42 protein-coding genes and 2 pseudogenes are annotated in these 48,715 nt (G+C 64.8%); 20 read left to right on the top strand and 24 right to left on the bottom strand.

Annotated features, from left to right (window positions below):
* Positions 1-77: 77 nt before the first annotated feature.
* From A5634_RS14935 to A5634_RS14925, 3 genes and pseudogenes are all read left to right on the top strand, one after another.
* A pseudogene (locus A5634_RS14935) lies at positions 78-497 on the top strand (tRNA (guanosine(46)-N7)-methyltransferase TrmB); the annotation flags it as partial.
* 25 nt (positions 498-522) lie between these two features.
* Positions 523-1,227 carry an NYN domain-containing protein gene (locus A5634_RS14930; protein WP_065144823.1) on the top strand — a complete coding sequence of 235 codons (705 nt, stop codon included), beginning with the start codon at positions 523-525 and terminating at the stop codon, positions 1,225-1,227.
* 65 nt (positions 1,228-1,292) lie between these two features.
* Positions 1,293-4,172, top strand: a complete 2,880-nt coding sequence (locus tag A5634_RS14925; protein WP_065144822.1) for an MMPL family transporter — start codon at positions 1,293-1,295, stop codon at positions 4,170-4,172.
* 24 nt (positions 4,173-4,196) lie between these two features.
* Here A5634_RS14925 and A5634_RS14920 read toward each other — a convergent pair whose 3' ends face one another.
* A complete protein-coding gene (locus tag A5634_RS14920; protein ID WP_065144821.1) occupies positions 4,197-5,333 on the bottom strand; it encodes an AI-2E family transporter in 1,137 nt (378 codons plus the stop codon).
* Between the two features lie 125 nt (positions 5,334-5,458).
* Between A5634_RS14920 and A5634_RS14915 the strand changes: the two genes are divergently transcribed.
* Positions 5,459-6,625 (top strand): TIGR00374 family protein, encoded by a 1,167-nt coding sequence (locus tag A5634_RS14915; protein ID WP_065144820.1) that lies wholly within the window; start codon positions 5,459-5,461, stop codon positions 6,623-6,625.
* Positions 6,626-6,632: 7 nt separating this feature from the next.
* Here the strand turns inward: A5634_RS14915 and A5634_RS14910 are convergent, their stop codons facing one another.
* Positions 6,633-7,139 carry a hypothetical protein gene (locus A5634_RS14910; protein WP_155769556.1) on the bottom strand — a complete coding sequence of 169 codons (507 nt, stop codon included), beginning with the start codon at positions 7,137-7,139 and terminating at the stop codon, positions 6,633-6,635.
* A gap of 333 nt (positions 7,140-7,472) precedes the next feature.
* Here A5634_RS14910 and A5634_RS14900 point away from each other — a divergent pair, with 333 nt between their 5' ends.
* Positions 7,473-8,876 carry a hypothetical protein gene (locus A5634_RS14900; RefSeq protein WP_155769555.1) on the top strand — a complete coding sequence of 468 codons (1,404 nt, stop codon included), beginning with the start codon at positions 7,473-7,475 and terminating at the stop codon, positions 8,874-8,876.
* A 100-nt stretch (positions 8,877-8,976) separates the two neighbouring features.
* Here the strand turns inward: A5634_RS14900 and A5634_RS14895 are convergent, their stop codons facing one another.
* On the bottom strand, positions 8,977-9,468 hold the full coding sequence (locus A5634_RS14895) for a hemophore (protein WP_065144816.1): 492 nt from the start codon (positions 9,466-9,468) through the stop codon (positions 8,977-8,979).
* Between the two features lie 142 nt (positions 9,469-9,610).
* Here A5634_RS14895 and A5634_RS14890 point away from each other — a divergent pair, with 142 nt between their 5' ends.
* From A5634_RS14890 to A5634_RS14870, 5 genes are all read left to right on the top strand, one after another.
* Complete coding sequence (locus A5634_RS14890; RefSeq protein WP_081290439.1) at positions 9,611-9,838, top strand: type II toxin-antitoxin system VapB family antitoxin; 228 nt, start codon at positions 9,611-9,613, stop codon at positions 9,836-9,838.
* 147 nt (positions 9,839-9,985) lie between these two features.
* Positions 9,986-10,249 carry a type II toxin-antitoxin system VapB family antitoxin gene (locus A5634_RS14885; RefSeq protein ID WP_065144815.1) on the top strand — a complete coding sequence of 88 codons (264 nt, stop codon included), beginning with the start codon at positions 9,986-9,988 and terminating at the stop codon, positions 10,247-10,249.
* Positions 10,246-10,668 (top strand): type II toxin-antitoxin system VapC family toxin, encoded by a 423-nt coding sequence (locus tag A5634_RS14880; protein ID WP_065144814.1) that lies wholly within the window; start codon positions 10,246-10,248, stop codon positions 10,666-10,668. Before A5634_RS14885 ends, A5634_RS14880 begins: the two co-directional genes overlap by 4 nt.
* Before the next feature lie 159 nt (positions 10,669-10,827).
* The gene (locus tag A5634_RS14875; RefSeq protein WP_065144813.1) at positions 10,828-13,815 is read left to right on the top strand and encodes an MMPL family transporter; all 2,988 of its coding nucleotides are present in this window, start codon (positions 10,828-10,830) and stop codon (positions 13,813-13,815) included.
* Positions 13,812-14,339 carry a helix-turn-helix domain-containing protein gene (locus tag A5634_RS14870; RefSeq protein WP_065144812.1) on the top strand — a complete coding sequence of 176 codons (528 nt, stop codon included), beginning with the start codon at positions 13,812-13,814 and terminating at the stop codon, positions 14,337-14,339. Before A5634_RS14875 ends, A5634_RS14870 begins: the two co-directional genes overlap by 4 nt.
* On the opposite strand, the gene A5634_RS14865 is transcribed toward A5634_RS14870, so the two are convergent.
* Entirely contained in the window at positions 14,336-15,025 is a 690-nt protein-coding gene (locus A5634_RS14865) for a hypothetical protein (protein ID WP_065144811.1), read from the bottom strand. The genes A5634_RS14870 and A5634_RS14865 overlap by 4 nt on opposite strands.
* Complete coding sequence (locus A5634_RS14860; RefSeq protein WP_065144810.1) at positions 15,022-15,687, bottom strand: hypothetical protein; 666 nt, start codon at positions 15,685-15,687, stop codon at positions 15,022-15,024. Before A5634_RS14860 ends, A5634_RS14865 begins: the two co-directional genes overlap by 4 nt.
* Positions 15,688-15,729: 42 nt before the next feature.
* Between A5634_RS14860 and A5634_RS14855 the strand changes: the two genes are divergently transcribed.
* Entirely contained in the window at positions 15,730-17,715 is a 1,986-nt protein-coding gene (locus A5634_RS14855; RefSeq protein WP_065144809.1) for a M13 family metallopeptidase, read from the top strand.
* A 122-nt stretch (positions 17,716-17,837) separates the two neighbouring features.
* Here the strand turns inward: A5634_RS14855 and A5634_RS14850 are convergent, their stop codons facing one another.
* Together A5634_RS14850 and A5634_RS14845 are read right to left on the bottom strand one after the other, a co-directional pair.
* Positions 17,838-20,069: a molybdopterin-dependent oxidoreductase gene (locus A5634_RS14850; RefSeq protein WP_065144808.1), complete on the bottom strand. Its 2,232-nt coding sequence runs from the start codon at positions 20,067-20,069 to the stop codon at positions 17,838-17,840.
* The gene (locus tag A5634_RS14845; RefSeq protein ID WP_065144807.1) at positions 20,059-20,640 is read right to left on the bottom strand and encodes a TetR/AcrR family transcriptional regulator; all 582 of its coding nucleotides are present in this window, start codon (positions 20,638-20,640) and stop codon (positions 20,059-20,061) included. Before A5634_RS14845 ends, A5634_RS14850 begins: the two co-directional genes overlap by 11 nt.
* Positions 20,641-20,820: 180 nt before the next feature.
* Here A5634_RS14845 and A5634_RS29455 point away from each other — a divergent pair, with 180 nt between their 5' ends.
* Both A5634_RS29455 and A5634_RS14840 read left to right on the top strand, forming a co-directional pair.
* Positions 20,821-20,991 (top strand): twin-arginine translocation signal domain-containing protein, encoded by a 171-nt coding sequence (locus A5634_RS29455; protein ID WP_253861637.1) that lies wholly within the window; start codon positions 20,821-20,823, stop codon positions 20,989-20,991.
* Positions 20,973-22,628 (top strand): hydroxysqualene dehydroxylase, encoded by a 1,656-nt coding sequence (locus A5634_RS14840; protein WP_253861635.1) that lies wholly within the window; start codon positions 20,973-20,975, stop codon positions 22,626-22,628. The genes A5634_RS29455 and A5634_RS14840 overlap by 19 nt, the downstream gene beginning before the upstream one ends.
* A gap of 15 nt (positions 22,629-22,643) precedes the next feature.
* Here A5634_RS14840 and A5634_RS14835 read toward each other — a convergent pair whose 3' ends face one another.
* The 3 genes from A5634_RS14835 to A5634_RS14825 all read right to left on the bottom strand — a co-directional run bounded on the left by A5634_RS14835 (position 22,644) and on the right by A5634_RS14825 (position 25,453).
* Positions 22,644-23,639: a L,D-transpeptidase gene (locus tag A5634_RS14835; protein ID WP_065144806.1), complete on the bottom strand. Its 996-nt coding sequence runs from the start codon at positions 23,637-23,639 to the stop codon at positions 22,644-22,646.
* 131 nt (positions 23,640-23,770) lie between these two features.
* Positions 23,771-25,039, bottom strand: coding sequence for an MFS transporter (locus A5634_RS14830; RefSeq protein WP_065144805.1), 1,269 nt, complete (start codon positions 25,037-25,039; stop codon positions 23,771-23,773).
* A 111-nt stretch (positions 25,040-25,150) separates the two neighbouring features.
* A complete protein-coding gene (locus A5634_RS14825) occupies positions 25,151-25,453 on the bottom strand; it encodes a metal-sensitive transcriptional regulator (RefSeq protein ID WP_065144804.1) in 303 nt (100 codons plus the stop codon).
* A 90-nt stretch (positions 25,454-25,543) separates the two neighbouring features.
* Here A5634_RS14825 and ilvD point away from each other — a divergent pair, with 90 nt between their 5' ends.
* Both ilvD and A5634_RS27405 read left to right on the top strand, forming a co-directional pair.
* Positions 25,544-27,238 carry a dihydroxy-acid dehydratase gene (ilvD, locus tag A5634_RS14820; RefSeq protein ID WP_065144803.1) on the top strand — a complete coding sequence of 565 codons (1,695 nt, stop codon included), beginning with the start codon at positions 25,544-25,546 and terminating at the stop codon, positions 27,236-27,238.
* 324 nt (positions 27,239-27,562) lie between these two features.
* Positions 27,563-27,709: a metallothionein gene (locus A5634_RS27405; protein WP_081290437.1), complete on the top strand. Its 147-nt coding sequence runs from the start codon at positions 27,563-27,565 to the stop codon at positions 27,707-27,709.
* Positions 27,710-27,744: 35 nt separating this feature from the next.
* On the opposite strand, the gene A5634_RS14815 is transcribed toward A5634_RS27405, so the two are convergent.
* The 4 genes from A5634_RS14815 to A5634_RS14800 are packed head-to-tail and all read right to left on the bottom strand — an operon-like array spanning position 27,745 to position 32,000.
* Positions 27,745-29,865: a beta-glucosidase gene (locus tag A5634_RS14815; protein WP_253861634.1), complete on the bottom strand. Its 2,121-nt coding sequence runs from the start codon at positions 29,863-29,865 to the stop codon at positions 27,745-27,747.
* Entirely contained in the window at positions 29,862-30,371 is a 510-nt protein-coding gene (locus A5634_RS14810) for a TIGR04338 family metallohydrolase (protein WP_065144802.1), read from the bottom strand. Before A5634_RS14810 ends, A5634_RS14815 begins: the two co-directional genes overlap by 4 nt.
* Positions 30,368-31,117: a DUF2786 domain-containing protein gene (locus A5634_RS14805; protein WP_065144801.1), complete on the bottom strand. Its 750-nt coding sequence runs from the start codon at positions 31,115-31,117 to the stop codon at positions 30,368-30,370. The genes A5634_RS14810 and A5634_RS14805 overlap by 4 nt, the downstream gene beginning before the upstream one ends.
* A 43-nt stretch (positions 31,118-31,160) precedes the next feature.
* A complete protein-coding gene (locus A5634_RS14800; protein ID WP_065144800.1) occupies positions 31,161-32,000 on the bottom strand; it encodes an alpha/beta hydrolase in 840 nt (279 codons plus the stop codon).
* Here A5634_RS14800 and A5634_RS14795 point away from each other — a divergent pair.
* From A5634_RS14795 to A5634_RS14775, 5 genes and pseudogenes are all read left to right on the top strand, one after another.
* Positions 31,948-33,044 (top strand): annotated as a pseudogene (locus A5634_RS14795) (sigma-70 family RNA polymerase sigma factor). The gene A5634_RS14800 and the pseudogene A5634_RS14795 overlap by 53 nt on opposite strands.
* Entirely contained in the window at positions 33,041-34,432 is a 1,392-nt protein-coding gene (locus tag A5634_RS14790) for an alpha/beta hydrolase domain-containing protein (protein ID WP_065144799.1), read from the top strand. Before A5634_RS14795 ends, A5634_RS14790 begins: the two are co-directional and overlap by 4 nt.
* Positions 34,433-34,442: 10 nt before the next feature.
* Positions 34,443-35,156 (top strand): pirin family protein, encoded by a 714-nt coding sequence (locus tag A5634_RS14785; protein WP_065144798.1) that lies wholly within the window; start codon positions 34,443-34,445, stop codon positions 35,154-35,156.
* Between the two features lie 36 nt (positions 35,157-35,192).
* Entirely contained in the window at positions 35,193-36,665 is a 1,473-nt protein-coding gene (locus tag A5634_RS14780; protein WP_065144797.1) for a YhgE/Pip domain-containing protein, read from the top strand.
* A gap of 94 nt (positions 36,666-36,759) precedes the next feature.
* A complete protein-coding gene (locus A5634_RS14775; protein ID WP_253861641.1) occupies positions 36,760-37,857 on the top strand; it encodes a phosphodiester glycosidase family protein in 1,098 nt (365 codons plus the stop codon).
* A 6-nt stretch (positions 37,858-37,863) separates the two neighbouring features.
* On the opposite strand, the gene A5634_RS14770 is transcribed toward A5634_RS14775, so the two are convergent.
* The 10 genes from A5634_RS14770 to A5634_RS14725 all read right to left on the bottom strand — a co-directional run.
* A complete protein-coding gene (locus tag A5634_RS14770) occupies positions 37,864-38,595 on the bottom strand; it encodes a hypothetical protein (protein ID WP_437339978.1) in 732 nt (243 codons plus the stop codon).
* The gene (locus A5634_RS14765; RefSeq protein ID WP_065144794.1) at positions 38,592-39,143 is read right to left on the bottom strand and encodes a mammalian cell entry protein; all 552 of its coding nucleotides are present in this window, start codon (positions 39,141-39,143) and stop codon (positions 38,592-38,594) included. The genes A5634_RS14770 and A5634_RS14765 overlap by 4 nt, the downstream gene beginning before the upstream one ends.
* Positions 39,140-40,117: an RDD family protein gene (locus A5634_RS14760; RefSeq protein ID WP_065144793.1), complete on the bottom strand. Its 978-nt coding sequence runs from the start codon at positions 40,115-40,117 to the stop codon at positions 39,140-39,142. Before A5634_RS14760 ends, A5634_RS14765 begins: the two co-directional genes overlap by 4 nt.
* Positions 40,114-40,962 carry an Mce protein gene (locus tag A5634_RS14755; protein WP_065144792.1) on the bottom strand — a complete coding sequence of 283 codons (849 nt, stop codon included), beginning with the start codon at positions 40,960-40,962 and terminating at the stop codon, positions 40,114-40,116. Before A5634_RS14755 ends, A5634_RS14760 begins: the two co-directional genes overlap by 4 nt.
* Positions 40,932-42,491, bottom strand: a complete 1,560-nt coding sequence (locus A5634_RS14750) for a virulence factor Mce family protein (protein ID WP_065144791.1) — start codon at positions 42,489-42,491, stop codon at positions 40,932-40,934. The genes A5634_RS14755 and A5634_RS14750 overlap by 31 nt, the downstream gene beginning before the upstream one ends.
* Positions 42,485-43,654, bottom strand: a complete 1,170-nt coding sequence (locus A5634_RS14745) for a virulence factor Mce family protein (RefSeq protein WP_065144790.1) — start codon at positions 43,652-43,654, stop codon at positions 42,485-42,487. The genes A5634_RS14750 and A5634_RS14745 overlap by 7 nt, the downstream gene beginning before the upstream one ends.
* Positions 43,651-45,261 (bottom strand): virulence factor Mce family protein, encoded by a 1,611-nt coding sequence (locus A5634_RS14740; protein ID WP_065144789.1) that lies wholly within the window; start codon positions 45,259-45,261, stop codon positions 43,651-43,653. Before A5634_RS14740 ends, A5634_RS14745 begins: the two co-directional genes overlap by 4 nt.
* Complete coding sequence (locus A5634_RS14735; RefSeq protein WP_065144788.1) at positions 45,258-46,820, bottom strand: virulence factor Mce family protein; 1,563 nt, start codon at positions 46,818-46,820, stop codon at positions 45,258-45,260. The genes A5634_RS14740 and A5634_RS14735 overlap by 4 nt, the downstream gene beginning before the upstream one ends.
* Positions 46,817-47,857, bottom strand: a complete 1,041-nt coding sequence (locus tag A5634_RS14730) for a virulence factor Mce family protein (RefSeq protein WP_065144787.1) — start codon at positions 47,855-47,857, stop codon at positions 46,817-46,819. Before A5634_RS14730 ends, A5634_RS14735 begins: the two co-directional genes overlap by 4 nt.
* Positions 47,854-48,715 (bottom strand): MCE family protein (locus tag A5634_RS14725; RefSeq protein ID WP_065144786.1); only part of this gene is annotated, 862 nt, incomplete at its 5' end. The genes A5634_RS14725 and A5634_RS14730, both read right to left, overlap by 4 nt.

Raw genomic sequence — 48,715 nt, 5'->3', positions numbered from 1 at the left:
ATTATTCCGCTATCCGATGGCTTGTGCCATCGGGCCGACTTGAAAATCTCGAAGCCGACTAAAAGATCTACGCGCAGGTCACCAACATCCGCCTGATCCGCGGCAACGGCGTCGATGTGCTCAGAGATCTGATCGGCCCGGCCTCGTTGACTGGTGTGCGGGTGTTCTTTCCCGACCCGTGGCCCAAGGCACGCCACCACAAGCGGCGACTTATCCAGCCAGGCACGGTTTCCCTGATCGCCGATCGGCTACTCCCCGGAGGTGTGTTGCACGCTGCAACCGACCATCCCGGCTATGCCGAGCACATCGCGGAGGTCGGCCGCGGAATCGAACAAGCCGAACCGCGACTCGTCCGCGTCGAACCCGGCTCCGAATCGCTTCCGATCTCGGTCAGTCGTCCCATCACCAAATACGAAACGAAGGCTCAAGCAGCGGGCAGCACCGTCACCGAGTTCGTCTGGAAACGAGAAGGTTCGCCTGGAAACGAGAATCAGTGACACCGAACCGGAATCAGATGAACGGATGAGCCTCACCGAAGACGTGGCTGTGACCGGCCAGTTGGCCGGCGATCTCGCCGAGGACGGCCTGGCGACGTTCGACAAGTCGGTTAACCGCGTGCTGTTGGTATGGGATGCGCCGAACCTCGACATGGGGCTCGGATCCATCCTGGGCCGACGGCCGACGGGGTTGGAAAGACCCAGGTTCGACGCGCTGGGCCGCTGGCTGCTCGCTCGCACCGCCGAGGTCGCATCCGGACGGCCGGGCGTGACAGTGGAGCCCGAGGCTACCGTCTTCACCAACATCGCGCCCGGCAGCGCCGAAGTGGTCCGGCCGTGGGTGGACGCGCTGCGCAACGTGGGATTTGCCGTCTTCGCCAAACCCAAGGTCGACGAGGACAGCGACGTCGACCGCGACATGCTCGACCACATCGAACTGCGGCACCGCGAGGGTCTCGCGGGCCTGGTGGTGGCGTCCGCCGACGGCCAGGCGTTCCGTCAACCGCTGGAGGAGGTGGCCCGCGCTGGAACCCCTGTTCAGGTGCTTGGATTTCGTGAACACGCTAGTTGGGCGCTAGCGTCGGATACCTTGGAGTTCGTCGACCTGGAAGACATCGCGGGTGTTTTCCGGGAGCCACTGCCGCGGATCGGCCTCGATTCGCTACCCGACCAGGGAGCTTGGCTGCAGCCGTTCCGGCCGCTGTCCGCGCTGTTGACCTCGCGTGTATGACGACCGACGTGCTTGAAAAAAGAAGAGGATTGCGCGGGTCGCTAGCGATCCAGTAAGGAGCTTACGTGTTCGCCTGGTGGGGTCGAACTGTGTACCGATTGCGGTACATCGTGATTGGTGTCACGGTGGCTCTCTGTTTGATCGGCGGCGTTTTCGGGCTCAGCCTCGGCAAGCATGTCACCCAGAGTGGTTTCTATGACGACGGCAGCCAGTCAGTCAAGGCGTCCGTTCTCGGCGACCAGGTTTACGGCCGTGACCGTACCGGTCACGTCGTCGCCATTTTCAAGGCGCCGGACGGCAAGACCGTCACCGACGCGGCGTGGTCGAAAAAGATCACCGACGAGCTCAACAAATTCGTCGCCGATCACCCCGATGAGGTGCTCGGCTGGGCCGGGTATCTGCGCGCGCCGGACAGCACCAGCCCGCTGATCAAGGGCATGGCCACCGACGACAAGCGCTACACCTTCGTGTCGATCCCGCTCAAGGGCGACGACGACGACACCATCCTGACCAACTACAAGGACATCGAACCCGCGCTGCAGAAGCTCGACGGCGGCACCGTCCAACTCGCCGGTCTGCAACCGATTGCCAGCGCGTTGACCGGCACCATCGCCACCGACCAGCGACGCATGGAGGTGCTGGCGCTGCCGCTGGTGGCCGTCGTGCTGTTCCTGGTGTTCGGTGGTGCGGTCGCGGCCTGCCTGCCCGTGATGGTCGGCGGTCTGAGCATTGCCGGCTCGCTGGGCATCCTGCGATTGATTGCGATGTTCGGACCGGTGCATTTCTTCGCCCAACCGGTCGTCTCGCTGATCGGTCTCGGTATCGCGGTGGACTACGGGCTATTCGTCGTGAGCCGGTTCCGAGAAGAGATTGCCGAGGGCTATGACACCGAGGCCGCGGTTCGCCGCACGGTGATGACGGCTGGTCGCACGGTGGTGTTCTCGGCGGTTTTGATCGCGGCTTCCGGCGCTAGCCTGTTGTTGTTGCCGCAGGGCTTCGTCAAGTCGCTGACGTACGCGCTGATCACCGCGGTTACGTTGGCCGCGATCCTGTCCATCACCTTGCTGCCGGCCTGCCTGGGCGTCCTGGGCAAGCACGTCGACGCACTCGGTGTCCGGACCGCGTTCCGGGTGCCGTTCCTGCGTAACTGGAAGGTGTCGCGGGCCTACCTGAACTGGTTGGCCGACCGCCTGCAGAAGACCAAGACCCGCGAAGAGGTCGAGGCCGGTTTCTGGGGCAAGCTGACGAACTTCGTGATGAAGCGCCCGCTGGCGTTCGCCATCCCGATCATCATCGGCATGATCCTGCTGATCATCCCGCTGGGCAACATGTCGCTGGGCGGCATGAGCGAGAAGTATCTACCGCCCAACAACGCGGCACGCCAGTCCCAGGAGCACTTCGACACGCTCTTTCCCGGCTATCGCACCAATCCGCTGACCCTGGTGATCCAGTCGACGAACCACCAGCCGGTCACTGATCAGCAGGTTGCCGATATCCGCGCGAAGGCCATGACGATCACCGGGTTCATCGAGCAGGACAACGACCCGGCCAATATGTGGCAGGAACGTAGCCACGCGCCGGGCGGATCGAAGGATCAGTCGGTGCGGGTGCTGCAGAACGGCCTGATCAACCCGGCAGACTCGGCGAAAAAACTCGAGGAGCTGCGGTCGATCACGCCACCCAAGGGCATTGAGATATCCGTCGGCGGCACGCCGGCGTTAGAGCAGGACTCGATTCACAGCCTGGTCGACCGGGCGCCGTTGATGGTGCTGGTCCTGATCAGCACAACCATGCTGTTGATGTTCCTGGCGTTCGGCTCGGTGGTGTTGCCGATCAAGGCGGCGGTCATGAGCGTGCTGACGCTCGGGTCCACCATGGGCATCTTGACCTGGATATTCATCGACGGACACGGCGCCGGGTTGCTGAATTTCACGCCGACGCCGTTGATGGTGGTGATCATCGCGCTGGTCGTCGCGGTCGGCTACGGCTTGGCTACCGACTACGAGGTCTTCCTGGTCTCCCGCATGGTCGAAGCGCGTGAAAACGGCATGTCCACCCAGGAAGCGATCCGGATCGGTACCGCAACAACCGGGCGGTTGATCACCGCTGCCGCGCTGGTCCTTGCCGTGGTCGCCGGTTCGTTCGTGTTCTCCGACCTGGTGATGATGAAGTACCTGGCGTTCGGTCTGATGGCGGCGCTGTTGCTGGACGCGACCGTGGTCCGAATGTTCCTGGTGCCGTCGGTGATGAAACTCCTCGGTGACGACTGCTGGTGGGCACCGCGCTGGATGAGGCGCCTGCAGAATCGCATCGGACTGGGCGAGATCCAGCTGCCCGACGAGCGTAAGCGGCCCGCGAGCACGGTACGGCCGCCTGTGACCGCTGGTCTGGTGGCCGCGGGTGCGCCCACTGGTCCGCGCCCTCCGCACGACCCGACGCATCCGGCGGCACTGACCCGGCCAACCCGTCCGGAGCTGGGACCGGCGCCGGTAAACCCGGTTCGGAGCCAACCCAACGCGGAGGAGGCGCCGACGACGCGTTTATCGGCACCGACCCGCAACGGCCCCGTCCAGATCCCGGCAAAGCCACCCGCGAAGGGGTCGGGCTCGTCGAAGAACCCGTCGAAGGCAACGACGCAGCCGCCGACGCGCGTACCGCCGCCGAAAGCCCCGGCCGCCAAACCGCCGGCACCGTCTGCCGACGAGACCAACAAGATGCCTGCCGCGGGCGGACGACGTCCACCGGAACCGGCTGGCGACCCGGCCGACAAAACGGCGGCCCTGCCGGTCCAGCGCGCCGAAGGTGACGACTCCGAGACGGCCACCGAGAAGCTGAACGCACGCGGCATACAGGACGAGAACGGCGCCGACACCGGACGTCGCCGTCGTGGAGGCGGCGGCGGGGTCAGCGCCCAGGATCTGCTGCGTCGCGAGGGTCGCCTCTAACGCACCCTCGCGACGAGGCTGGGACTAGCCGTCGGGCTTGTCCGGCTTCGCCTCGACGATCGCCGACACCTCGTCACTGTCTTCCTGCTGTTCGACCTCTTCCTCAGGATCGGGAGCCAGCAGCACCTGCAACGCATTGTTGAGGAACGCGACAGTGGGGACGGCCAGCAGCGCACCGACGATGCCCGCCAGCACGCCGCCGGTGGAAATGGCCAGCACCACCGCCAGCGGGTGAATGGATACCGCGCGACCCATCACCAGCGGCTGCAGCACATGCGCCTCGAGTTGGTTCACCACGATCAGCAAACCCAGTGTCAGCAGCGCATAGAGCAGGCCTTTGGCCAGCAATGCCACCACCACAGCCAGCAGTCCCGAAACCAGGGCACCGATCAGCGGCACGAAAGCGCCGAGGAAAACGATCGATGCCAACGGCAGCGCGAGTGGGACGCCCATGATCGCCAACCCGGCCCCTACCCCGGCCGCGTCGGTCAGGGCGACCAGGAAGGTCGCACGAATGTACCCGGTCAGCGCGCCGTATCCGGCATGACCGGCGTTGTGGACTCGCTCGCGGACGTGGGCCGGGAAGATCTTCTGGACGTACTGCCAGATGTTGCGGCCGCCGTAGAGGAAGAAAATCAGCGTGAACAGCACCAATACCGCCGCGGTGACCAGTTCGGTGACGGTGGCGGCGGTGGACAGCGCGCCGCTGGTCAACTTCGACTGGTTGTTGCGCAGCGCTTCGATGGCGGCGTTGCCCGCGTTGTCGATCTGCTCGCGACGCACGTGCGCCGGGCCCTCGATCAGCCACCTACGGCTGGAGTCGATGCTGCGCTCGACCTGCTTGACCAGGCCCGGCAAACCCTCCATGAACTGTGTGACGACGAACGCCAGGATGCCGCCCAGGATCGCGAAGCCAGCCAGCAGGACCGCCGTAACGGCGGCGCCGCGCGGCAGGCCGCGCTTGTCCAGCCAGTCGACCGCCGGAACCAGCAACGCGCTGAGCATCAGCGCCAGCAACACTGGCACGACAATCACTTCGAGCTTGTCGACCACCCACAGCACCGCGACCGCGGCGCCGACGATGACCAACAACCGCCACGACCATGCCGCGGCCTTGCGGACCAGAGGGCTTACCGCATCGTCGTCCAAGGTTGCCGACATTCGGCAAGCCTAACTGGGCGGCAGAGCTATCTCCCGCAAACACGGTCGGCACGATCAGGTTACGACCCCGACACGTCAGCGACGTGCACCGATGCCGCGGCCATCGGCACAGCTACCCTAATGCGATGTCGTCCGACGCCGCCGCCCGCAAGCTTGTGGGCCGCTTGGGCACAGGGCCCGGCAAGCGCGATGCGCCCGCCCGCGGCAAACACTGGTGGCTGCGTCGGTTGGTGGTGGCCGTCGTCGTGGTCGTGCTCGGCGTCGAATTGGTGTTGGTGCGCGACCAACTGGCCAAGGCCTGGATGAGTTTGTACGAGGCCAAGTGGTGGTGGTTGGTCGCCGCGATGGCTGCCGCGGCGGCGTCGATGCACAGCTTCGCCCAGATCCAGCGAACGCTCCTGAGCTCCGCGGGTGTGCACGTCAAGCAATTGCGCTCGGAGGCGGCGTTCTACGCCGCCAACTCCCTGAGCACGACGCTGCCCGGCGGGCCGGTGATATCGGCGACGTTCCTGCTGCGGCAGCAACGCATCTGGGGTGCCTCGACGGTGGTGGCGTCGTGGCAGCTGGTCATGTCGGGTGCGCTGCAGGCGGTTGGGCTGGCCGTGCTCGGGTTGGGCGGCGCGTTCTTGCTGGGGGCGAAGAACAACCCGTTCTCGCTGCTGTTCACCCTGGGCGGGTTCGTCGCGCTGCTCCTGCTGGCGCAGGCGGTGGCATCGCGGCCCGAGCTGATCGAAGGGATCGGCAGCAAGGTCTTGCACTGGGTCAATTCTTTTCGCGGCAAACCGGCCGACACGGGGCTGGAGAAGTGGCGCGAGATCCTCATGCAACTGGAGTCGGTGAGCCTGAGCCGCCGCGATCTCGGGGTGGCGTTCAGTTGGTCGCTGTTCAACTGGGTTGCCGACGTGGCCTGCCTGGCGTTTGCCGCCTACGCCGCGGGTGATCACGCCTCGATCGCCGGTTTGACGGTCGCCTATGCGGCCGCGCGGGCAGTGGGAACCATTCCACTCATGCCGGGCGGGCTGCTGGTGGTGGAGGCCGTGCTGGTGCCGGGGCTGGTGTCGTCGGGCATGGCGCTGCCCAACGCGATCTCGGCGATGCTGATTTACCGGCTGATCAGCTGGCTGTTCATCGCGGCGATCGGCTGGGTGGTGTTCTTTTTCATGTTCCGCCGCGAGAACAGCTCCGACGCGGATTCCGACGACCCGCCCACCGATCCGGAACTACGCGTGGCGAACCTGAAAGCGTTCGCCGATCCGACCGAGAACTCGCTGCAGCCGGGTCCCGACGGCTGAGGCTGGCTCAGGACTTTGCGCTCCACCAGTTGTAGAGGCCCGCGATGTCTTTGCCGTTGCCCTCGACGACGCCAAGCCTCAGTTTGGTGTTGTCCGTCCAAATGACCGTGGCGACGTTCTCGACGGACGTTGCGCACTCAACCTGGCCGGCTGTCTGTCCGGAATTGCCGTAGCTCCACTTCTCAGGGGAGGCTTGGCCGCCCGGGCAGGACGAGACCACCGTGTATCCGCTCGAGCCGACACCCTGCAGAGCTGCCGCCAGGTCATCGTTGTTCGCATACAGCAGGAACACAGCGTGGGAGGGTCCGTTGGGGTCGCTGCTTTTCTCGCACATCACTCGTTCCAGAGCTGGCGGCGTGGGGTCGACCTCTTTGCAGTTGGCCGTGGAAAAGCCCTGCGGCAACATGTCCATCAGCTTGCCCGAGGGCGCTGCGGCGCAAATGCCAGCCGAACCCAAAGCGGTGCAGGTACAGCAGGCGGCGATGGTGATCAACTTGGCGATGCAAACAGACATGTCCGGCTCCTACCCCACGCCGGAGGCCGTGAAGTCCAGTGCGGCAACGATTCCGATGGTTCACAGTATGCGCCGCTGACAGCGCCAGCAAAAGAGTCCGGTTTGCTTCGGGGTGGCTTCGGTGACTAGGTCTTGGGCTGCAGCGGCCCTGGCAATGGTGCGGGAAGCGCCTCGGGCCGCGAGCCGAACCGGGCTGCGGTTTTGGCGGCGCGTTTTGGCTGTGTGGTTCGGCTCGCGACGCTTCAGGCGGCCCGTGCTGCCGCCACCGACTGAACTCGCGTACTCACGGCGATTCGTCTTCAGGCACTCGAACGTGTCATGCACACTCGCTTAATGTCGTGTTCGACGTGGGTTGGGTGGGACATAGTCCACGCCGCCGAAGATTTTTCTGTTCTGGCCGGAGTTCTCGCCGGGTTCGTCATTGCCTCAGCGGCAATCCTGTTTGCGTCAGCGGGTCGATACGTGCCGAATACGTTGGCACTATTTGCGTCCGGTGTACCGGCCCTCGCTCTCTCCAGTTACCTGTTTAGTGCCATCGCGGGCACAGCTGAAGAAGTCACGGAGATTAAGACGCCGAACGTAGTAATGCAATTTATATCGGATGCGGAAACGCATGTACAGAGCGACAGATGTGCACAGATATGGAGCCAAAGTCTTATAGCAATCGCGATGCTGCTGATCGGGGGAGCAGTTCTTCTCTGCGGCCTGGGATGGACCCTTGTTAGTTATATTGAGGATTTTAGAGCTACACTTTTATTGAAGCGTGCCGAATATCGCACTGTCGAGCGCGAAGCTCAAGAGCTCGGGCTAGACCCCAACGCAGATCTTAAGAAGCCCGGTGCATATTCGAGTCCTGAAAAGTTCAAGAACGCCATTAGAAGCAGGAGCATCCTGCTGATCTCGCTGAATGGCTGGTTATTCTGCGCTGCGATCCCAACAGCGGCGGCTCTGCTTATTTGCGCAAATCGCGCCTACATAAAAGCCTTTACCGATGATCCCGTACTGCGCAGGCGACTGATTTTTGTTGTTAGTCTAATCGGCTTGTATGTCATTTTTCGATCGCTTTACATCATCGTGCTCAGGACGTTGGATGCCCGAAGATCGATAACATCTCAGCAGGCGCGCAATGCAGAATCCGAAAAGGTTACGACGCAGACATCAGGATTTCAGCGGATGCTCGACACAGGTTTGATAATCTTCGCAGTAACAGTCGCGGCGTGGCTCGCTGGGTACGCTGACCCTTGCTTGACAAACTTCGGGAGCAATTGTCACGCCTCCGACTGCACCAAGATCGCTATCGGGATCTTTGTCATTTCAGCGGTAATTATTGGCATTCATGCCCTGTATCGTCTGATTAATGACGTTGGAGAGGAGACCTACAGGAAATGGCCGACAAGACCCGGTGTCGACGCTACCTCCAGCTTTACTGAAGAGAGCGACAGGTTTAAAGAAGGGCGCCTTACAGCAACCACGTACAGTATTGTGCTCCTATCTATAGCAGGAACAATCTTCGCCGCGCTTCTAATGCAAAAGCCGTTACGTTTCGACATTCGCACATACTCAACGATGTTTCTCGGTGGCTTCTACCCATCCGTAATTTTGCTAGGGCTCAGTCGGTCGGTGGCTGCCAGCCGAAACGCCTACCGTATTCCATTTTGGATGAACAGGGATACCGTAAACAAAAATATATGCCGCGCTAGACGATGCTGGTGGACAGTTTGCAATTGGTTGCCGTGATGACGGCTACACCAAAGGTGTCCATAACCAAGAATCGTGCTTGCTAGCAATCGAAGATGGCCAGACGCAGCAGCGTCCACATGACAGGTAACCGCACCGACTAACCACGATTGGGCTGCGGACCCGGCAATGGTGCGGGAAGCGCCCCGGGCCCCGGTTGCGTCCCGGGCAGCCCGCCGGTCGGCAGGCTGGGCAATGCGCCGCCTTGGGCTGCCTGCACCATGCTGAGCGCCTGTGGCAGCGAGATCGGCAGCTTGCACTGCGTGCCCAGCTTGTTCAGCGGGTTGGCCAGACCTTGCAGGTCCAGCGCCACCTTCGGGTTGGCTTCCAGGTAGGTCTTTACCGAGCCCAGCGACTGCGGACCGGGCTGCTGCTGCAACGCCGACGTCATCACCTGGTTGGTTTCCGGGTGCGAGTCCAGGTAGTCGCCCATCGCCTTGGCCACCGAGCCCACCGTGCGGGCTACCTCGCTGGCTGCGCATGGGTCCGTCGCGCCCGTCGCTGCTGGGGCGGCGACGAACGCGCTGCCCGCGCCGGAGAGGCCGGCGGCGATCAGAACTGCGAAAAGCCCGCGGCGCGTGCTTGCTTGCATGGGTAACTCCTCAGTGATTCGCCGCGTGATGTCCCCCGACCCGCGGCCTCAACCATCCTGCCATCTGCGGCGGATACGCCGCCAATCGCGCGGGGGCGACGGTGGGAAGCTTCCCCACGCACGAGTGGTGCATTGTGGTGGCATGTCGCGCACCAGCATCGAGATAGACGAACAACTGGTCGCCGCGGCGCAGCGAATGTACGGACTGGATTCCACGCAGAGCGTCGTTGACTTCGCCCTGCGCAGGCTCGTGGGTGAACCGCTAGACCGTACCGAGGCGCTGGCGCTGCAAGGCACCGGTTTCGATTTCACCAATGACGAGATCGAATCGCTTTCGGACTCAGGTACGGCGCCGACAGATCAGCCGTAAACGATCGTCGACTTCGGTATGGATTCTCTCTACCTCTGAATCGTTCGCGAGCTGTTCAGATCGCATCGCCAGCGACACGAAAGGGTGGTCGTGCCTGGCATCGAATACGGTGGTAGATTCCACCTTCCAACGGTGTAATCTACATACGTGGCGTTGAATATCAAAGATCCCGAGACCGAGCGCCTTGCCTCCGAACTCGCCGAACGGCTCAACCTCAACAAAACCGCGGCAATCCGGCAGGCTCTGCGCGCGCAACTCGCGCTGCTGGAAACCCGGAATCAAGATCGTCTAAACCAAGCGCTTGATGTACTTCGCACCGAAATATGGCCCCTCACAGCCAATTCCGTCCCAATCACCAAACGCGACCGCGAAGAAATCCTCGGATACAACGAGGATGGGTTCAACGAGTGATCGTCGATATCTCGGCCATCGTCGCACTCGCCCGAAATGAACAGCAGGCGCCGCAAATTGCGGCGACACTGCTGAGCGACCGGCAACCAAGGGTAGCCGCGCCTACCGCCACCGAGTGCCTCATCGTCCTCACGAGCCGCTTCGGTCCCCAGGGCCGCACCATCTACGAGCGCATCCGTGCCGAGTTCAACATCGGGATCATCCCGTACGCCGCCGATTACGCTATCGCTGCCATGCACGCCTTCACCCGCTTCGGCAAGGGCCGTCACCCCGCAGGCCTTAACTTCGGTGACTGCATGACCTACGCCGCGGCCCGCGTCGGCAATGAACCGCTCGTGGCCATCGGCGACCATTTCACTCGGACTGACCTCGAGTTCGACGGAGGAGTGTTGGGACGCTGGCCGGCACGACCTGGATAACTCCGTCACCCTGCGTCCAAATCACGAGTTAACAACAATCCACCGGAACGGGTGTTCTCCCAGCTCAGGAACCGATAAGCAAGCTTGAGACACAAAGTGCTCCGGTAGGCTCGCGGGCTGGCGCAAGAAAATACGGGGAGATAGAAGATCCAGCAGTTCATGATGCGGCTAAGCCGCAACCTGCGCAGATTCCGCTGGTTTGTCTTTACCGGCTGGTTGCTGGCACTGATCCCGGCGGTGTATCTGGCGTTGACGCAGTCGGAAAATCTCACCGGCGGCGGGTTCGAGGTTGCCGGTTCGCAATCGCTGGCCGTGCACGATCAACTCGTCGCGCAGTACCCCGACTTGGGCGTCTCGCCGTTGGCGCTGGTCGCGACCCCCCGCGCGGACGCCACCTATCAGGACATCAACGACGCGGTCCTCGAACTCAAAGGCATCGCCGGTGAGTTCCCCGGCGTCTCGGTGGTGCCCAATCCCACTCAACGGCCGCCGCGGCCTGACCAGCCCTACGTGCTGACGCTGCAACTCGACGCGCACCATCCCGGCACCAGCGACGTCGCCAAGAAGCTGCGCGAACGCATCGGCGTCAAGGACGACCAATCCGGACAAACCAGCAACGAGCGCGTGCGCCTCTATGTCATCGGGCAGGGAGCGCTGTCCGCGGCCGCAGCGGCCAACACCAAGCACGACATCGCCAAAGCCGAGGAATGGAACCTGCCGATCATTCTGATCGTGCTGTTGGCGGTGTTCGGTTCGCTGGCTGCCGCCGCGATCCCGCTGGCCTTGGGCATCTGCACCGTCGTGGTGACGATGGGACTGGTCTATCTGCTGTCCATGCACATCACCATGTCGGTGTTCGTCACCTCGACGGTGTCCATGTTCGGCATCGCACTGGCGGTCGACTATTCGCTGTTCATTTTGATGCGCTACCGGGAGGAACTGCGCACCGGCCGGCAACCGCAGGAAGCCGTGGACGCGGCGATGGCCACCTCCGGGCTCGCGGTGGTGCTGTCGGGCATGACGGTGATCGCCTCGCTCACCGGCATCTACCTGATCAACACCCCCGCCCTGCGGTCGATGGCCACCGGCGCGATTCTGGCCGTCGCGGTGGCCATGCTGACATCGGCAACCCTGACCCCGGCGCTGCTGGCCAGCTTCTCCCGGGCGGCGGCCAAACGGTCGGCGCTGCTGCACTGGTCGCGACGGCCGGAAAGCACGGTGTCGCGATTTTGGACGCGCTGGGTCACCTGGGTGATGCGCCGGCCGTGGATGTCGGCGCTGGCCGCCTCGGCGGTACTGCTGCTGATGGCGGCACCGGCGCTTTCGATGGTGCTGGGCAATAGCTTGCTGCGCCAGTTCGACTCCTCCCACGAGATCCGCTCCGGAGTGGCGGCCGCGTCTCAGGCTCTCGGGCCTGGTGCGCTGGGACCCGTGCAGGTTCTGGTCACCTTTGCCGACTGGCCGCAGGGACAAGACGCCGTTCCGGTCCGGGCGCAATTGCTCAGCACGCTGCGCCAGCAAATGGCCGACGGGCCCAACGTCGCCTCGGTGCGGCCGCCGCAGTACGCGGCCGACGGCAGGAGCGCCGTGCTCAGCGCGGTGCTGTCGGTCGATCCCGAGGATCTGCGCGCCCGGCAGACCGTCGACTGGATGCGCAGCCAGCTGCCTCGGACCGCTGGCGACGCACGAGTAGCCGTCGGCGGCTCTACCGCGCTGATCAAGGACTTCGACGACCGCGTCGCCCAAACCCAGCCGTTGGTGCTGGGCTTCGTCGCGCTGATCGCCTTCCTGATGCTGTTGATCTCGGTGCACTCGGTGCTGCTGGCGCTCAAGGGTGTATTGATGACGCTGCTGTCGGTGGCGGCCGCGTACGGAAGCCTGGTGATGATCTTTCAGTGGGGCTGGGGCGAAGCGCTCGGATTCCCGCACCTGAGTTCCATCGACAGCACCGTGCCGCCGCTGGTTCTGGCGATGACGTTCGGGTTGTCGATGGACTACGAAATCTTCCTGCTCACCCGCATCCGCGAGCGCTTCCTGCAGACGGGCCATACCCGCGACGCGGTGGCCTACGGCGTGAGCACCAGCGCGCGCACCATCACCAGCGCCGCCCTGATCATGATCGCGGTGTTCTGCGGGTTCGCCTTCGCGGGCATGCCGTTGGTCGCCGAGATCGGTGTGGCCTGCGCGGTCGCGATCGCCGTCGACGCCACGGTGGTCCGGCTGGTGCTGGTGCCGGCGCTGATGGCGATGTTCGCCAAGTGGAACTGGTGGCTGCCCGGCTGGTTGGGCCGGATCCTGCCTTCGGTCGACTTCGACCGCCCGCTGCCCGACGTCGACCTGGGTGGCGTCGTCGTCATCCCCGAGGACATCACCGCGGCGATCGCGCCGAGCGCGGATCTGCGCATGGTGATCAAATCGGCAGCCAAGCTCAAACACCTTGCGCCCGATGCCATTTGCGTGGCGGACCCGTTCGCCTTCGCCGGCTGCGGACGAAAAAATGCCGACCACGAGCCCCAACCGGCGGCCGACGTCGACGACGCCGACACCGTGGCGCTGGCCACCGGCCCGGTCGGCAGGGTCGGCTTGGCCTATCGGAGCGGTCGGCTGAGCAACATCGCCAAAGCGATGGCGTGGACCGACCGCCCGGTCCATCCGGTCACGCTGTGGCGCGGACGGCTCTCGGTCGCTTTGGACGCTTTGGACGGCCGGGGCGCCAAAGCCAGCCGCGGCGAATTTCGGCGACGCAGCCCGGTGGAGACCACCAATGTGCAACTCCCCACCGGCGACCGGCTGCTTATCCCGACCGGCGCCGAAACGCTGCGTCTCAAGGGATACCTGATCATGAGCCGTAACAGCAGCCGCGATTACGCCGAATTTGCTGACATGCTCGACGTCATGGATGCGGAGACCGCCGCGATGGTGCTGGCCGGGATGGACAGGTACTACTCTTGTCAGCCTCCCGGCGCCGCGTCGCGACGGCAGTGGATGGCTACCCAGCTGGTGCGCCGGCTGGCGGATCCAGATCCGTCCGACCTCGACGAGGAGCGGCCCGAACCCGATGCCCGGGCAGACTGGAGGGCAGACTGGGAGGAGGTCAGGCAGCGGTGCCTGTCCGTGGCCGTTGCGATGTTGGAGGAGGCGAGGTGACGTTGGCAGCCGACCAGCGAAGATCCGCGCCCCCGTCGCCGGCACCGGCGCGTGTCCGGGGACCCGCCGCGGTCCGGCCCCCCGACACCGACCAGCCGGTCGAATTCTGGTCTACCGCCGCCATTCACTCGGCGCTGCAGGGTGGCGACATCGACACTTGGAAGCGCATCGCAGCCGCGCTGAAGCGCGACCCCTACGGGCGTACCGCGCGCCAGGTGGAAGAGATTCTGCGCGGCACTCGGCCGGCCGGCATCGCCAAGGCGCTCTGGGAGGTGCTCGAGCGCGCCCGCACCCACCTCGAGGCCAATGAGCGCGCCGAGGTGGCCCGCCACGTGCAGCTCCTCATGGACCGGTCCGGGCTGGCGCAGCTGGAGTTCGCGTCGCGCATCGGCGTGACCGCCGAGGACCTAGCCGCGTATCTGGACGGCAGCGTCAGTCCGTCGGCTGCTCTGATGATCCGGATGCGCAGACTTTCCGACCGGTTCGTCCGGGTGAAGAACGAGCGATCGCCCAATTCCGACTAACGAGCGCCGATTGGCGTGAAGTCTGAAACCAACCAGTCGTTGCCGCTTTTGGTCAGCGTCACCCGCAACGCCGGATTGCCCTTACTCGGGGGTTGACCGGGCGCGTTCTTGGTTACCCGCAGGATCACCGCGACGCTGGCCGCGGTCGGTCCGATCGCCTCGACGCCGGCCGCCAGCGTGGCGGCCTCGATGGACACCTTCTGCTGCACCAATTCGGCGGTGGATTTGGCGAATTCTTCTTTGAACTTGCCGGCCCGGTCGGGCACCATCATCCCGGCTGCCCGGTCGACGGAGGCCGCCGGCGCGGTCGGGGAAAACGACGCGACCGCTTCCGCCAGACCGGTCGCGACGCGGGTCACTGCGGCTGAGTCCTTTTTGAAGTCGTTGTCTTTGGACGTCCAGTGCGTGTAACCGGTCAGCGTCGCCGCGCACAGGGCCGCCGCGGCCAGAAACGCCACGGCCAACCTCAGCCCGGGTGCGTCGTCGTCGGTCCCGACCGTCACCGCATCCCGGCGCAGCAGCCAGAAGTTGACCGCGACCCCTTGCACGATCAGCAACGCCAGCGCCGTACCGACCGCAACCCACCACCGCGGCCACGCCAACACCGCACCGATGCCCGACAGCGCGGTCAGCGCCGCCAGCGGTGCCAGGATGTCGAAGACCGCGAGCCGCCACGCGTTCCTCATCGGATCGACTCCAACTTGGAGATCAACAGCTTTTCGTCCACCTGGGAGACGTCCAGGCGCAGGCTCCAATGCACGATCTGCGGCTTGGCTCCGGCGTTCTCGCTGATCGACGTCGCGACCAGCATCACCGAGTCGGTGCGGGTGGCGAACGGCGGCAGTTTGGTCGTCACGACCGGACGCGGGGCTGCCGGGTTGGAGTCCAGGTCGCGGTGCACGGTGTCGATGGCCACCGACTGGATCTGACCGGTGCTGTGGGCCTGCAGTTTCTCCACCACTTTTCGGTAGTCGCTGATGGCAGCTTCGAAGTCGGTGTTGAGCTGCCCGACGGTTCCGTCGTGCAGGCGCTGCAGACTTGCGTCGATGTTGCCGGTGTTCATGTTGATCAGGATGCCGGTCCAGTCGGCGGCGGTCTGCATGACGCGGGACAGGTAGACGCGCTCGGCGGAGTCGTCGCGATGCCCCAACCAGATCAGCGCGCCCAGGACCAGCGCGACGACGGAAACCACGCCCAGCACGGCCGAGGCAATGCCGTAGTTGGAGAACATCCCGGCATCCGAGTCGTCTTCGTCTTCTGGGTCGTCTTCTGGGTCGTCTGAAACGTCGTCTGAGGCGTCTTTAAGGTCCTCTTTCGGGTCCTCAGCGTCCTTATCCAGGTCAGGCATGGCCCGATCGTTGCACCCGAAAAGAGATGGAAGGATGGCGGGGTGACAGTAGAGGCCATCCGCTCGGGGATCGACCTGAGCTACGTTGACACATCCGCGCGCCCGCAGGACGACCTTTTCGGCCACGTCAACGGCCGCTGGCTGACCGAGTACGACATCCCCGCCGACCGTGCGACCGACGGCGCCTTCCGCACCTTGTTCGACCGCGCCGAGGAGCAGGTGCGCGACTTGATCGCAGAAGCTGCCGCATCCGGCGCCGCGCCGGGCACCGACGAGCAGCGCATCGGAGACCTCTACGCCAGCTTCCTCGACGAGGACACCGTCGAGCGACGCGGCCTGCAACCGCTGCACGACGAACTCGCCGTCATCGACGGTGCCAACGACCGCAACGCGCTGGCGGCGGTGGTCGGGGCCCTGCAGCGCACCGGGGTCGGAGGCGGCTTCGGGCTCTACGTCGACACCGACTCCAAGAACTCCAGCCGCTACCTGGTGCACTTCAGCCAGTCGGGTATCGGGTTGCCCGACGAGTCCTACTTTCGCGACGAACAGCACGCCGCCGTGCTGGCCGCCTACCCGGGCCACATCGCCCGGATGTTCGGCCTGGTTTTCGGCGGTGCCGCCGAGGATCACGCGGACACGGCAGCCCGGATCCTGGCATTGGAAAGCAAACTGGCCGCTGCGCACTGGGATGTGGTCAAGCGCCGCGACGCCGATCTCACCTACAACCTGCGCACCTTCGCCGAACTGCAGAACGAGGGTGCCGGCTTCGGCTGGGATGACTGGGTCGTCGGCTTGGGCACCACCCCGTCGGAGGTCGCGGAAGTTGTTGTGCGACAGCCGGATTACTTGACTACCTTCGCCGCGCTGTGGAGCAGCGAGGACTTGGAGGACTGGAAGAGTTGGGCGCGTTGGCGGTTGATCCGGGCTCGGTCGCCCTGGCTCACCGACGAGTTGGTCGCGGCGGACTTCGACTTCTACGGCCGCAGGCTCACCGGCACCGAGCAGATCCGGGACCGGTGGAAGCGCGCGGTCGCACTGGTGGAGACCTTGATGGGCGATGCGGTCGGAAAGCTGTACGTGCGCAAGCACTTTCCACCGGACGCCAAGGCTCGCATCGACACGCTGGTGGACAACCTGCGTGAGGCGTACCGAATCAGCATCAGCGACCTGGACTGGATGACACCGCAGACTCGCGAACGCGCGCTGACCAAGCTGGACAAGTTCACCGCCAAGGTCGGCTATCCGGTCACGTGGCGGGACTACTCGAAGCTGGTCGTCGACCGCGACGACCTGTACGGCAACTACCAGCGCGGGTACGCGGTGAACCACGACCGCGAACTGGCCAAGCTCGGCGGGCCGGTGGACCGCGACGAGTGGTTCATGACGCCACAGACCGTCAACGCCTACTACAACCCGGGGATGAACGAAATCGTCTTTCCCGCAGCCATTCTCCAGCCGCCGTTCTTCGATGCCGACGCCGACGACGCCGCCAACTACGGTGGTATCGGGGCGGTCATCGGGCACGAGATCGGGCACGGCTTCGACGACCAGGGTGCCAAGTACGACGGCGATGGCAACCTGGTGGATTGGTGGACCGACGACGACCGCACTGAGTTCGGCATCCGCACCAAGGCGTTGATCGAGCAGTACGAGCAATACACACCGCGTGGGCTGGAGAACGGGCACCACGTGAACGGCGCCTTCACCGTCGGGGAGAACATCGGCGACTTGGGTGGGCTATCGATTGCGCTGCTGGCCTACCAGTTGTCGCTGAACGGCCGGCCCGCACCCGTGATCGACGGCTTGACCGGTACGCAGCGGGTGTTCTTCGGCTGGGCTCAGGTGTGGCGGACGAAATCCCGTGACGCGGAGGCGATCCGGCGGCTGGCGGTTGATCCGCACTCGCCGCCGGAGTTCCGCTGCAACGGCGTGATCCGCAACGTCGACGCGTTCTACGAGGCTTTCGAGGTTTCCGAGGACGACCAGTTGTTCCTGGAACCCCAACGCCGCGTCCGCATCTGGAACTAGCTCTCCGCCCCTCTCTCCCCCGCGAGCCGAACCACACCGCGAAAATTCGGGCTTCAAGTCGCAGCCAGGTTCGACTCGCGACGTCGACTCTCGACGTCGACTCGCGAACCGGCTAGGGCACCTCACCCGGCCCGGCAAGCTTCGATACGGGCCGGCACATGCTTGTGCCACGGCGTGCCGGCGTAGGCATCACGCCAGTTCGTCGAGGTGAGCGAGTTGGGCGCCACCCCCGGGGTTACCGAACGGCCGTCCTCGCCGATGTAATCCAACCCAAAACCGTTGGGCAGCGAGGCATGTCCGGCCAACATAGTCTCGTTGATCTCGACGGTCGCTTCCGCACTACCGGCCGCTGTGATGATCCGGGCCCGTCCCCCGTGGTCAAGTCCGAGCGCTTGGGCGTCTTCGATGCTCACGCGAAGCGCCCCATCGGTGTCGCGTTTGCGCCAGGACGGATCGCGGAAGATGTCGTTGGCGGTATAGGCGCGCCGTTCCCCCACCGACAGCACGATCGGCAGTTCGGCGGTGGTCAACTGAGACGTCGTGGCGGCAAGCGCCTTCAGGTCAGCCAGCATCTCGGGGATTTCCAGCGCGATCTTGTGGTCGGAGTGGCTGATCAGCGCGAAGTCGTCCTCGTAATTGTGCACGGTGAACGTGACGCCCGACGGCCCCTCGAGGATCGCATCGAACAGCGCGTTGCCGTCCGCGTGGCCGGCCCGCCGCACGGCATCGGGATAGGTCAGCGCAGTTTTCTGCGCAAGCCCCCATACCGCCGCAGCACCGGCCATCCCGTCGGGCAGGGTGGGCCCGAGTGTTTCGTAAAGCACATAGGGCAGCAGTTTCGACATGATCGGATTGCCCGCTACCGTTCCGAGAAACGCCTCGGTGAACGCTTGCCGACTCTGTTGCGCGGCTTCGCGCAGCGGCCGTAGCTCCGCTTCGTCGATCACCTGCAGTGCCCGCACCAGCCGAGCCCAGATTTCCGGCTCCGGCAGGGTCCCGGGCAGCGGCGACAGCAGCGGGCGACGCAGCTGAAAACCGTTGTGCGGGAACTCGAAATTGAAGAATGTCGCTTCCGGCTTTTCGAACTGGGAGGCCGCCGGGAGCACATAATGGGCGAGTCGCGCGGTCTCGGTCATGGCGACGTCGACGACCACCATGAGTTCCAGCGATTGAAATGCCTTGCGGCAGGCCGTGGAATCAGCCAGCGAGTGGGCGGGGTTGCCGCTCTCGACGATCATGGCCCGGAACCGGTCCGGGTGGTCGGTCAGGATTTCCTCGGGTACGGCGTTGGCCGGAATGAGTCCCGCGATAATGGGCGCGCCGGTGACCGGCGTCTTGCCCGATACCGTGCTGAACAACGGCGCGAACGACGAATGCAGATGCTGCGCACCCTTTTTCGCGAAGTTGCCGGTGAGGATCCACAGCAGCTTGTTCAGGTAGGAACACAGTGTGCTGTTCGGACCCTGCTGAACGCCGAGGTCCTCGAATACGGCGACGCTGTCCGCGCCTGCTATCCGCCGTGCCGCCGCGCGCAGCAACTCCTCGTCCACGCCGCAACGTTGCGCGTACTCCGCGACGGGAACATCACGCAGTTGCGCGCGAACCGGCTCGACGCCGTGCACGTGTTCGGCGAGAAATGTTTCGTTGCAGAGGTTTTCCTGGACCAGGATGGCTGCCAGCGCGGCCAGGCACCAAGCGTCGGTCCCGGGCTGGACCCGTAGATGGAAGTCGGCCATCTTGGCGGTATCGGTGAGGACGGGGTCGATCACGACCATCGATCGCGTTGGGTCTTTGGCGATCTCGTTGAGCACCACCCGTGCTCGCGGGAAACTCTGTGACATCCAAGGGTTTTTGCCGACGAACACCGACACCTGCGCATGCTCGAACTCACCGCGGGTATGACTTCCGTACAGCTGCGCATCGACCCAAGCCTCACCGGTCTTTTCCTGCGCCAACGCATTTGACCGGTACTTGGCGCCCAACGCTTTCAGGAAGGCGCCACTGTAGGCGCCGCCGAGGTGGTTGCCCTGCCCCCCGCCGCCGTAGTAGAAGATCTTGTCGCCGCCATAGGTGTCGCGAATGTGCTTGAAGCCTTCGGCTATTTCGACAATCGCGGTGTCCCAGTCGATCTCCTCGAACGTACCGTCCGGGCGGCGGCGCATCGGTGACGTCAGGCGCGCGCGGTTGTTCTGGTAATGGTCCAACCGCAACGCCTTATTGCACGTGTAGCCCTGCGACCACGGGTGCTCTTTGTCGCCTCGGATGCGCGCCAGTTTGCGGTCTTCGACTTGCACGACGATGCCGCAATTGCACTCGCACAGGATGCATGCGGTGTGCTGCCACTCATTTGCCATTGGGCAGGTTCCTTTCGATCACCTCGCGCAGTTGACGATGCACGACATCCAGTGGGGTCAACTCGCGCCGCACCCGGGCCAATAGCAGCGCGCCTTCGAGCGCGGTAAGGGCCAGTGTCGCCAGTTCTTTGGCGCGATCCACCGAGATTCCGTCAGCGATCAGACGTTGGGCGATCAACTCCGACCAGTTGTCGAACGCCGCGGCTGCCCGTTCGACTACCGGTGCCATCCGCTCGCGGTCGTCCGGTTCGCCCGCTTCCACCGAGACGGCCGCGATCGGACAACCCGCCCGGAAATCTGTGCCGAGCAGCTGCTGGCGGTACTTCTCGATCAACGTGCCCAGTAGTTCGAGGCTGTCTTCGGCTTGGGTGATCACGGTGGCGACGTGCTCGCCGGCGTAGTCGATCGCTTCGCACAGCAGCTGGGTCCGTCCGCCCGGGAAGTAGTGGTAGGCCGATCCTCGCGGTGCGCCGCTATGTTGCAGCACGTCGGAGATCGCGGTGGCATGCGCACCGCGCTCCCTGATCAATAGGGCGGCCGACATCACCATTCGCTCGCGCGGGGTTCGCATATGTATGATGCTATACATAATTTCTCTGCCCGAGAAGACGCAAACGCACCCATTCCGTCCCGCGACTGGGTGCTTTTGCATCTACTCGCCAAAGCTCGCCAAAGCTCGCCAAGCTCCGAGGGTCCGAAACGCCGGTGTCAATCCGCTGAAATCCGCGGAATCGCCGTTAACTTATTAGCCGTGACCGGCTCCCCGCCGAACACTGACATGGCACAGTCGCGGCTGCTGTCCCGTCGGTCGCTGCTCACTGCGACCGCCGCAACCATGGCCGCCGGCACCGCCGCGCTGTCCCGCCCAGCTCATGCGCGGGCGCGCCGGGGAAGACAGTCGCGGTGTTCGGCGCCGGTGTAGCCGGGCTGACCGCAGCCCACGAGCTTGCCGAGCGCGGCTACACAGTGACGGTCTACGAACGCAAAGCGCTCGGCGGCAAGGCGCGGTCGATTCCGGTGCCGAACTCGGGCGCAACGCCACTGCCGGCCGAACACGGCTTCCGCTTCTTTCCCGGGTTCTATCGCAACGTCACCGACACGATGCGCCGAATCCCGTTCTCCGGCAACAGAAACGGCGTCTGGAACAACTTGACCCGGGCCACCTCGTACTTGCATTCCGGTTTGAACCGGGCGGATCTGACGATTCCGTTGCCGTTTCCGCTGCCCACCATTCCCAACCCAATCACCCCGAAGGTCTTCATCGAGTCCGTCACGACTGTCCTGCAGACCCTGTTCCGCCTGCCGCTGTGGGAGGCCGCCTACGCGGCACAGAAGCTGGCCGTCTACGTAACCAGTTGCACCGAGCGCAAACTCGGCCAATGGGACCACATGACGTGGGAGGACTACATCGGCGCGAACAAGCGGTCCGCCGAGTACAACCGCTACCTGGCTGACGGGATCATCCGCAACTTGGCGGCGTCGAAATCCAGGGATGCCAGCGCACACTCGATCGGACTGGTGGGCGAGGCTTCGGTCTGGTCAATCCTGCTGTTCGGCAACGACACTGACTGCAAAGGCTTCGACCGGGTACTCAACGGCCCGACGAGTTCTCAGTGGCTCGACCCCTGGGTCGATCATCTCACCTCAATGGGCGTGACATTCAGAGTGGGGCAAGCACTTTCGCGTCTCACACCGAATGGCCACCACATCGCATCCGCAACGGTGGTCGACGGCAACGGATTTCCGCAGCCCGTCAACGCAGATTGGTACGTGTCGGCGATCCCCTGCGAGAAGCTCGCCGCCGTGCTCACCGACGACGTCATCGCCGCCGACCCCGGCCTGGCCAACGTCGCGCAGCTGCGCACCGAATGGATGAACGGACTGATGTTCTATCTCAGGGAGCGCGTCGACGTGACCAAGGGACACGTCAACTACGTCGACTCCGGCTGGGGCATCACGTCGATCAGCGAAGAACAGTTCTGGAAACGCAGCCTCACAACGTACGGCGACGGCACCGTCAAAGACTGTCTGTCCGCGATCCTGTCGGACTGGAGCACGCCCGGAAACTTCAACGGCAAAAGTGCGCGGCAGTGCACGCCCACCGAGATCGCGCAGGAAGCGTGGGCACAGATCAAGGCCCACCTCAACGACACCGGTCATGTGCTCGACGACGGGATGCTGCATTCGTGGTTTTTGGACCCGGCGATCATCGACTCGGGCACCGCCAACGTGCGCAACGACGAGCCGCTGTTCATTCAGGACCCTGGCTCGTGGGGACGGCGACCAACGGCCGGCACCGGGATCGACAACCTATTCCTCGCTGGCGAGTGGATACAGACCGACCAGAACGTCACGACGATGGAGGGTGCAAACGAGGGTGGGCGGGAAGCCGCCAACGCGGTGCTGCACGCGTCGGGCTACTCAGGTCAGTTGGTCAAGATCGTCACGCTGTTCCAGGCGCCGTGGTGGGGCCCGTTCAAGGCTGCGGACAAGGCACGCTATCGCGCCGGCAAACCCAACATCCTCGACATCCTGGACACGCGCTGGCCCGGCCGGTAACCCCGCGAAGAGGTCTTAGAGCTGCCAGTCCGAGGCGCCGTCCGGCTTGTTGTAGATGCCGACGGAGTTCTTCACCACGACCGGATCACCGCTGCCGAAGTTGTCGAAGAACCACTTGGCGTTGGCCGGGGCCAGGTTGATGCAGCCGTGGCTGACGTTGCGCCTGCCCTGGTCACCGACCGACCACGGCGCGCTGTGCACGAAGTTGCCGCTGTTGTCGATCCGCACGGCATCGGACACGGTCACTTTGTAGCCGTTGGCGGAGTTCACCGGCACTCCGTAGGTCGAGGAGTCCATCACCACCGTGGGCATCTTCTCCAGCACGTAGTACGTCCCGTTCGGGGTCTGGTGGCCGCCGGACGCCATGCCCATCGACATCGGGAAGGTCTGCACGACGGTCCCGTTGCGGGTGATCGTCATCTGGTGCGTGGCGTCGTCGGCGGTGGCTACCAGGGCGTCGCCGGTACGGAAGCTGGACTTGGTGCCGGCAGCGTCGATGTTGACCGCGGTGTTGGCCGGCCAGAAGGACAGCGGCCGCCAGCGCAGCTGGGACGGCGTCATCCAGTAGAACTTGCCGGGCACCGGCGGAATCGACGAGATGTGCACGGCCCGCTCGGCCATCGCCTGGTCGGCGATCGGCACCGCGAAGTTGATGATGATCGGCTTTGCCACCCCCACCATCGCGCCGTTGACCGGGTTGAACGTGGGCGGGCGGAACGGCGGCTCGCCGACGAACGGGCTGGGGTCCTGTCCCGCAACGGGCCCGGATGCGACCGGCACCGTAGCCGGGTCGCCCGGGGGCACCGCGAACGGGTCGGGAAGCGGCGGCAGTGCCATTGGGTCGGGTGCGGGCGGGTCGGCGGGTGCGACCACCGGGCCGGGGTCGCCGGGTGCGTCGTCCGGGTCGGCCAGCGCCGGGCCAGCACCCAGCACCGCCACCGCAATCACCGCGAATGCGTTGAGTGCGGCCAGGACGCTGCCCCTCGTGCGGTCCCCCATCCAGCGCGACATATTCTTTCCCTCCGGTCACTTTCTTAAGACCAAAACTGGCCCCAGTCTGGCACAGCAGCGCCACTGGTTAGCCATTCGGCGAGCTCTACGCGACCGTTACGAACGCCAGTTCACCGCGCTGACCTGCGATGTCAATCGTTCTGTGAGATTCCTGATGCATGGGCAGATTCGGGGGCAGGTGCACGGGCGTCCACGATCGGTCTGGTCGCGGCCATCGCCAACAACGCAACCCCCATCAGGCCGGCCGACGCGGTGAGCATCATCGCCACACTGCGCTCGTAAAACAGCCCGCCGGCCAGTGACCCGGCCATGATGCCGACCTGGAAGGCGGTGACGTACAGACCCGAGGCCCCGTCGGGATCGTCCGCCCCGGCCCGCATGGCCGTGGCCTGCAACATCGGCGACACCGCCGTTGCCATGGCCCCCCACAGCACGATCGCGCCCGTCCCGACCACCAGCGCCGTCACCGCGGAGCGGTGCCAGCCGAACGCCAACGCACTCAGCAGCGCAAGAGCTGCCGTCAGCCCGGCCATGCAGCACAGGATCGCGCCTTTGGGACGGCGGTCCAGCGCTCGCGCCACCATCGCGACCGCGAGCACGCCGGCGATGCCATAGGCCGCCAGCACCCACGCGACGTTGGGGCCCCGCACGCCCACCACCTGACGGATGACCACCACGATGTAGGTGTACGAAACGAAGTGCCCCGTGACGCCGACCATGGTGATCAGGCTGACGATGATCAGCGCCCGATTGCGATGGTGCGTCGACTGCCGACCGACATATTGCAGCTGATCGGCACTCAGGGTCATCTCGGGCAGCACCAGACGGGCTGCGACGGTGATGACGGCGGCGGCGACGGTGATGCAGACGGCCGCCAGTCGCCATCCCCACATCAGGCTCAATGCCGCGGTCAGCGGACTGCCGATCACCAGCGCAAGGCTGGTACCGACGTAGATCGACATGGTCGCGCGGCCGGCGTGGCTGGCCGGCACCAATCGGATGGCGATCGGAGCGATTACCGACCAAAGCAGACCGTGCGTCACCGCGCAGAGCACCCGACCGGCCGCCAACACCGCGAAGTTCGGCGCCAGGGCCGAGATCAGCTGCGAGACGGTCAGGCACACCAGGCTGAGCAGCAGTGTCCGCCGCCGCGGCCAGTGGGCCGTCCAGCGCACCAGGGGAACCGTCGTCACCGCGGCAACCGCGGCGTACCACGACAGCAACGTCCCCACCAGAACGACGCTCACATCGAGGTTGCGCGCCATCGCCGACATTGCGCCTACCGGCAATAACTCGGCCGTGACATAGATGAAAGCCGCGGCCGACAGAACCGTCAGTTGAACCGCGATCCGTGGCGTCCACGTTCGCGCAGTTGCGGGTTCGGCAGTCATGGCAGTCATGGTGTCTGTGGCGAAATCGCCCAGCGCGGGTAGCTACTGGCGCGAATAGGCATCCCTAACCGTACGCACCGACTGAGCGTTTACCCCACATAGCGGGGCCAACACGCCCGGTTAGGAACGAACCAGGCGTGCGATAGCCGCGGAAGCCTCGGCTAGCTTGGCATTGGCCTCTTCGGGGCCGTCGGGTCCACCTTCGGCAACGGCACGGGTCACGCAGTGGTTCAGGTGCTCGTCGAGCAGGTTCAGCGCCACCGACCGCAGCGCGCTGTTGACGGCGCTGATCTGAGTGAGGACGTCGATGCAGTATTTGTCCTCGTCGATCATGCGCGCGATGCCGCGCACCTGGCCTTCGATACGGCGCAGCCGCTTGGCGTAGTTGTCCTTCTGCTGGGTGTACCCGTGTGGTGTTGTCATCTACTCTCCCAACCCTTATACCCCACGAGGGTATCAGCTCCAGGCGGAAATTGATTTTGGCGCGGTGGCGGCGCACCGCATACTTGCAGGATGCCCCAAGCCGACATCAAACCCCGTAGTCGCGACGTCACCGATGGCCTGGAAAAGGCCGCAGCCCGCGGGATGCTGCGGGCGGTAGGAATGGGCGACGAGGACTTCGCCAAGGCCCAGATCGGGGTCGCGTCGTCCTGGAACGAGATCACCCCGTGCAACCTGTCCCTCGACCGGTTGGCCAAGGCCGTGAAAGAAGGCGTTTTTCAGGCGGGGGGCTACCCGCTGGAGTTCGGCACCATCTCGGTTTCCGACGGCATCTCGATGGGCCATGAGGGCATGCATTTCTCGCTGGTCTCCCGCGAAGTGATCGCGGACAGCGTCGAGACCGTGATGCAGGCCGAGCGGCTGGACGGCTCGGTGCTGTTGGCCGGCTGCGACAAGTCGCTGCCCGGGATGCTGATGGCCGCCGCCCGTTTGGACCTGGCGTCGGTGTTCCTCTACGCGGGCTCGATCCTGCCGGGAGTGGCCAAGCTGTCCGACGGCAGCGAACGTGAGGTCACCATCATCGACGCCTTCGAGGCGGTTGGCGCGTGCTCGCGCGGGCTGATGAGCCGTGAGGACGTCGACGCGATCGAGCGGGCCATCTGTCCCGGCGAGGGGGCCTGCGGCGGCATGTACACCGCCAACACCATGGCCAGCGCCGCCGAAGCACTGGGCATGTCGCTGCCGGGCAGCGCTGCGCCTCCGGCCACTGACCGGCGTCGCGACGGGTTTGCCCGTCGCAGCGGTCAGGCCGTCATCGAACTGCTGCGCCAGGGCATCACCGCGCGCGACATCCTGACCCGGGAGGCTTTCGAGAACGCGATCGCGGTGGTGATGGCGTTCGGTGGCTCGACCAACGCGGTGCTGCACCTGCTGGCCATCGCCTATGAGTCCGAGGTGGAACTGTCCCTCGACGACTTCAGCCGGATCGGCTCGAAGGTGCCGCACCTGGCCGACGTCAAGCCATTCGGCCGGCACGTCATGTCGCATGTCGACCACATCGGTGGTGTGCCCGTGATGATGAAAGCCTTGTTGGACGCCGGGCTGCTGCACGGCGACTGCCTGACGGTGACGGGCAAGACCGTCGCCGAAAACTTGGCCGACATCGCCCCGCCGGACCCGGACGGCAAGGTACTGCGCGCGCTGAGCAACCCGATCCACCCCACCGGCGGCATCACCATCCTGCGCGGATCGCTGGCACCCGAAGGCGCGGTGGTCAAGTCCGCCGGTTTCGATTCCGACGTATTCGAGGGCACCGCAAGGGTTTTCGACGGCGAGCGGGCGGCCCTCGACGCTTTGGAGGACGGCACGATCACCAACGGCGACGCAGTGGTGATCCGCTACGAAGGACCCAAGGGCGGTCCCGGAATGCGCGAGATGCTGGCCATCACCGGCGCCATCAAAGGCGCCGGGCTGGGCAAGGACGTGCTGTTGCTTACCGACGGCCGGTTCTCCGGCGGGACGACGGGCCTGTGCGTGGGACACATCGCGCCCGAGGCCGTCGACGCCGGACCCATCGCTTTCTTGCGGGACGGCGACCAAATACGTCTCGACGTGGCTAAGCAAACCCTCGACGTATTGGTTGATCCTGACGAATTCGCTTCTCGGCAAACGGATTTCACTCCTCCTCCGCCGCGGTACAAGACGGGCGTGCTGGCCAAGTACGTCAAGCTCGTCGGGTCCGCCGCGATCGGCGCGGTCTGCACCTAGCCCACTCTTTGCTACGAGCCCAGCCTTTGCTACGAGTGTGAATCGTCGGCGTTGAGTGTGCCGATACGGCGGGAAAATCGGGAAATTCCAACCCTGACGGAACACTGAATGCCGTCAGCTCACACTCAAACCACGAACACCCGCGCGGCGGCATCGCTGACCTCGACGGCCGCCGAGACTGCCCACAAGAGCCAGACGGTTTGCGGGTTCGCTTCGCCGGGCATTTCCCTAACGCCGGCGCCGTGCTAGCCCTATTTACCCGTACCCCCAAGGGGTATATACTCGGAGGCGGAATCAACCCACGACAGATGAAGGTGATACCTAATGGCAACTCACGAAGCTGGAACCGTGTTGACCTGTGGCCACGAGGGCTGCGGCTGTCGCGTTCGCATTGAGGCTCCATGCCACTGCTCCGGCGCCACTGAGGCCTACCGCTGCACCTGCGGCGAAGAACTCGTCCCCGTCAAGTAGGTCTAGCAGGCCGGTCGTACGTTCGGACGCGCCCCTCAGCATCCGAACGTACGGCCGGCCAGTTCGATCTCGTCGACCAGCGTCAGGTTCACGGCCGAGGCGCCGACCGCTACCGTGTGTAACCCCGCTGCGATCCGCCACGCCCTGGCCCCGCCGTCATAGCGGGCCAGTAGGCGCGGATCCGCTTCGATGCTGACCCGACGAGACCGACCGGGTTCGAGTTCGACCCGCTCGAAGCCCAGCAACCGCAACCGTTGATCACCGGGAGCGGCGGTCAGATACAGCTGCGGCACATCGGCCCCGCCGCGTTGTCCGCTGTTGAGCACGGTGAAGGTAGCAGTGACGGTCTCATCGCCGATCACCTCGAGGTCGCGGTACTCGAAAGTCGTGTAGGACAAGCCGTGACCGAACGCGAATAGCGGGGCCTCCCCCGTGCGCGCAAACCAGCGGTAGCCGACGTCGGCGCCCTCGAAGTACTCGATGATGGTCGGCTCGCCCAGTGGCCATTCGGGCCGCGGCAGTTCCGGGCGTGGCAGCTGGGCAAGACCGATCGGAAACGTGATCGGCAACCGGCCCGACGGATTCACCTGTCCGGCAAGTATTTCCGCGATGACGCGGCCGCCGCACTGGCCGGGGTACCACGCCTGCACGATCGCGTTTACCGAATCGCGCCATCCCATGGCTACCGGGTTCCCGGTCTGCAGCACCACCACGGTATTCGGGTTGGCCGCACCGACGGCGGCGATCAGCGCGTCCTGGCCCCAGGGCAACGACAGGTCGACGCTGTCGAAACCCTCGCCTTCGGCCCGGGCAGCGAAGACAATCGCGACGTCGGCCCCGCGGGCCGCCAACACCGCCTCGGCCGGGTTGACTCCGGGATCGAAATCGATTTGCGCAGTTGGGAATTGCTCCTTCAACGCTTCCAGCGGGCTGGACGGGTGCAGGTACAGATTGCGCAGTCCCGCTTCCAGACCGACTCCGCCGATCGGGATCACCTCGGCGTAGCCGCCCGCCGGCACGACGGTGCTGGAACCGAACCCGGCCGGCACGCCGAGGTGCGCATAACCGCCGATCACGGCGATACGCCCGGCATCCGTCACCGGCAAAACGCCCCGGTTTTGCAGCAACACGATTCCCTGCCGCGCGATGTCTGCGGCGATCTCGTTGTGCGCCTGCATATCTGGGTCCGCGACTGGCTGCCAACGGTCCAGGCCGACAGCGAAGATCGAACGTAGGATCCGCCGGGCCATATCCGACAACCGTTCCTTGGGCAGCCGGCCTTCGGCGTAGGCGGTGCGCAGCGGCTCTCCGAAGGCCTCGGCCTGCCAGAGCAGCGCGTCGATCTGGGCACCGCACTCCTGGTCCAGGCCGTGCAGTGCGCACTCCCACCCCGGTGTGCCGCCCCAGTCCGACATCACCCAACCCCGGTATTCCCAGGCACCTTTCAGCACGTCGTTGAGCAGGTCGGCGTTAGCCGCGCAGTAGGCGCCGTTGACCTTGTTGTAGGCAGCCATGATCGCACCCGGGGTGCCTCGCTCGATGGCGATCTGGAAGGCCAGCAGGTCCGATTCTCGGTGCGCGGCGGGATCGATGACCGCGTCCAGCCAATGGCGGTTGGTCTCGTTGCAATTCAGCGAGAAGTGTTTGGTGGTCGAGATGACGCCGTGTTCCTGGATCCCGATGATCTGCTCGGCGGCCATGACGCCGGTCAAAAGCGGGTCCTCGGAGAGGTATTCGAAGTTGCGGCCATTGCGCGGGTCGCGGGCCAGGTTCATGGCACCGGCCAGTTGCACGTTGAGACCGCGACTGCGTGCTTCGGCGCCGATCACCGAACCGGCGGCGCGGGCGAGCGCCGGGTTGAAGCTGGCCGCCAGCGCCAGGCCCGCCGGTAGCGCCGTAGCGGTATCGTCCGGGCGGAATCCGGGATTGGTGACCCCGAGGCCCGCGTCGCTCATCTGCAGTGCCGGAACTCCGAGCCTGGGAATTCCTGGCACGTACGCGGCGCTCATCTGCGCGTCCGGCGGGATCCTTTCATCACGCAACGGCCATAGATCTCCGGCGCCCATCACCCCGACCAGCAGGGCGAACCGCTCGTCGTCGGTCAGCTGGGCCTCGACCTCGCCGGCCCGTGCATCCGGATCGTCAGTTGAGGTCACCGCACACCCTCTTTCGCGTAAACCACCCGCAGCACGTGCCCGAGTTCGGGACCCATCACCAACTCCGCCAGCCGGCACATCGTCGCCACGAACTCCGGGCCGTGCGGCGGTGGTTCCTGGCTCAGATGATGAGCCACCTCGTGCAGTATGACCAGCTCGCGCATCGCCCAGTCCGCGCTGACCCGGTCCGGGACGGCGATAGTGCCCAAGCCGTCCCGGTTTTCGTAGTGCGCAGCCGTGGCCGACCGCCGCGCACGCACGCGTAGCGGCGCGACCTGCGGCCACTGTTCGCGCACCGCCGGCACGGCCAGCACCTCATCGACGTAGCGCTGCACCGATGCCACCGATGCGAACCGGCCTTCGGGCGGCAGTGTCAACTGGGTGCCGAAGAACTCGATGCCGCGCGATCCGTGTTCGGCGGCCCGGTCGAACATCGTCCGGACGAATACCTCAGCGGCATAAACCTTGGCGCGCTGAGAATCTCGTGGCGACGCGGCCGAACTCACCGGCCCAGCGCGGTCCGCGCTCCGGGCAACTCGGGGCTGTTGCCCAGCCGCGCCCGACGGCCGGCCCGGTCGCCCGCGCGTCGGGCCGCCGAGGAGTACCCGGCCGTGGCCCGGTTGGCCTGCCAGGTACCGCGCGCCTTCGACGTACCGCGGTAGAAGTCACGCAGCTCAACTTCCTTGTCCCGCAGGGCAATAGCGGTACCTGGCGCGCGAGTGCGGTCCTTGGCCACTTCCTCGCGGGCTTGCTCGCGAGCTTCGGCCAGGCGATGGCCGACGCGCGCGCCGAAGGCCAGTTGAAAGTTGAGCCTGGCGGTGATGGTGGGTGTGGGTCGGTGCGCACCCGAAGCCAGATACGCATCCGAGGCCCGGACCATCTGAACCACCAGGCTCGCGTACAACGCGTGCGTCGCGTCGATGTCCTCGGCGAATCCATAGGCATAAACGAACGTCGAGTTCGACGCTATGTCGCAACGCACGTCGTTGGCCGAGGCGATGACCACGAAGAGTTGCACGTAGGTGCGCAGCCCGCGCGTGCCGGCCGCGCCGATGGTGATGGTCCGCTGGACGGGCGCCTGGGCGGCCGATCGGTTTGCGGAGTGGGAGCGCGCGACAGCCAGATCAATGGATGCGGCGGTCGCCAACCGTTGCGCGGCACTCAGGAACGCGTCCGCCTCGTGTGCATTGTCGGTTCCTTCAGCCTGACGAAGCAGCGCCGCGATACGGGACAACATCTTGTCGTCGGTCATGCCGCCAAACTAACGCAGCCCCACGACATTCCCGTTCGCCGCTTCACAGGTGCCGGTCGAGCCACGCAACCACGTCGTCGAGCACCTGGTCCTGCTCCGGCTCGTTGAAAACCTCGTGATACAGGCCCGGGTATTCCTTCAACTCGACATCCGTCGAACCCACGCATTCCACCAGACGGCGGCTGCCTTCGACGGGGATCAACGAGTCCCCCGTGCCGTGCACCACCAGCAGCGGGGCAGTCAACGCCGGCGCCCGCTGCGGCATCGTTTCGCCCACCTGCAGCAGCGCCCGCCCGGTTCCGGCCGGGACTTTGCCGTGATAAACGAGCGGGTCTTTGTCATAAGCGCTGACCACTTCGGGGTCGCGCGATATGGCATTGAAGTCCAGAGCCTGCACCGGCAGACCGGGCGCCACCACGCCCAGAACCTTCGCGGCCAGCGCCACCACCGACGGCACCATCTCCTGCGCGGCGATGGCCGGCGCCGACAGGATCATCAGGTCGTAGTTGTCGGGACGCTCCACCCCGTAGGCGAACACGATCGCGCCGCCCATGCTGTGTCCGAGCACGATGCGCGTCAGGCCGGGATTTTCCCGGGTGGCGATGCCGACCAGCGTGTCGAAGTCGGCAGTGAATTCCGAGACATCTCTGACCAGCACTCGCTTGCCACCCGAGCGGCCGTGTCCACGGTGGTCGAGTGCATAGGTGATCAGTCCGGCCGCGCCCAGTCGTTGGGTGACGTGGTCGTAGCGCCGGGCGTGTTCGCCGAAACCGTGCGCGAGCACCACAACCGCACGTGGCGCGACGTCCGGCGTCCACACGTCGTAGACGATGGGGACACCGCCTCTGCCGTCGAAGTTCCGTTCGGTTCGGGTGCTAGTCATTACGGGCAGCTTACGGGCTGGACGACCGCTCTCCGCGTTGTGCTGTCAGACACTTTGCGTACTCTCAACCGGGTGAGTGTTCTCACCGAAAGCGCCTTTGAGACCGGCGGGGATTTCGCCGCCCATGCCGAGCCGTACCGGCGTGAGCTGCTCGCTCACTGTTACCGGATGACCGGCTCGGTGCACGACGCCGAGGACCTGGTGCAGGAAACGCTGCTGCGGGCCTGGAAATCGTATGACCGGTTCGAGGGCAAGTCCTCGGTGCGCACCTGGCTGCACCGCATCGCCACCAACACCTGCCTGACCGCGCTGGAAGGCCGGCAACGACGGCCGCTGCCCACCGGGCTGGGCCACGCCAACTCCGACCCGACGGAAGAGTTGCTCGAACGCGCTGAAGTGGCCTGGCTGGAGCCGCTGCCGGAGGCGGAGGATCCATCCGTGATCGCCGGGTCGCGTGAATCCGTGCGGTTGGCTTTTGTCGCCGCGCTGCAACACCTGTCGCCGCGGCAACGGGCGGTACTGGTGCTGCGCGACGTGCTGCAGTGGAGGGCCGCCGAGGTCGCCGAGGCGATCGGCACCACCACCGTCGCCGTCAACAGCCTGCTGCAACGGGCCCGCGCCCAGTTGGATACGGTCTCGCCCAGCGCCGACGACAAGCTGGTCGCGCCGGATTCGGCTGAGGCGCAGGAGCTGCTGGCGCGCTACATCGCCGCGTTCGAAAGCTACGACATCGACCGGCTGGTAGACATTTTCACCGCCGAGGCGATCTGGGAGATGCCGCCCTACACCGGCTGGTACCGGGGCGCCCAAGACATCATCGCCCTCATTCACACCCAGTGCCCGGCCGAGTTGCCCGGCGATATGCGGCTGATCCCGCTGCTTGCCAACGGCCAGCCCGCCGCCGCGATGTACATGCGCGCGGGTGATCGGCACGTGCCCTTTCAACTCCACGTGCTCGACATCGGGTCGCGGGGGGTCTCCCACGTGGTGGCCTTCCTCGACGGGACACTGTTCCCCAAGTTCGGATTGCCGGAGTCGCTATGACCCCGACTGTCACGCCGGTGTCCGGGCAACCAGCATTGTTGCTTGGCGGCTTTGACATTGGCACCGTCGGTTATGCGGCAGCGGAGTACTTCGTATCCGGGACGGCCTCGTCCTACGCCGCGGAGTCGGAGTTGGGTCTAGATGGTCGCTGGCAGGTAACAACTTCGGACACAGCCGAATTCACCACTCGGGTGGTGGTGCTCACGCCCACCGACCCAGCCCGGTTCAATGGCACCGCGCTGGTCGAATGGCTCAATGTCAGCGGTGGAATCGACGCTCCTGCCGTGTGGATGATGGCCCATCGCGAGATCCTGCGCGCCGGGTACACGTACGTGATGGTCTCGGCCCAGAAAGTCGGCGTCGACGGCGGCGTGAGCCTGCTCGGAATCGACATGTCCTTGAAGAGCCAGAACCCGAAACGCTATGCCGCACTGAGCCATCCGGGCGATGCGTATGCATATGACATTTTCTCCCAAACCGGCGAGTTGGTCCGTAATGGCCTGCTGGGCGAGCTGAGGCCAGAACATGTTGTGGCCGTTGGCGAATCGCAGTCCGCGATGTTTCTCACCACTTACATCAACGGGGTCGATCCGTTGGCCGCCGGCTACGACGGGTTCCTGGTGCATTCCCGCTTCGGGCCGGTCGGGCCACTGGACAACAGCTCGATTTTCGACGAATTGCAGTCCACGACGTCACAAGCGGTCAAATTCCGTCCAGACCTGCGCGTCCCGCTGCTGGCAATCATCACCGAAACCGATTTGTACGGCGCCGGCCGGCAGGGGTATTACGCGGCCCGCCAACCGGACAACGACAAGCTGCGGGTCTGGGAGATCGCCGGCGCTGCGCACGCCGACAATTACACGATCCAGGTGGCGCCCATCGACTCCGGTACCGCGTCGATCGAAGCTCTCGCGGCGGCCTACGCACCCACCGACAACCTGATGGGTCAGCAACTTGGGCACTACATCAACTTTGGACCACAGCACCACTACGTCGTCCAGGCATCCCTTGCCGCACTGACCAACTGGGTCCGCACCGGGGAGGCACCCCCCAGCGGGCCAGCGCTGACGGTGCGCGAAGGCGTGCAGCCAGAACCGGTGCTGGACGCCAACGGCATCGCCGTAGGTGGCGTGCGGACCCCGTGGGTCGATGTGCCGGTCGCCCGCACCTCCGGCAATGCCACCGAGGACAGCATCATGGCGGCGATCTTCGGCACCGGCGAACCCTTCGACGACGCCACGCTGCAACGGCTGTATCCCGGCGGCAAGTCCGAATATCTGGAAAAGTTCACTGCGGCAACAGATGACGCGATCTCATCCGGTTTCGTCCTAGCGGCCGACCGTGACGAGATTTTGCAACTCGCAGCCGCGACCTACCCGGTCGGTTAGCACGCCGAAGATGGACATCCGGCGCGCTGCGGATCGAGGCGTCACCACTACGCAGTGGCTGGAATCGCGGCACTCGTTCTCGTTCGGCGACTACTACGACCCGGACAATACCCACCACGGGTTGTTGCTGGTGAACAATGATGACGTCGTCGCGCCCGGCTCCGGCTTCGACACCCACCCGCATCGGGACATGGAAATAGTCACCTGGGTCCTGGAAGGTGAACTGACACACCAGGATTCCACCGGTAACCACGGCGTCATCTATCCCGGCCTGGCGCAACGCATGTCGGCGGGCAGCGGGATACTGCATTCGGAGAAGAACGATTCATCTACGCAGCCAGTGCATTTCGTGCAGATGTGGGTGGTACCCGGCCAATCCGGTCTCGCGCCCAGTTATCAACAGCACGAAGTTGGCGACGAGTTACTCGGAGGCAACCTGGTCACCATCGCCTCGGGGATGCCGGCACACGATGCCGCGATCGCGCTGCATAACCGGGGCGCGGCTTTGCACTGCGCACGGATGCAACGGGGCGACACGATCGCCTTGCCCGCCGCGCCCTACCTGCACGTGTTCGTCGCCCGCGGCGGTCTCACCGTCGAGGGGGCCGGCGCACTTGGCGCTGGGGACGCCGTCCGGTTCAGCGACGGCGACGGCCGCGCGCTCTCTGCCGACGAGCCCGCCGAAGTCCTCGTCTGGGAGATGCAGACGGCGCTGGGTGGCTAGCCGACATTAGAGTAGGCTCGACAGACAGGAGCCCGCATGTCTCAGAAGCAGCCCCGACACGCAGCCCCCAAGCCCAATCGCGGCACCAAGGAGCTGCGGACGGCGAAGTTCTGGCTGGCGCCCATCGTCATCACGCTGGCCCTGATGTCCGCGTTGTCCGCGCTGTATTTGGGCGGCATCCTGAACCCCACCACCAACCTGCGACATTTCCCGATCGCCGTGGTCAACCAGGACGCCGGACCCTACGGCAAGCAGATCGTCGAGGGCATGGTGGCCGGCTTGGACAAGCAGAAGTTCGATGTTCGAGTTATCCCCCAGCCCGAGGCAAAACAATTGCTCGATAAGGCGCAGATATACGGCGAGTTGGTGATTCCGCCCGGGTTCTCGTCGCGATTGCGGGAACTCGGCGAGAGCGCCCTGACGGCCAATCGCGCCGAACGACCCACGGTCACGATCTCTACCAATCCACGGGCGGGCACACTCGGTTCCAGCATCGCGGGCCAGACCCTGAACCACGCCATGGCGGTGGCGAATGGCAAAGTGGGCGAACGACTTACGGCTGACGTACTAGCCCAGACCGGCGGCCAGATCGCGGGTGCTTCGGCCCTGGCCCTGGGCAATCCGATCGACGTCAGGTCCAACGTCTACAACCCGTTGCCCGACGGCACCGGAAACGGCCTGTCGGCCTTCTACTATGCGCTGTTGTTGCTGCTAGCGGGTTTCACCGGCAGCATCGTCGTCAGCACCCTGGTCGACTCGATGCTGGGTTATGTCCCCGCCGAATTCGGCCCGGTCTACCGCTTCGCCGAACAGGCCAGAATCTCGCGCTTCCGCACCCTGTTGGTCAAGTGGGGACTGATGGTGATCCTGGCGTTGCTGACCTCGGGTATCTATATGGCGATCGCCCACAAGCTGGGCATGCCCATCACGCTGGGCTGGCAGTTGTGGCTGTTCGGTGTGTTCGCGATCAGCGCCGTGGGCATCACCTCCAGTTCACTTATCGCCGTGCTGGGTTCGATGGGTCTGCTGGTGAGCATGCTGATCTTCGTGATTCTGGGTCTGCCGTCGGCTGGTGCCACGGTGCCGCTGGAAGCAGTGCCGCCGTTCTTCCGGTGGCTCGCCGAGTTCGAGCCGATGCATCAGGTGTTCCTGGGCGTGCGGTCGTTGCTCTACCTCGACGGTCACGCGGATGCCGGGCTGTCGCAGGCATTGACGATGACGTCGATCGGCCTGGTAATCGGACTGCTGTTGGGCGGTGTCGTCACACACCTGTACGACCGCAAGGGTTTCCACCGAATTCAGGGTGCGGTTGCGCTGGCCATCGCCGCTGAACACCAAGCGCAGCACCAAGCTCGCCAGAAGGTGCGCGAGGCCGCCGATCAGAGCGAAGCCCAACCCGAGACCCAGACCGAAACCGAAACCGAAACCGAGGCCGAGACGGCTGAGACCAAGGCCGAGACGGCTGAGCCCGAGGCCGCTGAGCCCGAAAGTTCAACTGAGCAAACGTAATTCCAGCGCGGCCTAACCGTCACGGCCCTGTTACAAAAGTTGACAGTGTGGCCGACGTGACTAATTCTGGGATAGTTGCTTTCCCCGATATCGGCTGAAAGGGCTTCCCGTGCTGACGCCATCTGCCGTCTTGCGCAGACTGACGGCTGGCTGCGCTGTCCTGGCGCTGTGTATCACTTTGGCCGGCACGACCGGACAACCGGTAGCCCGCGCCGCCGATGGCCGCGAAATGTTGCAACAAGCCATCGCCGCCACCAAGGGCTCCTATCTGGTCTACAACTTCGGTGCCGGACATCCGATGCCGCTTCTGGACGGCAGCGGCCGCTGGTACGAAATGAACAACGGCGGCCACCTGATGATCATCAAGGGCGCGTCGAGTAGGTTGCAGCCACACCTGTTGGTGGACACCCACACCGGCGACCAAGCTAAGTGCGAGAACAACCCTGGCGCACGCACCAGCGAGGGTCTGTGGCAGGCCTCCGAGATCTACGCCCCGCTGCAGGCCTGGCAACGAATGGGACAGCCGACGATCGCGATCAACGCCAACTTCTTCGACGTGCGCGGCCAAAAGGGCGGATCCTGGCGCGACACCGGTTGCAGTTCACCGCTCGGCGCGTTCGTGGACAACACCCGGGGACAAGGCCGGGCCAACCAGGCCGTCACGGGCACCGTCGCCTACCCCGGCAAGCAAGGCCTGTCCGGCGGCAACGAGTCGTGGACATCGCTCACAACGATGATCCTGCCGATAGGGTCCGCGCCATATGTGTTGCGCCCCAAGGGCAGAGAGGACTACGACCTCGCCACACCGGTAATCCAGGACCTGCTTAACAAGAATGCGAAGTTCGTTGCCGTCGCCGGGATTGGGCTGCTGTCTCCGGGCAATACCGGACAACTACACGACGGCGGACCCAGCGCGGCCCGGACCGCGCTGGCTTACGCGAAGCAGCGGGACGAGATGTACATCTTCGAGGGCGGCAGCTACACCCCGGACAACATCCAGGATCTGTTCCGGGGCCTAGGCAGTGACACCGCCGTGCTGCTCGACGGCGGCGGCTCCTCGGCGATCGTGGTACGCCGTGACACCGGGGGAATGTGGGCCGGTGCGGGCGCGCCCAAGGGATCCTGCGACACCCGCCAAGTGCTGTGCGACTCGCGCGAGCGGGCGCTACCGAGCTGGCTCGCGTTCAACTAGACCCGGCTACACGTGAGGTGTCACGTCCAGCGAGGTGATGGTATTCATCCGCGTCACCAGCCACCGGTCACCCTCACGCTTCATCGTCATCAGGTACGCCAGGTACTGCAGCGAGGGGATGTTCTTTTTCAGCGGGGTGGTCGACGTGGTGTTCGTATACACGATCACCACCGCATTCGGGCCATCCAGCGTCTCGACCGCGACGCCGGTGACCTCGGTCGAGTTGGTCATCTTGTACTGCTTGTTGGGGCCGACGACCTTTTCTTCGACGAACTTGCGGTACTGCGCACTGAAGTCTCCGGCAAGGTACCTGCCCGCGCGGTCGGCGAGGGTGTCCATGTTCTCCGGGGTGTAGCTCCACAGTGCGGTGACCGCGTTGGCCGCTGCCCGCGCCACCTTCACCTTGACCTCGACGGTGGCACGCTCGGACAGGTAGGGCTGCACCGTCGCGCCGGCGAAGGCAGCGGAGCCGACGAACAGGATCGCAGCCGCCGCGGCGATGACCGCGGCCACGCGGCCTTTCTTCTTTTCCCGCTTCTTCTTTTCTTTCTTCTTCTTGGCCTTAGGTGTCGCTTCGGCTGGCTCTTGGGCTGAATCCTCTTCTGACGCGGCCTCGTCCGACTCGGTCGCTGCCGGTTCGGTTTCGTCAGCCGGTTCGGCTTCGTCAGTCGGCTCGGCCGCCGATGCCTCGGCCTGGGTTGTCTCCTGGTCGGAGCCGTCCCCAGCCTCGTCGGTCAGATGACCTGCTGCAGGTTGCTGATCTTCCACTGATTCCCTTCCTGCCTAGCGGTCGCCGACCAACGGTTGGTGTTCTCGAAGACCTGTTTCCCGTCCGGTGATTTGGAGGTGACGTCGGTGGCCACCAGGACCGTCACGCTGCCGTCGTCGTTCCAGCGTTCCACGCCGGCCTCCAGAATCGTCCCGGTGGATCGTTCCGCACGGGCCACCTGGAGCAGGATTTCGTTGGCCTTGTCCATGTACTCCTTGGCGAAGTCGCCGGTGGCTTGCGCCATGATCCGTTCGATGTATTCGTTGGCGTGGAACGGATCAACGGATGTGAAGCCGGTCATGAACCACTTCACGTAGTTAACGGCCTGGGTTTCGCGCTCGGCGGTGCGCGCACGGGACTGATGGTCGACGAGCATGAAGGTGGACAGCGCGATCGCGGCGACCATCAGCACCGATGCAGCTGTGGAAACCACCGGCAGCACCCACTGTTTCGGCGGTATGGGTTGCGCGACGAGCAGCGAGTCCTCGCCGGGTTCGAACCTGCGGCGGGGACTCATTTGTGTTCCGCCGGCGGTTTCGGTTTGGCCAGGACGGTCAGGCCGTCGACGAGCCAACGGCCGTCGTCGCGCTTGACGAAGTTCACCCGGACGCTCGCGGTGATGTACCGGACCTCCTGGCCCTCGCCACGCCGGCCCTGCAAGAACAACAACATCTTGGCGGAATTCGGAGTGGCAGCCAGTACCGAGTTGGTCGAACCCCAATATTCGTTGACGACAGGGTGACCCTTTTGCACCACTTCCTGCTGAGCGGCCAGATCACGACGGTATCTCTCGGTGGTTAGCGACAGCGCGCGGGCGAAGTCGTCGTGGAGGGTTTTCGGGTTGTAGGTCAGCATCTGGGCGACGATCTTAGGGCCCTGCTTGGAGATCTCGTCCCGGGTCCGTTCGGTTGCCTGGGCGTTGGCGTACACCACGCCGTAACCGACACCGGTGGCGCCCAGGCACAGGACCGCGGCGGCGGTCAGCGCAATCGCGGTCCATTTCCGCACCTGGCCGGGCCGCTCATGCGGTACGACGCGGAGCACCTCGGTCTTGACCAACATGTCTGCGAAGGTCCGGCGTTCCGGATCCCACAGCGGCCATAACCAACCCACCAACAGCGCGGCGGTATCGAGCAAGTGCGCCAGGTCGCGCAGCAGCAGCCGCCACGGGCCGATATCGGCACCGTCGCGACGGGTCACTGCGATGCCGAACAGCGCGCGGCCCAGGCTCCAGCCGGTGACGCTGGGCAGCAACAACCGGTTCACCAGCACCAGCAGCACGGCGACACCGAGCAGGGACGTGGATATCCACCACCACACGCCACGCGCCGGCAGGGTGAAGGAAACCATGGCCAACGTCGTGGCTGCGGCCATGCCCGGAAGTATGTCGACGGTCAACGCTGCGGCGCGCAGATGCCACGGCGCCAAGGCTTTCTCGGGTAAGTCCTGGGTGGCGTCCGTGGTCTTGATCTTTTCGACCACCACCGTCACTTCGTCACCTGGTCGAGTTTGGAGATCTTGTAGGTGCCGTCGGTCGGCGACATCCGCACACGCAGTCGATAGCCCGTTTCCTGATTCTGCTGCTCGGCGTTCGACAGGCTGATGCGGATCGCCACGAGCATGTCTACCGAGCCGTCGGGATTGTTGTGTTCCACCGCCGCACGCAATGCCGAGACTTTGAGGTGCACATCCGCGGCCTGATACGCCTGCACCAACATGCTGCTGTAGAGCAGCGCCTGGGTGCGGTATTGGTCGGTGCCGCAATCGATGATCTTCTGCTCACTGGCGGCCATGCTGCTGGTGTCGGGCGCTTGCGTGGCGGCGACGCAGTCTTTGGCAATGCTCAGGGCCAACGCGTTATTGCGCTGCAACGCCTGAATGTCCTGGTGAGAGCGCAGCGCATAGTAGCCGCTGGCTCCGACCCCCCCGGCGACGATGAGCAGGATGGCCGCAATCGCGGCGAACCACCCGCGGCCTACCCGCGAGGGGCCCCGCCCGCTGGCTGCATCTTCGGCGGCTGCTTCTTCGGCGGCTGCATCTTCGGCGGCTGCTTCTTCGGCTGCACCGTCATCGGATGCATTCTCGTCGGATTCCGTCACCGCAGAGCTGTCTGGGTCGGCTCCGGCCTCGGATTCTTTCGAATCCTCGACCGTCACCGCGGAACCAGTCGGGTCGGCTCCGGCCTCGGATTCTTTCGAATCCTCGACCGTCACCGCGGAACCAGTCGGGTCGGCTCCGGCCTCAGAATCTTTCGAATCCTCGACCGTCACCTCCGGACCCAGCGAATCGTCCTCGTTGATGGGGTTCAGCCGGCTGGCGCCAGCATCTCCTTCCATCCGTCGTCTCCTGTTTTGGTTGAGTTTGCGACGGAGTATTTGACCCCGTCGGGCCCGACCAGCTCACCACTCTGCGGACTGTATACCGCAGAGGGGGGCCCGCCCGGAGTGTAGACGCACGGGTTGGGCTGTTGTCCGTTGCACTGCACCGCGCCCGTTCCGGGTCGCGTAAGCGGGTCGCTGATCGGTGGCGGTGTCAGGCCCCCCGGTGGGAGCCGATCGGCCGGCAGCGGGTTCAACCCGTTGTTCACCGACGGCGCCGGGACTACCAGCCCCGGCTTGACCGGCTGGTCACAGCGCGCCGCGGGCGCCGGGCAGCTCAGCAACTGGTTCGGGTCGCCGTACCAGGGGTTGGTACCGGCTGGCTCGTAGGGCTTGGTGCTGCGGCATTCGCGCGGCGTCGCGGCCCGTTTACCGGGAACGTCGACACACGGAATGTTTCGCGAACCACGCACGCTGTTGGCCGGGGTGTCCATCGGGATCTTGCAGTAGGTCCCGACCGGCAACGGCTGCACACTGGTGTCGGCAAACGATCGCCACTGCTCGGCCGGGATGAAGCCGGTCAGGCAGGGCGGCGGCTGATTAATCGCCAGGGCCAGGTCCAGTGCGGCCTGGTTCGGGAACGGCGCCGCCACCGTCTGCGCGATCGAGGCGCCTTGTGGCAGGAACACCAACACCTGTTCGAGGCCCTTGTTGTAGCGCTTCAACATCTCGAAGACCACCTCGAGGTTCGCCAGCGTCTGCGGCAGCGATTCCTGCACGCCGGAGAATACGTCGTTGACCTGGTCGGCCGTCGGCGCCGCCTGGGTCAGCACGCTCCGCAGATGCTGGTCCTCCTGCGCGCTTTGCGCGGCCAACACATTCAGGTTGTGCGACCAACGCTGAATGGCGCTACCGGAATCAACCTGGCTCTGCAGGACCGGTCCCGAGTGCTGAATGATGTCGTTGATGTCGTTGATCTGGGTGTGGAAGTCACCCACGATCGCCTGAGTGGCATCGACCAGTCGCTGCAAGGCGGGCCCTAGGCCACCGACCGCCAGCGCCGTCTCGTCGAGCAGCTTCGGGATCTTTTCCTTCGGCAGCGCGGCGAGTCCGCGGTTCGCGGTGTCCAACGCCGGCCCGATCTCGCTCGGAACCGTGCCCTTGGTGATGGTCTGGCCGGACGCAAAGAACTTCCCCGGGTTCCCGGTTGACACCAGGTCGAGGTACTGCTCACCGACCGCCGACACCGAGTGCACGTTGGCCGTTGCGTCGAGAGGAATCTTGTAGCGGCTGTCGATGCTCAGCGTGGCTCGAGCACCGTTGGGTGTGGGCTCGACTTCGGTGACCTTGCCAATGGTGATGCCGCGGTAGGTCACGTTGGCGGTGGGATACAGACCACCCGATGCCGGTAGCTCCGCGGTCAACTCGTAGCGCCCCAACCCGACCAGGGTCGGCACCTGTAAGTAGTAGATGCCTAGCACCGACAGCGCAATCACGGTCAGCGCCAAGAACATCCACAACTGGCGCTTGATAAAGGGTGTCAGCATTGGCCTCGCTCCGCCCTTTCCACCAGCGGTCCGCCCGGCGCGTCGTTCGGGTTCGACGTATAGCGGACGTCAGGAATCATCGTCTCCGGGTCGCGGCCGAACGACTGCTCGATCGCGCGCAGCGCCCCGGAGAATCCGGTACCGGTCAGCACCGCGTTGTCGACCGCGCTCAGCGTCACATCGAGCGTGGCGTTCACGTTCTGGTAGTCACCGCGGAAGATCTTCGGCACCGTGTCGATGTCGAACGGCTGCGTCAGGATCAACTTCAGCGCGCCAATCAAGTACGGCGACCCCCGACCGAGTTCCCGCAACGGACACTGCAGCGCCTGCAGGTCAGTGTTCAGGTTGGCCCGTGCGTCGCCCAGGTACTGGTCGGCGGCCGAGCTCAACCGGCCCACCGAGTCGACTGCGTTGATCAGCAGGTTCTTGGTGTCCGCGAAATGCTTGAGCAGCGGCGGGAAGTCCGTCAGCACGCGTTCCAGCACATCGTTGCGGTTACCGACATAACTGAGCAGCCGGTTCGTCGAGTCGATGGCATGCGTGATGTCGTCGCGTTGCTCGTTGAGCTGACGGGTGAAGGTGTCGAGCCTGTTCAGGAAACCACGGATCTGGTCGCCCCGGCCGTGGAAGATCGCGTAGATCTCGTTCTGCAGCACTTCCAGGTTAGGAATGCCGCCACCGCGCAGGATCAACGAGATGACGGCCAGCGTTTGCTCGATGTTGGGATACGCCGACGAGTTCTTCAGCGGAATCGTGTCACCGTTGCGCAGCGTTCCCTGCGGGTCGGGCGGCGAAATCAACTCGACGTGCTGCGAACCCAGCAAGCTGGTCTGGCCGATCTTGAGGATGGCGTTCTTGGGCAGCTTGACGTCTTTTTTCAGCCCGAGCGTCAGCGTGGCGATCCAGTTCTTCAGCTCGATTTTGCGGATCGAGCCGACCTCGACGTCGGCAACCATCACCTTGCTGTTGCCGTTGATCGCCAAGGTGTCGGGCACCTGGGCGTAGACGGTGTACGCGTCGGACCCGCTGCCCGGCGCCCCCGGGATGGCCACCTGGGAGATGCCTTTCCAGCCACAGGAGCTGAGCATCAAGGTCGCCAGCAGCAGCACCAGCGCCTGCCAGCCGCCGCGACGGACTCGGTGTAACACGCTCTTCGCGGTCACTGTCCTCCTCCTGCCTCAGCTGGTAGCGGTGCGCCGACGGGAGCCGGTGCCGGACCCGGGCCGGCGGGCACCGGCGCGACCGGGCCGGGAATCACCCCTGGCCCCGGCGCGGGCGGCGGTACCGGCACCTGAGCCTGCAGGCCGATCGGTGGCAAAATCGGGACCTCGTCGTATGCGTTGGGCGGTCCCGGCGGCGTCTGCAGCGTCGACTGAACCGGCTCGATGTCGGGTCCACCCATCAGCTCAGCCAGCGACTCGGGAGTCAGCAGGCCGGCCGTGATCGGACCCACCTGGGTGCCCTGCATACCCGGCGCAACGATCCAGCCTTGCTGGGTGTTGCGGTGCGACAACGGGGTGTCCGGCACCCAGATACCCGGGACGGTGGTGTCCTTGTATCCGTTTGGCGGTTGCAACCGCGGCTCGGAGTAGGCGACCATCTTCGGCAATACCTCGGCGGTGCTGAACGTGTTCAAACCGAACGGGAAGTAGTTGAACTTGATTGCGTCGAGCACTGGCGCCATGTACTGGGCGCAGAGTTCGGCGGATTCCTGATACCCCAACCGGCTGCCGGCTTGGACCGAACTGCAGATGAACTGCATCGGGTTGGCGAAGCTGGTGATTTCCGGGACGGCGACCAGCGAACCGTGGGACGGGTGATAGATCAGGTTGACATTGGCCGCAGCCGTCGGCAGCACGTGCAACGCGGTTTCCAGACCGTTCAGCGGCTCGGGCTGCAACAGCGTATTGGTCAGTGTGGCAAGGTTATTGACGTCGTGCGTCAGCACCTCGCTGTTCTTGTCCAGCCACGGGCGAACCGTGGTCAACAGGCTGTCCAACTGGCGCAGCGTGGCCGCCAGCGCCTGATCCGAACTCGCGAGGCGACCGGTCACGTCGGCCAGATTCTGGTTCAACGCCACGAACTGTTTGTCGTCCTGGTGCAGCGCGTTGACGAACATGGCCAGGCTCTTGACGACGGCGAAGAAGTCGCCCCGGCCTTCGTTGAGCGCTGTCAGCGCCCGTGACAGGTTGTCCAGGGTGGTGTTGAGCTGCTTGCCCTTGCCCTCGAGACCATTGGCGAACGAGTTGATGACCTCGCCGAAGGGTCCTTGAGGCTGCTCCGGCGTTGGCCCGAGCTCGTTGATGATGTGGGTGATGCTGTTGCGCAGCTCGTCCCACTCCACCGGAACCTGCGTGCGCTCGAGCGGGATTACCGCGTTGTTCGCGAGCACTGGTCCGCCCTTGTAGGGCGGCTCGAGCTGGATTGCGCGGGACGCCACCAGGGTCGGGTTGAGAATTATCGCCGAAGCGTTGGCTGGCACCTTGTACTTGTTGGAGTAGTGGAAGGTCACCTTCATCTTGTCGCCGGCCGGCTCGATGCTGTCGATCGTGCCGACCTTCAGGCCCATGATCTGGACCTTGTCACCCGCGTACAGCGCGTTGGCCTCTGAGAAGTAGGCGACGACCGTGTTCGTCGTCAGCTTCTGGTACAGGTGCCACCCGACAAAGGCGGCCGCCAGCCCGAGCACCACGATCAGCGAGCCGATGATGACCGTCGCCCGCGACATTTTCGGCAGGCGGATGTTGCGGACGTCAAAGATGGTGCTCAATTCTCGCTACCTCCCGCTGCGCCACTACCGCCGGTGCCACCTGGCGTGATGAACGGTGCCGGCAACTGGTTGCCCGGTCCCGGCGGGGCCGCGGGACCCGGAGGCAGCCCCGGTGCGAACGTCGACGGCGGTGCTACCGGTCCGGCCGGTCCGATCGGTTCGGTGCGAGCACCCGGCGGTGCGTTTGGCGGCAGCGGCACCGGGGTGCCGGGAGCGTCGGGCACCGGTTCGCCCGGCCGTCCGCCGATCGGAATGCCCGGTACCGGCGGCACCCCGTTCGGGTTGGGCGGCGATGTCAGAACATCCAGTGGCGCCGGGAACGGCGATCCACCGAACGGCCCGATGTTCAGACCGGCGCAGGGCAGCGGATTGCCTGGCGTCGGCAGTCCGTTCGCGGCCGGCGTGTAGGAGCATGGCGAGCCCGGCGGTACAGCCGGTCCCGGGTGCTCCGGGGTACCTTCCAGCACCAGCGGCGGCGGCGGCGGTGCACCGTTGGGGAAGCGCGTGCCGTTGGGGTCGGGGAACCGGTACGCCGGCAACCCGGCGCTGCGCCAAAACTCTTCGGGATCCAGACCGCGCTTCTTGAACGCGGCGTCGATGAACGGCTGGATGATCTGACCCGGAACCAGGTTGTGAATGACCACCTTGAAGAAGGGTCCCGATCCGATGGCTTCGTTCAGTGACGGCAAGAACCCACCGACCATCAGCAGTCCGTTTGCCAGGTCGTCCTTGCGCTCGACCAACAGGTCGCTGAGGGTGCGCAGCTGTTCCAGCACGTGGTTGATGTTCGGGTTGTCGTTGAGCAGACCCTCAACCTGGGTCGAGAATGCGGCGACGTTGCTGAGCAGTGCGTCGATGGCGCGACCACGTTCATTGAAGGCGGCCAGCAGTGTCTTGGCGTTTACCAGCAGCCGGTCCACCTGCTGGCTGCGGTCACCGAGGACACTGGCCACCTGGTTGGCTTGGGCCAGCAGATGCTTGATCTCCTCGTCGCGCTTGCCGATGGTGTCGGAGAACTTGGCGACACCGTCGAGGGCGGGACTGAGCTGCGGGTAGGTCTGGTCAATGGTCTCGGACAACACATGCAACGACTTCTTGACCGTGTCGATGTCCCAGCCGGTGGCCGCTTTGGTGACGTCCAGGAATGCGTCGTAGATCTGGTACGGGGTGGTGCTCTGGCCCAGCGGCAAGGTCCCGTTCGGCCGCAGCGGCTGGTTGCCACGGGCTTCGATCTCGAGAACCTTCTTGCCGAGCAGGGTGTCGGTACGGATGTTCAGCCGACTCTCGGTTCCGATGGTTTCGGTACCGATCGAGAACTTCATCACGATGTGATCGCCGTCGATCTTGATGGCCTCGACCTTGCCGACGTCCATGCCGGCGATGCGCACCTTGTCGCCCTTGTTGATGCCGCCGGTGTCGGTGAACTGCCCGTAGTAGCTGGGCCTTGCCATCAACATGGGCACGCTGGTGAAGCTTTGACCCACCCCGATGACAAGCAGCGTCACCACGATGCCCATCAACCCGATGTGAAGCCTGTTGGGCGGTTCAAGCGTTCTCATTGGGGTGTGCACCTTCCTGTCGGCTGGTGGAAGAGCCGGACAGTGCGGACAGGCCCCCCGGGCTGCAGCCCGTTGATTCGGAGACTGATGTCGCAGGAGTAGAAGTTCACGAAGTCGCCGTAGGAGCCGATGCCGCGCCCGATCAAGTTCAGTGCGGACGGCACCTTGTGCAGGAAGTCGTTTAATTGCTCCCGCTGATCGATCAGCGGCTGCTGAATGGTGTCGAGATAGTTGATCGCCTTGTGCAGCAGGGCGCGGTCCTCGGCCAGCAGGTCCGCCACCGTCCCGGCGGCGTTACTGATGTGCGCGGTGCCGGCGGCCAGCGGGTCGGCGTGGTCCTTGAGCCCGGTGATCAGCACCTCGAGGTTATTGACCGTCTGATCGAAGTCCTTGCGGTGCCGAACCGTGGTGTCCAGCACCGTATTCAGATTCTTGATCACCTCGCCGATCGCCTGATCACGCTCGGCAAGCTGCGAGGTGAGCTGTGCGGTCTGGTTGAGGATGTCGTTGATCGTGCCGCCCTGACCTTGGAACACGGTGATCAGGGCCGACGCGATCGTGTTGACCTTGTCCGGGTTGAGCGCGCGGAACACCGGTTTGAAGCCACCGATCAGCGCGTCCAGGTCGAGTGCCGGCGAGGTCCGCGACAGCGGGATGAATCCACCCGGCGACATGATCTTGTCGGAGCCGTCCCCTTCGCCGCGCTTGAGCTCGAGGTAACGGTTGCCGATCAGGTCGAGGTAGCGGATCTGCGCGGTCGTCGACTGGTACAGCGGGATCGCGCGGTCGACGTTGAAGGTCACCTTCACCCGCTTGCCATTGTCGATCAGCTCGACCTTGTCGACCTTGCCGATCTCCACTCCGGACGCGCGGACGAACTGGCCGTTGCGCAGTCCGCTTATGTTGCTGAACTCGGCGGAGTAGGAGTTGGTCCGGTCGAACCGAATCTGACCGAACACGACGATGATCATGATGCTGAACAGCACCAGCACTATTGCGAAAGCGCTGAGTTTGACGAGCGTCCCGGTGATTTTCATGGGTTGATCGTGTTGTCCCCTACTTGACGGCCCCAGACGTACTCGAGTACGTAGGGCGAACCGGTATCCAAGTGGTTGTAAGGCGCGAGGCTGTTGCCGCTGTCCATCACCAGTTGCGGTGCGGGCCACAGTTGACGGGTGATCTGCTGCCAACATCCCGGTGCACCGCCCGGGCCGCCACGTGCGTTGACGCGCGGCAGATTCTCCGGGTAGGTGTACGGGTTCGGCGCCCCACCGACCAGTCCGGCGGCTAGCCCGCCGACCTGCGACAGCAGCAGCGGAACCAGCGAAATCGGGTTCAGCATCATGCCCAGGGCGGACAGGATCTGGGAGTGGCTGTCCAGCGAGTAGCCGTTGCCGCCGAGGAACTGGCGGGCCTTGGGTTCGATGTCGTGGTAGTTGCGCAGCGTGCAGAGCAGCTCGGGGCTGTAGGTGTCCAGCAGCTGTGCGGTCGGCTTCAGGTCTGCTGCGCCGCGCGCCAGATACGGCCCGCCGCGCTCGAAGATATCGGCGCCGGTGTTGCCGAATCCGGCGGCTGCCAATAGCGCCTGGTCCAGGTCCTTTTGCTGGGCGTTGATCGAGCGAGCCGTCGGCACCGAATTGTTCAGGAAGTCCAACAGCTCCGGTGCGGCGTCGGCGTAGACGTCGCCGAGGGCAGCGAGCTGTTGGATGTCACGACGTGCCTGCGGCATCTGGGGGTTGATGTCGTCCAGGATCTTGTTGCCGTTGACGATCGACTCGCCGAACCGGTCGCCCAGCCCGGTCAGTGATTGCGCGGCCGCACTGAGTGTCAGGTTGAGCTTGACCGGATCGACCTTCTCCGCAATCGAGGTGAGGGTCTGGAACAGGGTGTTGATC

Origin of the sequence: Mycobacterium asiaticum (assembly GCF_001673365.1) — a bacterium.
Taxonomy (GTDB): Bacteria; Actinomycetota; Actinomycetes; order Mycobacteriales; family Mycobacteriaceae; genus Mycobacterium; species Mycobacterium asiaticum_A.
This window is presented reverse-complemented; position numbering and strand designations above follow the sequence as displayed.

Excerpts from the sequence above, each read along its gene's own strand:
- A5634_RS14930 (WP_065144823.1), top strand. The coding sequence starts at position 523 with ATGAGCCTCACCGAAGACGTGGCTGTGACCGGCCAGTTGGCCGGCGAT.
- A5634_RS14920 (WP_065144821.1), bottom strand. The coding sequence starts at position 5,333 with ATGTCGGCAACCTTGGACGACGATGCGGTAAGCCCTCTGGTCCGCAAG.
- A5634_RS14915 (WP_065144820.1), top strand. The coding sequence starts at position 5,459 with ATGTCGTCCGACGCCGCCGCCCGCAAGCTTGTGGGCCGCTTGGGCACA.
- A5634_RS14910 (WP_155769556.1), bottom strand. The coding sequence starts at position 7,139 with ATGTCTGTTTGCATCGCCAAGTTGATCACCATCGCCGCCTGCTGTACC.
- A5634_RS14900 (WP_155769555.1), top strand. The coding sequence starts at position 7,473 with ATGTCGTGTTCGACGTGGGTTGGGTGGGACATAGTCCACGCCGCCGAA.
- A5634_RS14895 (WP_065144816.1), bottom strand. The coding sequence starts at position 9,468 with ATGCAAGCAAGCACGCGCCGCGGGCTTTTCGCAGTTCTGATCGCCGCC.
- A5634_RS14890 (WP_081290439.1), top strand. The coding sequence starts at position 9,611 with ATGTCGCGCACCAGCATCGAGATAGACGAACAACTGGTCGCCGCGGCG.
- A5634_RS14875 (WP_065144813.1), top strand. The coding sequence starts at position 10,828 with ATGATGCGGCTAAGCCGCAACCTGCGCAGATTCCGCTGGTTTGTCTTT.
- A5634_RS14865 (WP_065144811.1), bottom strand. The coding sequence starts at position 15,025 with ATGAGGAACGCGTGGCGGCTCGCGGTCTTCGACATCCTGGCACCGCTG.
- A5634_RS14860 (WP_065144810.1), bottom strand. The coding sequence starts at position 15,687 with ATGCCTGACCTGGATAAGGACGCTGAGGACCCGAAAGAGGACCTTAAA.
- A5634_RS14850 (WP_065144808.1), bottom strand. The coding sequence starts at position 20,069 with ATGGCAAATGAGTGGCAGCACACCGCATGCATCCTGTGCGAGTGCAAT.
- A5634_RS14845 (WP_065144807.1), bottom strand. The coding sequence starts at position 20,640 with ATGCGAACCCCGCGCGAGCGAATGGTGATGTCGGCCGCCCTATTGATC.
- A5634_RS14835 (WP_065144806.1), bottom strand. The coding sequence starts at position 23,639 with ATGTCGCGCTGGATGGGGGACCGCACGAGGGGCAGCGTCCTGGCCGCA.
- A5634_RS14830 (WP_065144805.1), bottom strand. The coding sequence starts at position 25,039 with ATGACTGCCATGACTGCCGAACCCGCAACTGCGCGAACGTGGACGCCA.
- A5634_RS14825 (WP_065144804.1), bottom strand. The coding sequence starts at position 25,453 with ATGACAACACCACACGGGTACACCCAGCAGAAGGACAACTACGCCAAG.
- ilvD (WP_065144803.1), top strand. The coding sequence starts at position 25,544 with ATGCCCCAAGCCGACATCAAACCCCGTAGTCGCGACGTCACCGATGGC.
- A5634_RS27405 (WP_081290437.1), top strand. The coding sequence starts at position 27,563 with ATGGCAACTCACGAAGCTGGAACCGTGTTGACCTGTGGCCACGAGGGC.
- A5634_RS14805 (WP_065144801.1), bottom strand. The coding sequence starts at position 31,117 with ATGACCGACGACAAGATGTTGTCCCGTATCGCGGCGCTGCTTCGTCAG.
- A5634_RS14800 (WP_065144800.1), bottom strand. The coding sequence starts at position 32,000 with ATGACTAGCACCCGAACCGAACGGAACTTCGACGGCAGAGGCGGTGTC.
- A5634_RS14790 (WP_065144799.1), top strand. The coding sequence starts at position 33,041 with ATGACCCCGACTGTCACGCCGGTGTCCGGGCAACCAGCATTGTTGCTT.
- A5634_RS14785 (WP_065144798.1), top strand. The coding sequence starts at position 34,443 with ATGGACATCCGGCGCGCTGCGGATCGAGGCGTCACCACTACGCAGTGG.
- A5634_RS14780 (WP_065144797.1), top strand. The coding sequence starts at position 35,193 with ATGTCTCAGAAGCAGCCCCGACACGCAGCCCCCAAGCCCAATCGCGGC.
- A5634_RS14765 (WP_065144794.1), bottom strand. The coding sequence starts at position 39,143 with ATGAGTCCCCGCCGCAGGTTCGAACCCGGCGAGGACTCGCTGCTCGTC.
- A5634_RS14755 (WP_065144792.1), bottom strand. The coding sequence starts at position 40,962 with ATGGAAGGAGATGCTGGCGCCAGCCGGCTGAACCCCATCAACGAGGAC.
- A5634_RS14750 (WP_065144791.1), bottom strand. The coding sequence starts at position 42,491 with ATGCTGACACCCTTTATCAAGCGCCAGTTGTGGATGTTCTTGGCGCTG.
- A5634_RS14735 (WP_065144788.1), bottom strand. The coding sequence starts at position 46,820 with ATGAGAACGCTTGAACCGCCCAACAGGCTTCACATCGGGTTGATGGGC.
- A5634_RS14730 (WP_065144787.1), bottom strand. The coding sequence starts at position 47,857 with ATGAAAATCACCGGGACGCTCGTCAAACTCAGCGCTTTCGCAATAGTG.